Origin of the sequence: Mycobacterium rhizamassiliense (assembly GCF_900157375.1) — a bacterium.
Lineage (GTDB): Bacteria > Actinomycetota > Actinomycetes > Mycobacteriales > Mycobacteriaceae > Mycobacterium > Mycobacterium rhizamassiliense.
Genome location: NZ_LT721901.1, coordinates 3892244 through 3949914, shown reverse-complemented (window position 1 = coordinate 3949914; position 57671 = coordinate 3892244). Strand labels below are relative to the sequence as shown.

General features: G+C 69.0%; 43 protein-coding genes and 4 pseudogenes (2 of these 47 running past the window's edge). 18 read left to right on the top strand and 29 right to left on the bottom strand.

The genetic code is table 11. The annotated features are described in order from the left end of the window. Positions 1-1240, bottom strand: partial view of a glycine--tRNA ligase gene (locus tag MRAB57_RS19100; RefSeq protein WP_077088736.1) — the 5' portion only. The gene continues 152 nt to the left of window position 1, outside the view; 1240 of the gene's 1392 nt are visible here — the first part of the coding sequence; it begins with the start codon at positions 1238-1240; its stop codon lies beyond the left edge, outside the window. A gap of 179 nt (positions 1241-1419) precedes the next feature. Between MRAB57_RS19100 and MRAB57_RS19095 the strand changes: the two genes are divergently transcribed. Together MRAB57_RS19095 and MRAB57_RS19090 are read left to right on the top strand one after the other, a co-directional pair. After that, complete coding sequence (locus tag MRAB57_RS19095; protein ID WP_077088735.1) at positions 1420-1803, top strand: ArsR/SmtB family transcription factor; 384 nt, start codon at positions 1420-1422, stop codon at positions 1801-1803. A gap of 73 nt (positions 1804-1876) precedes the next feature. Beyond that, complete coding sequence (locus MRAB57_RS19090; protein ID WP_077088734.1) at positions 1877-2269, top strand: Fur family transcriptional regulator; 393 nt, start codon at positions 1877-1879, stop codon at positions 2267-2269. A 41-nt stretch (positions 2270-2310) separates the two neighbouring features. Here MRAB57_RS19090 and MRAB57_RS19085 read toward each other — a convergent pair whose 3' ends face one another. From MRAB57_RS19085 to recO, 3 genes are read right to left on the bottom strand one after another with little or no spacing between them, the layout of a single operon-like run. Continuing rightward, positions 2311-2712, bottom strand: coding sequence for a hypothetical protein (locus MRAB57_RS19085; RefSeq protein WP_077088733.1), 402 nt, complete (start codon positions 2710-2712; stop codon positions 2311-2313). Next, positions 2712-3599, bottom strand: coding sequence for a decaprenyl diphosphate synthase (locus MRAB57_RS19080; protein WP_245835959.1), 888 nt, complete (start codon positions 3597-3599; stop codon positions 2712-2714). The genes MRAB57_RS19085 and MRAB57_RS19080 overlap by 1 nt, the downstream gene beginning before the upstream one ends. Beyond that, complete coding sequence (gene recO / locus MRAB57_RS19075; RefSeq protein WP_077088731.1) at positions 3592-4389, bottom strand: DNA repair protein RecO; 798 nt, start codon at positions 4387-4389, stop codon at positions 3592-3594. Before recO ends, MRAB57_RS19080 begins: the two co-directional genes overlap by 8 nt. 61 nt (positions 4390-4450) lie before the next feature. Between recO and MRAB57_RS19070 the strand changes: the two genes are divergently transcribed. After that, positions 4451-5926: an amidase gene (locus MRAB57_RS19070; protein WP_077088730.1), complete on the top strand. Its 1476-nt coding sequence runs from the start codon at positions 4451-4453 to the stop codon at positions 5924-5926. 6 nt (positions 5927-5932) lie between these two features. On the opposite strand, the gene era is transcribed toward MRAB57_RS19070, so the two are convergent. The 9 genes and pseudogenes from era to hrcA form a co-directional block, all read right to left on the bottom strand. Continuing rightward, a complete protein-coding gene (era, locus tag MRAB57_RS19065; RefSeq protein WP_077088729.1) occupies positions 5933-6832 on the bottom strand; it encodes a GTPase Era in 900 nt (299 codons plus the stop codon). Continuing rightward, entirely contained in the window at positions 6825-8123 is a 1299-nt protein-coding gene (locus tag MRAB57_RS19060) for a hemolysin family protein (protein ID WP_077088728.1), read from the bottom strand. Before MRAB57_RS19060 ends, era begins: the two co-directional genes overlap by 8 nt. Next, complete coding sequence (gene ybeY / locus MRAB57_RS19055; RefSeq protein WP_077088727.1) at positions 8120-8653, bottom strand: rRNA maturation RNase YbeY; 534 nt, start codon at positions 8651-8653, stop codon at positions 8120-8122. Before ybeY ends, MRAB57_RS19060 begins: the two co-directional genes overlap by 4 nt. Before the next feature lie 18 nt (positions 8654-8671). Then, positions 8672-9010, bottom strand: a pseudogene (locus MRAB57_RS29245) (PhoH family protein); the annotation flags it as partial. Between the two features lie 279 nt (positions 9011-9289). Continuing rightward, positions 9290-9826: pseudogene (locus MRAB57_RS29535) on the bottom strand (LAGLIDADG family homing endonuclease); the annotation flags it as partial. Positions 9827-10087: 261 nt separating this feature from the next. Next, a pseudogene (locus tag MRAB57_RS29240) lies at positions 10088-10807 on the bottom strand (PhoH family protein); the annotation flags it as partial. A gap of 77 nt (positions 10808-10884) precedes the next feature. Further along, a complete protein-coding gene (locus tag MRAB57_RS19045) occupies positions 10885-11670 on the bottom strand; it encodes a 16S rRNA (uracil(1498)-N(3))-methyltransferase (RefSeq protein ID WP_077088726.1) in 786 nt (261 codons plus the stop codon). 17 nt (positions 11671-11687) lie between these two features. Next, positions 11688-12839 carry a molecular chaperone DnaJ gene (gene dnaJ / locus MRAB57_RS19040; protein WP_077088725.1) on the bottom strand — a complete coding sequence of 384 codons (1152 nt, stop codon included), beginning with the start codon at positions 12837-12839 and terminating at the stop codon, positions 11688-11690. Positions 12840-12917: 78 nt separating this feature from the next. Then, the gene (hrcA, locus tag MRAB57_RS19035; RefSeq protein WP_077090695.1) at positions 12918-13949 is read right to left on the bottom strand and encodes a heat-inducible transcriptional repressor HrcA; all 1032 of its coding nucleotides are present in this window, start codon (positions 13947-13949) and stop codon (positions 12918-12920) included. A 148-nt stretch (positions 13950-14097) separates the two neighbouring features. On the opposite strand from hrcA, the gene MRAB57_RS19030 reads away from it, so the two are divergent. The 3 genes from MRAB57_RS19030 to MRAB57_RS19020 all read left to right on the top strand — a co-directional run bounded on the left by MRAB57_RS19030 (position 14098) and on the right by MRAB57_RS19020 (position 15995). Continuing rightward, positions 14098-14439 (top strand): type II toxin-antitoxin system VapB family antitoxin, encoded by a 342-nt coding sequence (locus MRAB57_RS19030; protein ID WP_077088724.1) that lies wholly within the window; start codon positions 14098-14100, stop codon positions 14437-14439. Positions 14440-14529: 90 nt separating this feature from the next. Beyond that, positions 14530-15126 carry a carboxymuconolactone decarboxylase family protein gene (locus tag MRAB57_RS19025; RefSeq protein WP_077090694.1) on the top strand — a complete coding sequence of 199 codons (597 nt, stop codon included), beginning with the start codon at positions 14530-14532 and terminating at the stop codon, positions 15124-15126. Further along, positions 15123-15995, top strand: a complete 873-nt coding sequence (locus MRAB57_RS19020; protein ID WP_077088723.1) for a sigma-70 family RNA polymerase sigma factor — start codon at positions 15123-15125, stop codon at positions 15993-15995. Before MRAB57_RS19025 ends, MRAB57_RS19020 begins: the two co-directional genes overlap by 4 nt. 5 nt (positions 15996-16000) lie before the next feature. Here MRAB57_RS19020 and MRAB57_RS19015 read toward each other — a convergent pair whose 3' ends face one another. The 10 genes from MRAB57_RS19015 to MRAB57_RS18970 form a co-directional block, all read right to left on the bottom strand. After that, positions 16001-16540, bottom strand: coding sequence for an MTB12 family secreted protein (locus MRAB57_RS19015; protein WP_077088722.1), 540 nt, complete (start codon positions 16538-16540; stop codon positions 16001-16003). 40 nt (positions 16541-16580) lie between these two features. Next, positions 16581-17108, bottom strand: a complete 528-nt coding sequence (locus MRAB57_RS19010; protein ID WP_077090693.1) for an MTB12 family secreted protein — start codon at positions 17106-17108, stop codon at positions 16581-16583. Positions 17109-17270: 162 nt separating this feature from the next. Continuing rightward, the gene (locus tag MRAB57_RS19005; RefSeq protein WP_077088721.1) at positions 17271-17498 is read right to left on the bottom strand and encodes an MbtH family protein; all 228 of its coding nucleotides are present in this window, start codon (positions 17496-17498) and stop codon (positions 17271-17273) included. Further along, a complete protein-coding gene (gene mbtG, locus MRAB57_RS19000; RefSeq protein WP_077088720.1) occupies positions 17476-18765 on the bottom strand; it encodes an NADPH-dependent L-lysine N(6)-monooxygenase MbtG in 1290 nt (429 codons plus the stop codon). The genes MRAB57_RS19005 and mbtG overlap by 23 nt, the downstream gene beginning before the upstream one ends. Then, the gene (locus MRAB57_RS18995) at positions 18762-23195 is read right to left on the bottom strand and encodes a non-ribosomal peptide synthetase (protein ID WP_077088719.1); all 4434 of its coding nucleotides are present in this window, start codon (positions 23193-23195) and stop codon (positions 18762-18764) included. The genes mbtG and MRAB57_RS18995 overlap by 4 nt, the downstream gene beginning before the upstream one ends. Further along, positions 23192-29848, bottom strand: a complete 6657-nt coding sequence (locus tag MRAB57_RS18990; protein ID WP_077088718.1) for a non-ribosomal peptide synthetase — start codon at positions 29846-29848, stop codon at positions 23192-23194. The genes MRAB57_RS18995 and MRAB57_RS18990 overlap by 4 nt, the downstream gene beginning before the upstream one ends. Before the next feature lies 1 nt (position 29849). Continuing rightward, positions 29850-32909: a mycobactin polyketide synthase MbtD gene (mbtD, locus tag MRAB57_RS18985; RefSeq protein WP_077088717.1), complete on the bottom strand. Its 3060-nt coding sequence runs from the start codon at positions 32907-32909 to the stop codon at positions 29850-29852. Then, positions 32909-34219, bottom strand: coding sequence for a beta-ketoacyl [acyl carrier protein] synthase domain-containing protein (locus MRAB57_RS18980; RefSeq protein ID WP_108637963.1), 1311 nt, complete (start codon positions 34217-34219; stop codon positions 32909-32911). Before MRAB57_RS18980 ends, mbtD begins: the two co-directional genes overlap by 1 nt. After that, on the bottom strand, positions 34206-34979 hold the full coding sequence (locus tag MRAB57_RS18975; RefSeq protein WP_077088716.1) for a thioesterase II family protein: 774 nt from the start codon (positions 34977-34979) through the stop codon (positions 34206-34208). The genes MRAB57_RS18980 and MRAB57_RS18975 overlap by 14 nt, the downstream gene beginning before the upstream one ends. After that, a complete protein-coding gene (locus MRAB57_RS18970; protein WP_077088715.1) occupies positions 34976-38485 on the bottom strand; it encodes a non-ribosomal peptide synthetase in 3510 nt (1169 codons plus the stop codon). Before MRAB57_RS18970 ends, MRAB57_RS18975 begins: the two co-directional genes overlap by 4 nt. 96 nt (positions 38486-38581) lie before the next feature. On the opposite strand from MRAB57_RS18970, the gene MRAB57_RS18965 reads away from it, so the two are divergent. Beyond that, positions 38582-40225: a (2,3-dihydroxybenzoyl)adenylate synthase gene (locus MRAB57_RS18965; protein WP_077088714.1), complete on the top strand. Its 1644-nt coding sequence runs from the start codon at positions 38582-38584 to the stop codon at positions 40223-40225. A gap of 151 nt (positions 40226-40376) precedes the next feature. On the opposite strand, the pseudogene MRAB57_RS18960 reads toward MRAB57_RS18965, so the two are convergent. Beyond that, positions 40377-41550, bottom strand: a pseudogene (locus MRAB57_RS18960) (PPE family protein, SVP subgroup). 289 nt (positions 41551-41839) lie between these two features. On the opposite strand from MRAB57_RS18960, the gene MRAB57_RS18955 reads away from it, so the two are divergent. Genes MRAB57_RS18955 through MRAB57_RS18935 form a run of 5 tightly spaced genes read left to right on the top strand, consistent with a single transcriptional unit; the run spans position 41840 to position 47107 of the window. Then, positions 41840-42853 carry an alpha/beta hydrolase gene (locus MRAB57_RS18955; RefSeq protein WP_083743458.1) on the top strand — a complete coding sequence of 338 codons (1014 nt, stop codon included), beginning with the start codon at positions 41840-41842 and terminating at the stop codon, positions 42851-42853. Between the two features lie 2 nt (positions 42854-42855). Next, positions 42856-43722 (top strand): SDR family NAD(P)-dependent oxidoreductase, encoded by an 867-nt coding sequence (locus tag MRAB57_RS18950; protein ID WP_077088713.1) that lies wholly within the window; start codon positions 42856-42858, stop codon positions 43720-43722. A 25-nt stretch (positions 43723-43747) separates the two neighbouring features. Next, on the top strand, positions 43748-44668 hold the full coding sequence (locus MRAB57_RS18945; protein WP_077088712.1) for a reductase: 921 nt from the start codon (positions 43748-43750) through the stop codon (positions 44666-44668). Continuing rightward, complete coding sequence (locus MRAB57_RS18940) at positions 44665-46167, top strand: flavin-containing monooxygenase (protein ID WP_077088711.1); 1503 nt, start codon at positions 44665-44667, stop codon at positions 46165-46167. Before MRAB57_RS18945 ends, MRAB57_RS18940 begins: the two co-directional genes overlap by 4 nt. A gap of 7 nt (positions 46168-46174) precedes the next feature. Beyond that, entirely contained in the window at positions 46175-47107 is a 933-nt protein-coding gene (locus MRAB57_RS18935; protein ID WP_077088710.1) for a MerR family transcriptional regulator, read from the top strand. Positions 47108-47111: 4 nt separating this feature from the next. On the opposite strand, the gene MRAB57_RS18930 is transcribed toward MRAB57_RS18935, so the two are convergent. Beyond that, a complete protein-coding gene (locus MRAB57_RS18930; protein ID WP_077088709.1) occupies positions 47112-48461 on the bottom strand; it encodes a salicylate synthase in 1350 nt (449 codons plus the stop codon). 524 nt (positions 48462-48985) lie between these two features. On the opposite strand from MRAB57_RS18930, the gene MRAB57_RS18925 reads away from it, so the two are divergent. Together MRAB57_RS18925 and MRAB57_RS18920 are read left to right on the top strand one after the other, a co-directional pair. Next, on the top strand, positions 48986-49198 hold the full coding sequence (locus MRAB57_RS18925; RefSeq protein ID WP_077088708.1) for a hypothetical protein: 213 nt from the start codon (positions 48986-48988) through the stop codon (positions 49196-49198). Between the two features lie 269 nt (positions 49199-49467). Next, complete coding sequence (locus MRAB57_RS18920) at positions 49468-50685, top strand: sodium-dependent bicarbonate transport family permease (RefSeq protein WP_077088707.1); 1218 nt, start codon at positions 49468-49470, stop codon at positions 50683-50685. Positions 50686-50702: 17 nt separating this feature from the next. Here the strand turns inward: MRAB57_RS18920 and hemW are convergent, their stop codons facing one another. After that, positions 50703-51875 (bottom strand): radical SAM family heme chaperone HemW, encoded by a 1173-nt coding sequence (gene hemW / locus MRAB57_RS18915; protein WP_077088706.1) that lies wholly within the window; start codon positions 51873-51875, stop codon positions 50703-50705. Positions 51876-52048: 173 nt separating this feature from the next. On the opposite strand from hemW, the gene MRAB57_RS29655 reads away from it, so the two are divergent. The 4 genes from MRAB57_RS29655 to MRAB57_RS18900 all read left to right on the top strand — a co-directional run bounded on the left by MRAB57_RS29655 (position 52049) and on the right by MRAB57_RS18900 (position 55375). Continuing rightward, a complete protein-coding gene (locus MRAB57_RS29655; protein ID WP_425436760.1) occupies positions 52049-52141 on the top strand; it encodes an Ms4527A family Cys-rich leader peptide in 93 nt (30 codons plus the stop codon). A 113-nt stretch (positions 52142-52254) separates the two neighbouring features. After that, positions 52255-53925: a nitrite/sulfite reductase gene (locus MRAB57_RS18910; RefSeq protein ID WP_077088705.1), complete on the top strand. Its 1671-nt coding sequence runs from the start codon at positions 52255-52257 to the stop codon at positions 53923-53925. Continuing rightward, on the top strand, positions 53922-54665 hold the full coding sequence (locus MRAB57_RS18905; protein WP_077088704.1) for a phosphoadenylyl-sulfate reductase: 744 nt from the start codon (positions 53922-53924) through the stop codon (positions 54663-54665). The genes MRAB57_RS18910 and MRAB57_RS18905 overlap by 4 nt, the downstream gene beginning before the upstream one ends. Beyond that, positions 54644-55375: a sirohydrochlorin chelatase gene (locus tag MRAB57_RS18900; RefSeq protein ID WP_077088703.1), complete on the top strand. Its 732-nt coding sequence runs from the start codon at positions 54644-54646 to the stop codon at positions 55373-55375. Before MRAB57_RS18905 ends, MRAB57_RS18900 begins: the two co-directional genes overlap by 22 nt. Position 55376: 1 nt before the next feature. Here MRAB57_RS18900 and MRAB57_RS18895 read toward each other — a convergent pair whose 3' ends face one another. The 3 genes in view from MRAB57_RS18895 to cysT are tightly spaced (at most 11 nt apart) and all read right to left on the bottom strand, a layout consistent with a single transcriptional unit that may run on beyond the window. Continuing rightward, positions 55377-56444, bottom strand: a complete 1068-nt coding sequence (locus MRAB57_RS18895; protein ID WP_077090690.1) for a sulfate/molybdate ABC transporter ATP-binding protein — start codon at positions 56442-56444, stop codon at positions 55377-55379. Between the two features lie 11 nt (positions 56445-56455). Then, a complete protein-coding gene (cysW, locus tag MRAB57_RS18890; protein ID WP_077088702.1) occupies positions 56456-57274 on the bottom strand; it encodes a sulfate ABC transporter permease subunit CysW in 819 nt (272 codons plus the stop codon). Next, positions 57271-57671, bottom strand: partial view of a sulfate ABC transporter permease subunit CysT gene (cysT, locus tag MRAB57_RS18885; RefSeq protein WP_077088701.1) — the final stretch only. 493 nt of this gene lie beyond the right edge of the window; the window shows 401 of its 894 coding nt (coding positions 494-894); the start codon falls outside the window, past its right edge; its stop codon occupies positions 57271-57273. The genes cysW and cysT overlap by 4 nt, the downstream gene beginning before the upstream one ends.

The window sequence follows — 57671 nt, the reverse complement described above, 5'->3', positions numbered from 1 at the left end:
CCTGGCGCCGATAGCGTCGGCCGATCGCGCCGGCGTCGTCGAAGTCGATGTTCCAGGACTTGCGCAATTCGGCGGCCAGATCGCGGGCCTTGGGGCTCAGGTCCGCGTGTCGCGACAACGGCAGCACCGCGGCCTTGACCGGCGCCAGCCGCGGGTCGAGCCGCAGCACCGTGCGCTTGTCCATGCCGCCCTTGGCATTCGGCGCCTCGTCCTCGGTGTAGGCGTCGATCAGAAACGCCATGAACGACCGGGTCAGCCCCGCCGCCGGCTCGATGACGTACGGCGTGTACCTGGTGTCGGTGACCTGGTCGTAGAACGACAGGTCGGCACCGGAATGCTTTGCGTGCGTTGACAAGTCGAAGTCGGTTCGGTTGGCCACGCCTTCCAGTTCACCCCACGGGTTGCCCTGGAAGCCGAATTTGTATTCGACGTCGACGGTTCGGTCGGAGTAGTGCGACAACTTTTCTTTGGCGTGCTCGTAGAGGCGCAGGTTCTCCGGATTGATGCCGAGATCGATGTACCACTGATGGCGGGCGTCGATCCAGTACTGGTGCCACTCCTTCGCCGTCGAGGGCTCGACGAAGAATTCCATCTCCATCTGCTCGAACTCGCGGGTGCGGAAGATGAAGTTCCCCGGGGTGATCTCGTTGCGGAAGCTCTTGCCGATCTGGGCGATACCGAACGGCGGCTTGCGGCGGGCGGTGGTCACCACGTTGGCGAAGTTGACGAAGATGCCCTGCGCGGTCTCGGGGCGCAGATAGTGCAGCCCCTCCTCGGTCTCGATGGGCCCGAGATACGTCTTGAGCATCATGTTGAACTCGCGCGGCTCGGTCCACTGGCCCGGCTCGCCGGTCTCCGGGTCTCGGATATCGGCCAGCCCATTGGGTGGCGGATGCCCGTGCTTGGCCTCGTACGCCTCGATGAGGTGGTCGGCGCGGTAGCGCTTGTGGGTGATCAGCGACTCGACCAGCGGGTCGTTGAAGACCTCGACGTGGCCGGAGGCCACCCAGACCTGACGCGGCAGGATGATCGACGAATCGAGCCCGACGACGTCGTCGCGGCCGGTGACCACCGTGCGCCACCACTGCCGCTTGATGTTCTCCTTGAGCTCAACGCCCAGCGGCCCGTAGTCCCAGGCGGACTTGGTTCCGCCGTAGATCTCGCCAGAGGGAAAGACGAAGCCCCGCCGTTTGGCCAGGTTGACGACGGTGTCGATGACGGACGCCACGGGGTAGTCCACTCCCTTTCTCCGATAAGGCAGACAGGTGCGGCCGCGACGGGCCGCACGAAAAACCTCAGTCATGGTATCGGCCGCGGCGGTGGTCTTTGACATGCGTCATCATGCATGTGACAGTGGAAGTCGTTCCCTACTGTGGGGACTGCTCCTATCCGGCACTTTCTTGAGGTGATGACGCTCGCATGGTGATGTCCTCCTCAACGCCGACCGTTGCCCATGAACATGGTGGGTCTGGTACCGGGGGCCATTCCCGATTCGTCGAATACCCGGTGCCGCCACAGCGCGAGATCCTCGACGCCGCCGGCGAGCTGCTGCGCGCGCTGGCCGCGCCCGTGCGCATCGCCATCGTGCTGCAACTGCGCGAGTCGCACCGCTGCGTCCACGAACTGGTGGACGCCCTCGGGGTGCCGCAGCCCCTGGTCAGCCAGCACCTGAAGATCCTCAAGGCCGCCGGTGTGGTCACCGGGGAACGGTCCGGCCGCGAAGTGCTCTACCGGCTGGCCGACCATCACCTGGCGCACATCGTCGTCGACGCCGTGGCGCACGCCAGCGAGGACACCCCGTGAGTCGCGCCGCCGACGATGCAGAGCGAAGCGATGAGGTGGGGGCACCTCCCGCTTGCGGGGGAAAGCGGCGCCGATGGCAGAAGTGACGGTTCGCTCCACCCGGCAGCGGGCGGCGATCGCCTCCCTGCTGGACACGCTCGACGAATTCCGCTCGGCCCAGGAGCTGCACGACGAGCTGCGCCGCCGCGGCGAGAACATCGGGCTGACCACCGTCTACCGGACGCTGCAGTCCATGGCCGCCGCCGGAATGGTCGACACGTTGCGCACCGACACGGGCGAATCTGTCTACCGCCGGTGCTCCGAGCACCACCACCACCACCTGGTCTGCCGCGCCTGTGGCGCCACCATCGAGGTGGGCGGCCACGAGGTCGAAGAGTGGGCCGCGCAGGTGGCCGCTCAGCACGGCTTCACCGACGTCAGCCACACGATCGAGATCTTCGGGACCTGTTCGGAGTGCCGGTCCTGAGCCATTAGGTGCGCCAATGCCCGGCCAGCCGGGCGCTCGCGTTAGGAAACCAGCGCGTGGCGCAGTTGGGCGCCCGCGTCGAGCACCAGCAGGATCAGCGTGCGCAGGGCGTCGTCGGTCAGGCCGGCACCGGGAAAGTTGTACCGCTGCATGACATCCGCGGTCTTGCGGGTCTTGCCCCTGTCCTTCTCGACCAGGGTCACCGTGCCGAAGTTGCTGTCGTGCGCCTGCTTGGCCACCCGATCGCTGATCTTCTTGGTCAGCGGCAGATCCCACGCCACGATCTGGGTGAGCGACACCAGGTCCAGGTCCTCGGCGATGTTCACCACCCGCAGCGAGGCGAAGGTGCCATCGTGGTGAACCGTTATGGCGCCGTCGGATTCGTGTTCGACGGGCAACACGTCGCGAAAGATGGAATCCAGCCGCTCCTGCAGTGATGGCACTATGCGCTCCCGAACCGTCGATTGCGGTCCGCATACTCCTCGCAGGCCGCCCATAGATCGCGACGGTCGTAGTCGGGCCACAGCTTGTCCTGAAAGATGAATTCGGCGTACGCCGCCTGCCACAACATGAAATTGCTGGTGCGCTGCTCCCCCGAGCTCCGCAGAAACAGGTCGACGTCGGGGATGTCGGGGCGCTGCAGATGGTGCGCGATCGTCGCCTCGTTGATGCGCTCCGGGTTGAGCCGGCCCGCGGCGGCCAGGCGTGCGATTTCCCGTGTGGCATCCGCGATTTCGGCGCGGCCGCCGTAGTTGACGCAGTAGTTGACGGTGATGACGTCGTTGTGCTTGGTCATCTCCTCCGCGATCGCCAATTCGTTGATCACGCTGCGCCACAGGCGCGGCCGCGAACCCACCCAACGGATATTGACCCCGATCGCCTGCAGGTTCACCCGGCGCATGCGCACCACGTCGCGGTTGAAACCCATCAGGAAGCGGACCTCCTCGGGCGAGCGCTTCCAGTTCTCGGTGGAGAAGGCGTAGAGGCTGAGCCACTTGATCCCGATTTCGATTGCACCACAGACGATGTCGATGACGACCGCCTCGCCCGCCTTGTGACCGTCGGTTCGGGTCAAGCCCTGCTTGGTGGCCCAGCGGCCGTTGCCGTCCATCACGATGGCCACATGATTGGGCAATCGCTCCGCCGGGATCTGCGGCGCGGCCGCCTTCGAAATGTGTTGCGGTGGCCGGCGTGGGCCACCGTCGGCGGAGGGCGGCAAGTCCGGGAACGGCACCGGCCACGTCGACTTGTCCGGAAAGGTCGGATAGTCGTCGGGCGCGGCGGGTAGTTGCGGGAAGTCGATGGACCTTCCCTTTCGCTCCTTAACCACAAGCCTCATCCTGCCCGATCAGCGCGGCCCGCTGATCGGCGATGGTGCGGTCGACCCGATAGTTGCGCTCCACCAGAGGCAGGGTCTTGAGCTGTCGTTCCAGATGCCATTGCAGGTGTGCGGCCACCAATCCGCTGACGTGGCTGCGGTGAGACTGCGGCGCCTCGGCCGCCGCCTCCCAATCGCCGTCGTGCAGCGCGGACATCAATTCCAGGACACCCAGCGGCGGCGTGGTCGAACCGGCCGGGCGGCAATGCGGGCAGACGCTGCCCCCCGCGGCGATGTGAAACGCCCGATGCGGGCCTGGTGTGGCGCAGCGGGCGCACTCGGTCAGCGCCGGCGCCCACCCGGCGATGCCCATGGCCCGCAGCAGGTAGGCGTCCAGCAGCAGGTCGCGGGGGCGGTTGCCGTCGGCCACCGCCCGCAGCGCGCCCACCGTGAGCCGATGCAGGGCAGGCGCGGGCGCCCGTTCCTCACCGGCGAGGCGTTCGGCGGTTTCCAGCATCGCGCACCCACAGGTGTATCGGCCGTAGTCGTTGACGATGTCGGTGGCGAACGCGTCGATGGAAACGACCTGGGTGACGATGTCGAGGTTGCGGCCGGGGTGCAGCTGCACGTCGATGTGCGCGAACGGCTCCAGCCGGGCGCCGAATTTGCTGCGGGTGCGGCGCACGCCCTTGGCGACCGCGCGAACCAGTCCGTGGTCACGGGTCAACAGGGTCACGATCCGGTCGGCTTCGCCGAGCTTGTGCTGGCGCAGCACAACTGCCCGGTCTCGATATAGCCGCATCTCAACAGTTTTGCACCCCGCCGCGACATCGCGGGTATCCGCGCCGATAGTCTCGTACCCCGTGATTGGCGCTTCTGGGTCTACTTTCGGGTCCCCTTCCGGGTCCCGTGGCCAGCGCCTGCCCACACTGACTGACCTGCTCTATCAGCTGGCCACCCGCAGGGTGACGTCCGACACTCTGGTGCGGGAGTCGCTGCACGCGATCGACGAAAGCCAGTCGACGCTGAACGCGTTCCGGGTGGTGCTCACCGAGTCCGCCCTGGCCGACGCCGCGCGGGCCGACCGACGGCGCGCCGCCGGCGACACGGCGCCGTTGCTGGGCATACCGATCGCGGTCAAGGACGACGTCGACGTTGCTGGCGTGCCCACGGCGTTCGGCACCGATGGGCACGTCCGGCCGGCGACCCAGGACGCCGAGGTGGTCCGCCGCCTCAAGGCCGCCGGCGCGGTGATCGTCGGCAAGACCAACACGTGTGAGCTGGGGCAATGGCCGTTCACCAGCGGCCCCGGCTTCGGGCACACCCGTAACCCGTGGTCGCGCCGCCACACCCCGGGCGGATCGTCGGGCGGCAGCGCGGCCGCGGTGGCCGCGGGCCTGGTCACCGCCGCGATCGGCTCGGACGGGGCCGGCAGCGTACGCATCCCCGCGGCGTGGACCCATCTGGTGGGCATCAAGCCGCAGCGGGGCCGGATCTCCACCTGGCCGTTGCCGGAGGCGTTCAACGGCATCACGGTCAACGGCGTGCTGGCCCGCACGGTTGCCGACGCCGCCCTGGTGCTCGACGCGGCGTCCGGCAACGTCGAGGGCGACCGGCACAAGCCGCCGCCGATCACGGCGTCGGAGTACGTGGGCAAGGCGCCGGGCCCGCTGAACATCGCCCTGTCGACCCGGTTCCCCTACACCTTCTTTCGCGCCAAGCTGCATCCGGAGATCCTGGCCGCGACCCGCGCCGTGGGCAGGCGGCTCGAACAGCTCGGCCACACGGTCGTCACCGGCAACCCCGACTACGGCGTGCGGCTGGCGTGGGACTTCCTGGCCCGGTCCACGTCGGGTTTGCGGGACTGGGAGGAGCGGCTCGGCGACGGCGTCGTGCTGGACCCGCGCACGATGGACAATCTGCGGACGGGCCATTTTCTGGGGCAGGCGATCTTGCGCAACACGCGGCTGCACGAACCCGCGCTGCAGCGCCGGGTGGGTTCGATCTTCGACATCGTCGATGTGGTGCTGGCGCCGACGACCGCCCAGCCACCGCCGCTGGCGCGCTACTTCGACCGGTTCGGCAGCTTCGGTACCGATCGGGCGATGATCCAGGCCTGCCCGGTGACGTGGCCGTGGAATGTGCTGGGCTGGCCGTCGATCAACGTGCCGGCCGGGTTCACCTCCGACGGCCTGCCGATCGGTGTGCAGCTGATGGGACCCGCCAACAGCGAGGGCATGCTGATCTCGTTGGCCGCCGAGCTGGAGGCGGTCAGTGGCTGGGCGACGAAGCAGCCGCAGGTGTGGTGGGACCACGACCACATCCGCCCGCACGATTAAGGTGCGCTAAAAACCAAGTCGGCCAAGCTGTTTCGGATCGCTTTGCCAGTTCTTCGCCACCTTGACCCGCAGGTCCAGATAGACCTTGGTGCCCAGCAATTTCTCGATCTGGCCGCGGGCCGCCGTACCCACCTCGCGCAGCCGGGCCCCGCCCTTGCCGATGATGATCCCCTTCTGGCTGTCCCGCTCGACGTAGAGCAGGGCGTGCACGTCGATCAGGTCGTCGCGGTCCTCGCGCTCGTTGACCTCGTCGATGACCACCGCCAGGGAGTGCGGTAGCTCGTCGCGCACGCCCTCGAGGGCGGCCTCGCGGATGAGCTCGGCCATCAAGACCTCCTCGGGCTCGTCGGTCAGCTCACCGTCGGGGTAGTAGGCCGGCCCGGGCGGCAGCGTCGCGGCCAGCACGTCGATCAGCACGTCGACCTGCGTGCCGGTGGTCGCCGATACCGGGACGATCTCTGCGGCGTCGCCCACCAGTTCGGCGACCGCGACCAGCTGGGCGGCCACCCGGTCTCTGGGCACCTTGTCGATCTTGGTGACGATGGCGACCAGCGTGGTTTTCGGGGCCACAGAACGGATCTGCTCGACGATCCAGCGATCGCCCGGCCCGATCGCCTCGTCGGCCGGGATGCACAACCCGATGATGTCGACCTCGGTGTAGGTGTCGCGGACCAGATCGTTGAGCCGCTTGCCGAGCAGGGTGCGCGGCCGGTGCAGCCCGGGGGTGTCGACCAGGATGACCTGGAACTCGTCCCTGTGCACGATGCCGCGAATGGTGTGCCGCGTGGTCTGCGGGCGCTTCGAGGTGATGGCCACCTTGGTGCCGACCAGGGCGTTGGTCAGCGTCGACTTGCCGGTGTTCGGCCGGCCCACGAAACACACGAAGCCCGAACGGAATTCAGTCATGGTCTTCCCGTTCGGATCCGTTGGTCTCGACCGGGCTCAGCAAGACGGTGCCAATGCGCACCCGCCCGCGATGGTCGGGCCCACCCTCGGCGTGCAGCCGCAGCCCGTGCGACACCACCTCGGCGCCCGGCAGCGGGACCCGGCCCAGCTCCAGGGCCAGCAGGCCGCCGACCGTGTCGACGTCGAGGTCGTCGTCGAACTCCACGCCGTACAGCTCGCCGACATCCTCGATCGGCAGCCGCGCCGACACCCGAAAACGCTTGTCGCCCAAGTCTTCTATGGGGGCCTTCTCCTCGTCGTCGTACTCGTCGGCGATCTCGCCGACGATCTCTTCCAGCACGTCTTCGATGCTGACCAGGCCCGCGATCGCGCCGTATTCGTCGACCAGCAGCGCCATGTGGTTGCGGTCACGCTGCATTTCCCGCAGCAGCGCATCCAGCGGCTTGGAGTCGGGCACGAACACCGGCGGACGCATCACCTCCGCCACCGTGATGTCCCGGCCACCGCCGGCCGACAGGAACGTCTGCTGGACAAGGTCTTTGAGGTAGACGACGCCGACGACGTCGTCGACGTTCTCGCCGATCACCGGGAGACGGGAATGGCCGCTGCGCACGGCCAGGTTGGTCGCCTGGCTGGCGAACTTGTCGCTTTCGATCCAGATCATCTCGGTGCGCGGCACCATCACCTCGCGGGCAGGGGTATCCCCGAGCTCGAAGACGGACTCGATCATCCTGCGCTCGTCGGCGGCGACGACGCCGCGCTGCTGGGCCAGGTCGACGACCTCACGCAACTCGATCTCGGACGCGAACGGCCCGTTGCGCAGGCCGCGGCCCGGCGTGATCGCGTTACCCACGACGATCAGCAACCGGCTGACGGGCATCAGCAGCCACGAAATCGCCTGCAGCGGAAGGGCCATCACCAGCGCGATGGAATACGCGTGCTGGCGACCGAGGGTGCGCGGGCCCACCCCGATGACGACGAAGCTGATCAACACCATGATGGTCGCGGCGCCGAACAACCCCCACTTCAGGCCGAAGTTGTCGTAGAGGAACACCACCAACAGCACGGTCGCGGTGATCTCGCAGGTGTTGCGCAGCAGGACGCAGAGGTTGATGTAGCGCGGGCGGTCGACCATCACCTTGGCCAGGGCGTGGGCGCCGGGCCGCTCGTCGCGCAGCATCTCCTGCACCCGCGCCAGCGACACCGTGCTGATGGCGGCGTCGATCGCCGCGAACAGGCCGCCCAAACCGATCAGCGCGATCGCGCCGAGCAGCTGACTGATTCCGGTCAAAGGTCGAAATTCCTTGACTTGTCCAGCAACCGGCGGTCCTTTTCGTCCTGACGGTCCAGCCGGTAGGCCTCGACCTGCTCGGCGACCCACTCCTCGAGCAACCGGTTCTGCAGGGCGAACATCTCCTTCTCCTCGTCCTGCTCCGCGTGGTCGTAGCCGAGCAGATGCAGCACGCCGTGAACGGTCAACAGCGCCAGCTCATGTCCGAGGCTGTGGCCCGCGGCGGCGGCCTGCTCAACGGCGAATTCCGGGCACAGCGCGATGTCGCCCAGCATCGACGGCCCCGGCTCGGGCGCGTCGGGGCGGCCGCCCGGCTCGAGCTCGTCCATCGGGAAGCTCATCACGTCCGTCGGCCCGGGCAGATCCATCCAGCGCATGTGCAGGTCGGCCATCGCCGCGGTGTCCAGCAGCACCATCGACAGCTCGGCACCCGGGTTGACGTCCATCTTGGCGATGACGAACCGCGCGACGCTGACCAGTTCGGCTTCCGAGACGTCGATGCCGGACTCGTTGGAGACTTCGATGCTCATAGGACGCTCACCGCACGATCATCGACGACTGCGGGCGCTCGACGCGCGCCGAGCCGCCCGGTTCGTCCCCGAGCCCGGCTCCTCATGCCTGGCGTAGGCGTCGACGATCTCCGAAACCAGCCGGTGGCGTACCACGTCGACGCTGGTGAGCTCCGCAATATGGATGTCGTCGACGTTGTCCAGGATGTCGATCGCCGACCGCAGGCCGGACCGCGCGCCGCCGGGCAGGTCGATCTGGGTGATGTCGCCGGTGACCACGATCTTGGAGCCGAATCCCAACCGGGTGAGGAACATCTTCATCTGCTCGGCGGTGGTGTTCTGCGCCTCGTCGAGGACGATGAACGCCGAATTCAGTGTGTTGTGCGTTAGCAGGAAATCCTCGGTGACGTAGAGCGAATCCTCGGCGGCGACCTGAATGCAGACCGCCTCTTCGGTACCTGCGGGCTCGATCCGATCAATGAAGCGCATGGGCCTGGCACCGCGCGCCGCGTCATACTTCGCGGCCTTGCGCTGCAACCGGAAAGGAACCAATCCCTCCGGAAGCCGAATGTCGAGGATGTGGGAATCATACCGATGGCGCACTTCCCTTCCGCCTGCCAGGCCGGGTGCACGGCCCGCAGCTGGTCGGGTGCGGGGGTAGACGACCCCACCCAGCGACTGAACCAGGAAAATCACATCGTCGCGGAGTCGATCTGACACGGTCGTAAATTGAATCCGACACGTGCGCGCTTGCTGGGTGACCGGGCCGCCATCGGAGTCGAGTAACCCCTGCAAGACCGCAAGTCGCACGTCGGGCGAATTGAGGAGGTAATTCCTCGGGACGAACTTGGTATCCGACCGTGTACCGGCAAGGTCAAGCTGACGAAGAGCAGCAGTGACGGGATTTGCTCGTGTCGTCGGCCCACCGGGACGACGGATTCGGTTGAGTATGTAATCAACCGCGGACTTGCGCCGCACCTCGATTCCGGGAATTAGACGTCCCAAGGCTTCGGCCAGTTCAGGATCGTTCGTCGCAAAGCTCGGTGTCGTCGCACATGTCAAACAGCCATCGCCGAGCAGCAAACCCAGTGCGTACGGGTGCAACGGCACGGCCCGCGCCGCGAAAGCCACTGGAGCACTGAGCAACGGCAACTCGTAACGGCGGTAGTGCGCCGCCCGAAGGTTCCCGATCATCTCCTTCGTCTGCAGCACGCGTGCCGGTTTACCTCGGCGCCGGTCAGACCGCGTGTAGACGGACCAAAGGTGGTCGCCCGAAGCGAGTGTCGACGAACGGTCCTGCGTGTAAATCCGATAAATCTCTTTGAACCCCTGCGGATGGACGCCGAGTATTTCGGTCGGTTGCCCGTCGGACCCGATTACGTAGTCCCCAACCATAAGCTCACCGATTGGCCGAAACCCGCTGGGAGTAAGAACTTTCGTGAATACGGGCTGGGCGCGGCCCCGCATATACGCCAGCGGGGCGACCTCGATGACGCCGGCGGACATCAGCTTCGGGACCAGTTCGGGATCCATCATGTCGTACAGCGCGTCATACAGCGGCCGCAGGTACGGATCGATCTTCTCGCTCAGCGTGCCGGGCAAAAAGCCAAGGCGCTCACCGGCTTCCACCGCCGGGCGGGTCAAGATGATGCGGCTGACCTGCTTGCTCTGCAGGGCGTGGACGGCCTTGGCCATGGCCAGATACGTCTTGCCGGTGCCGGCCGGCCCGACCCCGAACACGATGGTGTTGGCGTCGATGGCGTCGACGTAGCGCTTCTGGTTGAGCGTCTTGGGCCGGATCGTCTTGCCGCGGCGGGCCAGGATGTCCAGCGTGAGCACCTCGGCCGGCGACTCGTCGCCGGTGCCGGCGAGCATGGCGACGCTGTGGCGCACCACTTCCGGTGTCAGCGGCTGACGGGCGGCGACGATCGCGATCAGCTCCGAGACGGCCCGCTCGGCCAGCGCGACGTCGGCCGGTTCGCCCGACAGGGTGACGGTGTTGCCGCGCACATGCAGATCGGCGTTCAGCGTGCGCTCCAGCGCGCGGAGGTTTTCGTCGGCCGAACCCAGCAAGCCCATGACGAGATCGGGCGGAACGTCGATGCTGCTGCGAACCTGAGCGTCGGCCTGCAGGGCCCCAGATGCGTCAGCGGCGCTGGTCTCGCGTGGCGTCACGTGGTTCTCGATGCCTGCCTTCTCGCTCGTCTCCGGTGTATACGGCCGTTTTAGTCTACGCCGGGGGCTGTGGTTGGTCAGCTCTCTCCCACCTCGCCCGGCCCGACCTCGCCGGGCTGGTCCCATCGGGGCGTGAGCACGCCGAGCGCCCCCAGCGCCACCGCGGCGGCGGTCGTCGTCCGCAGCACCTGCGGGCCCAGCCGGACCGTGACGGCGCCCGCTTCGGTGAACGCGTCGACCTCCTCCGGCGCGATTCCCCCTTCGGGGCCGATGAGAAGCGTCAGCGAATTCGCTTGCGCGACAGCAACATCCGCGAGCCGGCTGGTCGCCGACTCGTGCAGGGCCAGCACCACCGCGCCGGCGGCCACGTCGTCGCGGATCCGCTGCGTGAGCGCCGATGTCGAGAGCACGCCGTCGACGGGCGGGATGTATGCCCGCCGGGATTGCCGGGCCGCCGACCGGACCACGGCCCGCCACCGGCGCAGGCCCTTGCCGACGCGGGCGCCCTGCCAGCTGGCCACACAGCGGGCCGCCTGCCAGGCCAAAAACGCGTCGGCGCCGGCCTCGGTGGCCAATTCGATCGCCAGCTCCGAGCGCTCGGATTTGGGCAGCGCCTGCACCACCGTCACCGGCGGCCGGCCGGGCGCCACGCTCCAGCGCGCCAGCACCCGGGCCGACAGCCCGTCGCGCCCGGCGGACTCGACCTCGCAGTGCGCCATGGCTCCCGCGCCGTCGCCGAGCACCAGCTGCTCGCCGGGCCGGATCCGGCGCACCGTCGCGGCATGAAAACCTTCGTCACCTCCGACGACGGCTAGCCCACCGGTGTCGGGCAGTGCATCGACGTAGAACAGCGTCGCCACCATGTGCGGCCCCTGTGCGGCTAGCGCCCGCTGAAGGTCTCGCGCAGCCGGCTGAACAGTCCGCCGCTGCCGTTGTGCGTCGAGCGGACCTCGGCCACGTCGCGGCTGCGACGAGTCTTCAGCTCGCGCAGCAGATCTGCGTCCTGATGGTCGAGCCGGGCCGGGACCACGACCTCGACGTGCGCATGCAGGTTGCCGCGGGCGGTGGACCGCAGCGGCGGCATGCCGTGGCCGCGCAGCGTGATGATCGCGCCCGGCTGCGTGCCGGGGGGAACGACGATCTCGCTCACGCCGTCCAGGATGGCGTCGACGGTGACCGTGACACCCAGCGCCGCGTCGACCATCGGCACCGCGATGGTGCAGTGCAGGTCGTCGCCGTCGCGCACGAAGATGTCGTGGGCCTGCTCGTGGACCTCGACGTAGAGGTCACCGGCCGGTCCTCCCCCGGGCCCGACCTCGCCCTGGGCGGCCAGCCGCACCCGCATGCCGTCGCCGACACCGGCGGGGATCTTGACGCTGATCTCGCGCCGGGACCGCACGCGGCCGTCGCCCATGCACTGGTGGCACGGGTCGGGGATGACCACGCCGACACCGCGGCAGGTGGGGCACGGCCGCGCCGTCATCACCTGGCCCAGCAGCGAGCGCTGCACGGTCTGCACCTCGCCGCGGCCCCCGCAGGTGTCGCATGGGATCGGCGCGGAATCGCCGTTGGTGCCCTTGCCCTGGCAGCGGTCGCACAGCACCGCGGTGTCGACGGTGACCTGCTTGGTCACGCCGGTGGCGCACTCCTCGAGGTCCAGGCGCATCCGCAGCAGCGAGTCCGAACCCGGCCGGACGCGGCCGATCGGGCCGCGCGACGTCCCGCCCCCGCTGAAGCCGCCGCCGAAGAACGCCTCGAACACGTCGCCCAAACCGCCGAAGCCACCGAACCCGCCCGCCCCAGCGGCCGCGGCGTTCTCCAGCGGATCCCCGCCCAGGTCGACGATCCGGCGCTTCTCCGGGTCGCTGAGCACCTCGTAGGCGGCGCTGATCTCCTTGAACTTCGCCTGCGCGGCCTCGTCGGGGTTGACGTCCGGATGCAGCTCACGAGCCAGCTTGCGGTACGCGCGCTTGATCTCCGAATCGCTGGCGTTTCTGCTCACGCCGAGCAGCCCGTAATAGTCGCGTGCCACGCTGACTCTCTCCTAGAAGGGGGTTACGCCGCGCCCGTTATTTCGGAGCGGCCGTCCACAAGCTTTGCAGGTGCGCGATCATCGGGCACCAAGGACCTCGCCAATATAAAGAGCAACTGCGGCGACGCTGGCGATAGTTCCCGGATAGTCCATCCGGGTGGGCCCCAGCACACCCATGCCGCCGTAGACGGTGTCGGCATTGCCGTAGGAGGTGGACACCATCGAAGTGCCCGCGATCTGCTCCACGGCAGTCTCGTGACCGATCCGCACCGTCACTTTGCCGGCCTCCTGCTGGGCGGCCAGCAACCGCAGCACCACCACCTGCTCCTCGAGGGCCTCCAGAATGGGCCGCAGCGAGCCGCCGAAATCCGCGGCGTTGCGGGTCAGGTTGGCGGTACCGCCCATCACCAAGCGTTCTTCGGTGTGTTCCACCAACGACTCCAGCAACACCGTCGCCGAACGGCCCACGGCGTCGCCAAAGCCGCCGGCACCGTCGAGCTGTCCGGCCAGGTCGGCCACCGCGACCGAGGCGGCCGAGAGCCGCTTGCCCACCAGCGCTTGCCCGAGCATCTCCCGCAATCGGCCAAGCTGGTGGTCGTCGATGACGTCGCCGAGTTCGACGACGCGCTGATCGACGCGGCCGGAGTCGGTGATGACGACCATCAGCAGCCGGGCCGGGGTCAGGGCGATGACCTCCAGGTGGCGAACCGTCGAGGTCGACAGCGTCGGGTACTGGACGACGGCCACCTGGCGGGTCAGCTGGGCGAGCAGCCGCACCGCGCGGCGCAGCACGTCGTCCAGGTCGACGCCGGACTCCAGGAAACCCTGGATCGCGCGCCGCTCGGCCGACGACAGCGGCTTGACGTCGTCGAGCCGGTCGACGAACTCACGGTAGCCCTTCTCGGTGGGGACCCGCCCGGAGCTGGTGTGCGGCTGGGTGATGTAGCCCTCGGCCTCGAGCACGGCCATGTCGTTGCGCACGGTCGCGCTGGACACGCCGAGGTTGTGCCGCTCGACGAGCGACTTGGAACCGATCGGTTCCTTGGTGGAGACGAAGTCCGCAACGATCGCGTGCAGCACCTGGAAGCGACGGTCGTCCGCACTTCCCATTGGCCCTACCTCCTTGATCGCGTCCATTTTACGGTCTCGGCGGGTATTGACCGCGCACAGCCGAAGAGAGTCGCGCGCCGTCGGCAACTTCTCCGACTAGCCTATCCAGCATGTATTTGTCGGGCCGGGGTCTGGAGAGGTTCCGGGCATGATCTTCAAGGGCGTGCGCGAAGGCAAGCCGTATCCGGAACATGGGCTCTCGTACAAGGACTGGTCCCAGATACCGCCACAGCAAATCCGCCTCGACGAATTGGTCACCACGACAACGGTGCTCGCGCTCGATCGCCTGCTGTCGGAGGACTCGACCTTCTACGGCGACCTCTTCCCGCACGCGGTGCGCTGGAAGGGCGTGATTTATCTGGAGGACGGCCTGCACCGGGCGGTGCGGGCGGCGCTGCGGAATCGCATCATTTTTCACGCCCGGGTATACGACATGGACGTGCCGCTGAGCGAGCAGATCCAGGGTTCGGGTTCGACCTTCGGGCACTGAGGCGGCCACCCGCCGGTCACGTTTGCCGGCCGCCGGGTGTCGACGTAGTGAGGGCCGATGACGGCCCGCACGCCGTTCGAAAGGATCGCCATGTCGCGCCTTCAGGGAGTCTCCGACCACGACGCCGGGCTGGGTGCCAAGATCGCCTTCTTCTTCACCCGACGCAAGCTCGCCCAGATGACCGGCCTGGAGACGGCCGGGATGCTCGAACCGCTGCGGATGTACGCGCACATTCCCAAGCTGCTCAGCGCGTACGGCAAGTTGGAGCAGGCCGAGTCCAAGCTCGATATCCTCAGTCCCCGCCACCGCGCGCTGGCCGAGCTGAAGGCGGCGACGACGGTGCGCTGCGAATACTGCATCGACCTGGGCTCGCAGATCGCCCGCCGGTGGGGGCTCACCGACGAGGAACTGCTGGCGCTGGGGAACTACCGCGACGCGCCGTGCTTCTCCGACGTCGACAAGCTGATCCTTGCGTACGCCACCGCGATGAGCCGGACCCCGGTCGAGGTGACCGACGAGCTGTTCGACGCGTTGCGCGCGCACTTCGACACGGCGCAGCTGGTCGGCCTCACCCACGTCATCAACCTGGGCAACCTGCGGGCGCGGTTCAACCTCGCGCTCGGCATCGGGTCGTCCGGCTTCTCCGGCGGCCAGGTGTGCGCCCTGCCCGACGGCGACGGCGCGTGACGGCTTCCCTTGCCGCCCGCTTCGAGGCGGCCAGGCCACGGCTGGGCGCCATCGCCTACCGCATGCTGGGCTCGATCGACGACGCGCAGGACGCCGTGCAGGAGGCGTGGCTGCGGCTGGAGCGGGTTTCCGGTGCGGGCATCGCCAACCTGGACGCGTGGCTGACCACCGTGGTGGCCCGCATCTGCCTGAACACGCTGCGCGACCGGCACGCCCGCGGCCGCGAGGAGCTGGTGGCCCAGCTGCCCGACCCGATCGTGGACGCGCCCGGCGAATCCGACCCCGAGCATCGGGCGCTGCTGGCCGACGCGGTCGGCCTGGCGTTGTTCGTCGTGCTCGACACGCTGCCACCGGCGGAACGCCTGGCGTTCGTGCTGCATGACGTGTTCACGGTCCCGTTCGACCAGATCGCGGCGATCGTCGACCGCACGCCCGAGGCCACCCGCAAGCTGGCCAGCCGCGCGCGCCGGCGCATCGAACAGGCCGAGCCGGTTCCCGACGCCGACCTCGCCGCGCAGCGCGCGGTGGTCGACGCGTTCTTCGCGGCGGGCCGCACCGGTGACTTCGACCGGCTGCTGTCGGTGCTAGACCCCGACGTGGTGTTGCGCGGCGACATCGGCGCCAGCGCCGGCCTGGTCCGCGCCGAGGGGGCTGCGGCGGTGGCCAAGCTGGCCCGCGGCTACGCGGGCCCTGAGCGCGAGGTGCGGGCCGCGACCGTCAACGGCGCCGCCGGCGCGGTGGTGTTCCTCGCCGGCGGCGCCGTTGCGATCATGGCGTTCGTGGTGCGCGACGGCCGGGTGGCCGCCATCGACGTGCTGGCCGATCCAGCACGCATCGGCCGGATCGACGTGAGCGCGGTGACCGGCTAGTTCGTCTAGTTCGTCGCCGACGCCGCTTGGATCAGGGCGATCGCCGCGTCGTGCTGCAGCACCCAGTTGCCGTTCTGGTTGACGAACAGGAGCTGCTTGGTCACCGGCCCGGCGAACTTCGGACCGCCGATGGCGACCTGGGCGGTGGCCTGAGTCGGGCCGGCCGGCGCGATGTTGGTCACCGTGAAGGTCTCCGGGAAGTTGCCGTTCCGGTAGGCCTTGCGCAGGTCGTGGTCGGCGACGTGGCCCTCGTCCGGGGTGATGCCGTTCTCGACCAGGCTGGTCTTCGTCGAGTATCCGACGCCGGGATCGGTGGCCTGGTTGCACAGGTTGGCCAGCTGCTCCGGGCTGGGCAGTTGTCCCGGCGCGCCCGCCGGCGCCGGAGGCGGGGGCGGTGGCGGCGGGTCCTGCGGCAATGCCGGCCCGTTGGGCAGACCCACGGCGGCCAGTTGGACCTGGTCACCCGGTGCTGCGACGGAAGTGATGGCGGCGGCTGCGCCGCCGATGACGGCCAACGCGGCCATGCTGGTAACGACCGATTTCATGTGTCTCCCCTTCGACGCGTCTGAACGTACCTGAACTGGATCAGTGTCCAGCGGCCTGCAGCAGTTCCATGGCCGACGCGCGGGACAGCATCCAGCTGCCCTGGTTGATGAACGTGACGTTCTGCGTCACCGGGCTCGGAATCTTCGGGCCCGACACCGCGACGTCGGCGGTGGCCGATCCGTTGGCGGTCGGCTGGATGTTGGTGATGTTGAACGTCAGCGGCAGGTCGCCCTTCTGGGCCGCCTTCTGCAGCTTGTGGTCGGCGATGTGCGCCTCGGTCCCGCCGATGCCGCCCTCAACCAGGTTGCTCTTGCTGGCGAACGGAACGCTGGGGTCGGCGAGGGTGTTCAGCAGCCCCGTCAGCTGGTCCGACGTCGGGACATTGGCGGCCGGCGCCGGAGCGGGGGCCGGCGGCGGGTCCTGCGGGAGCGGCGCGCCGACCGCGGCGAGCTGTACCTGCGCTGCACTAGTACCCGGCAGCGACGCGATCGACGTCACGCCGACGGCCGCGGCGCCGATGGCGCCCAGGGCTGCCACACCGGTGGCGATGGCTTTGACGGACTTCATGGTTCCCCCTTTGCTGGCCATGGGATGTACGCAGCCGCGCCATCGCATGGTGTAGTTGATGCAATTGTGCACCTTGTGACAGATGCTACGGAGGAATGCCCAGGCTAGTCTGTGCCCAAGCTGTGTAGCAGCCCAGAATTTTTGGCCGCGTTACTCGACGCGCTACTCGCCCAGACGGCGGGCGTCTACGGCCTCACGCAGGCTTTTCGGCCGGATGTCGGGCCAGTTCTGCTCGATGAAGTCCAGGCATTCCGCCCGGGTCGCCTCGCCGTAGACCTTGCGCCAGCCCTCCGGCACGTCGCTGAAGGTCGGCCACAGGCTGTGTTGCTCCTCATCGTTGACCAGCACGAAGAATGTGCCGTTTTCGTCATCGAAGGGATTGATGCTCATCAGTTCTCCTCATAGTGGGGTGGTTGGACGGGCTGGTCGTACTACCGAGTACCCGGTCCGACAGCAGCCCGAGGCAGCTTAAGTTCGGAAATCCTGGCCCCTGGGTCAGTCCCGACAGGTTTGGCAGGAACAACTTCGGCGCGACGTCGCTGACGGCCAAGTCATAGCCTATGGCCTCCTGGAGGCGGTCCGCGGTCAGCGGACCGCCCAGCCCCAGTTCGAGCAGGTCAAGCGCGTCCTGACTGAAAAGTGAGGTGAACCACAGGGGGTCGGCGCCCGAGCCGTCGATGACGAGATCGAAGCCGTGGACCGTTTCCAGGTTCTCGCTGCCCCGGTTGGTGGACAGCGTCAACCGGATCTGCCCGTCCCGGCCGACCGCGTGGGCCACCCGGCCGCGCAGGTGGTGGATGCGGTCGTCGGCCAGCAGCGCCTCCTGGACGTTCGCCGAGAACACGCCGCGGTCGGTGCGGTTCAGCGCGTCGCGGCGTTCTTGCAGCGTCAGCGCGGTCCAGTCGGTGGGGTTGGAGAACAGCGAGTTCTCGAAGAAGCCCTCGCCCCGGGTGAAGAGCGTGACCTGCGGGGAGATCACCGTGATCGTCGAAACCCGGTGCTGGAACAGCTCGTTGAGCATCGACGCGGCCGTCTCGCCGCCGCCGATCACGGCCACCCGCTCGGCGCAGATCCGGTCGTGGCCGGCGGCGCGATCCCAGAACTGGGCGATCGACAGCGTGCGCGGGTTGCCGGGCAGCAACGACTTTTCCGCCTGGCCCGGCCCGGTGACCAGCAGGGCGTCGGCGTGCACGGTGGTTTCGTGGGTGTGCAGCGCCCACCGGTCACCGGTCACCGCCAGCTTGTCGACCTCGCCGTGCACCACCTTCATGCCGACCTGGTCGGCCACCCAACCCAGGTATTGGCTCCACCGGCGGTGCGGGGGCGCCGGCCTGCCGCGATCGATCCACTGGGCGAACAAGCTGTTCGCGATCAGATACGACTGCCAGCTGTACCGGGTCATCCGTTCGTCGACCTCGGCGTTGCGGCGCGGCACCAACGACGACCGGTAGGGGAACCCGACGTCCTTTTCCGGGCTGGTGCCCAGCCGGTGCGCCCCGTCGGTCCAGCCGCCGCTCGCCTGCCAGTTGGCCCCGACGCCGGTGCGTTCGACGGCGATCACCTCGGGGGCGTCGACGCCCATGTCGCGCAGCACCGACGCCTTCGCGGCCACCGCCACCGCCTTGGCCCCGGCACCGAGGATCGCAAGTGTGCTCATATCACCATCTCCCGCAGACAATCAATCCACAGTTGTTGCAACGCAGTCACATCCGCGTCGCCAAGAATCTCGGGCAGCGCCCGCCACTGCGCGGCCAGGACGCGCTGGCCGTCGAAAGTCAGCACGGTGGCAACGATGGTCAGCTCGTGGCGCACCGCCACGTCCGGCTCCGGCTGCGGCGACACCCCGGTGAGCAGCGCGCGCTCCGGCGTCAGCAGCGTGCTGCCCCCGGTGTGCGCGGCACCGAGGTAGTTCAGCAGCACCTGCGGCCCCGGCAGCGCGGCAAGGCGCTCGGCGGTGTCGGCCCGCAGGTAGCGCAGCAGGCCGTAATCCAGACCATCGCCCGGGATCTCCGCGAGCCACTCCCCGACGCGTCGCGGGTCCGAAGAGTGCACCCGCACCGGGTAGATGGAGCTGAGCAGCCCGATCGTGTCGCCGGTGTCGATGGCGTGGTCCCCATAGGCCCCCGGCGCGTCCACCAAACTGTCGGCGCGGCCGTGGGTTTCGAGCGCCAGCAGCGGCGGCGGCGTGGCCTGGTCGCGGGACTGCCGCCAGCGCGTCACCATCGCCGCGGTGGCCGTGACCAACAAATTGGGCAGCGGGAGGCCGGAATCCAGTAGTCGCTGGGTGGTCTCCGCGTCGGCGGCGACCATGCGCACGCTCAGGTCACCGGCGCGGTCGCGGCCCGGATCGATCCGCCTGCTGCCGAGCGCGGGGTCGTCGCCGTCGAGCTGGGCGGCCCAGAACGGCGCGGTGTCCAGCCGATGCGCCCGCTCGGTGAGCGCGGCGGCCCACCGCCGGTAGCTGGTGTGTTCGCGGACGGGGGCGGGCGCGTGCCCGGCGGCCAATGCCTGCAGGGCCGCGTCCAATTCGCCGATCACGACGCGCCACGACGCCGGGTCCATCGCCAGCACGTGCGCGGCCAGCAGCAGGACGCTGCGCCCGGTGGGCGGCCGCAGCCAGACCGCGCTGAGCAGCACTCCGCGTTCCGGGTCGAGGCGGTCGACGGCGCGGGCCACGTGCGCGGGGACCACCGCTTGCAGATCGTCGGTCGCCTCCACCTCGGTGAGGACATCGGTGCGGCTTTCGGTCGCCGGCGCCGGGACCAGCGTCATGCTGGCGCGATCCAGGCGGGTGCGCAGCACTTCGTGGCCGGCGACGATGCTGGCCAGAGCGGCGCGCAGCTGGTCGCGAGTCACGTTGTCGGGCAGCCGAAGCGCTTCGGTCTGCGCCAGCCTGCGCGGCTCGCCGTACTCGTAGAGCCAGCGGCCGTTGGGCAGCAACGGCATCGGCTCGGTCGTGTCCTCGTCGTCGCGGGCCGCGGCGACGGCCTCGGAGTCGATGGCCTCGGCCAGCTCGCGGACGTTGGCGCATTCGAGAATCAGCCTGGCGCGCAGCGCGATTCCCCTGGCCCGCGCCGCCTGCACCACAGACAGGGCCATGATGCTGTCCACACCGAGTTGCAGGAAGTCTGCGGCGACATCGACGCGGGCCTGACCGAGCAGCTCCGAAAGCAGTTCGGCCAGTGCGGTTTCCGTGGCCGTTTCGGGTGCGGCCTCGGTCGTGGGTTCGGCGGCGTCGAAGGCGCTCAACGCGGCCTCGTCCAGCTTGCCGTTGGAGGTGAGCGGGATTTCGCCGACGATGACGATGCGATGCGGAATCATGTAGCGCGGCAGCCGGGTGCCGAGCATCGCGCGCAGCTCGGCCGCCGACGGTTCCACCGCGTCGGACGCCACCACGTAGGCGGTCAGCCGGGCGGCACCCTGCCGCTGGCGCACCAGGACCCCCGCGTGCCGGACGGCGGGATGGGATTCGAGTGCGGCGGCGATCTCGCCGGGCTCGACGCGGTAGCCGCGGATCTTGACCTGCGCGTCGGCGCGGCCCACGTACTGCAGCGAGCCGTCGGCCGACCGGCGCACCAAATCGCCGGCGCGGTACATCCTTTCGCCGTCCGTGAACGGGTCGGCGAGGAACCGCTGGCTGGTCTCGGCCGCGCGCCCGAGGTAGCCGCGGGCCAGTTGGGCACCGGCCAGGTAGAGCTCGCCGGTCGCGCCGCACGGCACCGGCCGCAGCGCGGAATCCAACACGTACCCGCGGGTGTAGCGGGTCGGGCGCCCGATCGACGGCTCGTCGAGCTCCGCGATGGCTCCCACCACCGCCTCGACGGTGGTCTCGGTGGGGCCGTAGCAGTTGTATGCAGTCATGCCCGTGCGCGCGCACTCGGACCGAATCAGCGCCCACGCGGAGCTGCCGACCGCCTCACCGCCCAGCGCCAGCACCGCCAGCGGCACGGTCGTCAGCAGGCCGCACGCGGCGAGTTGGGCGAACATCGAAGGCGTGGTGTCGATCATGTCGACGCCGTGCTCGGCGATCGCGGTGACCAACGCCTCGGCGTCGGTCTGGGTCGGTTCGTCGACGACGTGCACGCCGTGCCCGTCGAGCAAGCCAACCAGCGGCTGCCAGGCCGCGTCGAACGCGAACGACCACGCGTGCGCGACGCGCAGGGGCCGGCCCAGCCGGGCGGCCGCGGGCCGCAACACGGCGTCCAGGTGGTCGTCGGCGTAGGCGCCCACCGCCGCGTGAGTTCCGATGACGCCCTTGGGTTCTCCCGTCGTGCCCGAGGTGAACACGACGTAGGCGGCCTGCCCGGGTGGCGCGTCGACCGGGCGGAAGTCGGTGGCCTGCTGGGGCTCGGCCGCGAGCAGCTCGTCGTCCACAACGATGGTCGCGCCGGTCTGGCGCAGTATCGACTCCACCCGCTCCGGGGGCATCGACGGTTCCATCGGCACGCACATGCCGCCGGCTTTGAGCACGGCCAGCATCGCGACGACGTACTGCGGGCCGCGCGAAAGCCGGATTGCCACCGGCGTTTCGGCCACTACCCCGCGGGCGGCGAGTTGGACGGCCAGCTCGTTGGCGGCGGCGTCCAGCTCGCCATAACTCAGGCTGCCGCCCGACCAGCTGACCGCGGCGTGGTCCGGTGTCCTGGCCGCGGCGTCGGCGAATCGCGCGTGGATGCCGCGGTACGCCGCCGGGGTGAGCGCACCCGCGGCGCGCGATGGGATCACCTCGTCCTCGAACAGGACGCTGAGCTCGCGCAGCGGGCGGTCCCAGTCCCGCAGCAGTCGCTCGACGGTGGCCAGCACCCGCTCGCCGAAGGTGACCGCGGACGTCGCGCCCAGCGCGCCGTCGATCACCTCGATCAGCACCACCAGTTCGTCGCCCGCCATGTGGGCGGCGATCGCGACCGGGAAGTGCGACAGGTTTTGCAGGGGCTGCGGCCGGAATGTGGCTGCGCCCGCGGTTAATTCGCCGCCGGCGGCCAGACCGTCCAGGGGAAAGTTCTCGTAGACCAGCAGGGTGTCGAACATCTCCCCGACCCCACCGAGCGCCCGCAGCTGGGCGTGCCCGAGGTAGCCGTGCTCGCGCAGCAGCGCCGCGTTGCGCTGCACCGCGCGGCATTGGTCGCCGACACCGGCGGCCGGGTCTAGTCGCACCCGCAGCGGCACCGTGTTGATGAACAGTCCGATCATCGTCTCCACGCCGGCGAGTTCGGCCGGCCGGCCCGACACCGTCACGCCGAACACCACGTCGAGGGTGTCGGTCAGCCGGGACAACACCAGGGCCCACGCCATCTGCATCAGGGTGTTGACGGTGACACCGCGGGATCGGGCGCCGTCGACCAGTTGCCAGGTCTTCTCGGCGGTCAGCCGCAGTTCGGTGGTGCGCGGCAACGCCGCCCGCTGGCCCTCGACCGCCTCGGCCGAGCCCAGCGCGGCCGACAGCAGCGTGGGACCGGTCAGGCCGTCCAGGTGCTGACGCCAAACCCGTTCGCTGGCAGCCGGATCCCGGCCGGCCAGCCAGCCGATGTAGTCACGGTACGGCCGCGGGGCCACCGGCAGCACGGCCAGATCGCCGCCGGCCGAATACAGGATCATCATCTCGTTGACGAACACCGGCAGCGACCAGCCATCGATCACGATGTGATGGGCGGTCAGCACCAAACGCCATCGGGCGCTGGGCAATTCGATGAGCAGGAAGCGGATCGCCGGGCCGCGCTCCAGGTCGAACGGGCGCTGCCGCTCCCCCGCCTCCAGCGCCGGAACGTCCTCGGGTGCGGCGGTGACCGTGCGCCACGGCAGGTCGAACCGGGTCGGCACGATCTGCACCGGACGCGCAATGCCGCGGCTGAAGAAGCTGGCCCGCAGGTTGGGGTGCCGGGTCAACATCTTCGTCGCGCAATCGCGCAACAGGTCGTCGTCGAGTACGCCGGAGATGTCCGCGGCGATGCCGATCAGGTATGGGTCGTCGGCGGGCTGGCCCTCGGCGAATTCGGCGAGGGTGGTCAGCGAGTACAAGCCCTCCTGCAGGGGGCTCAGCGCCATGACGTCCTCGATGCCCGACGCCGCGTCGGTTCTAGTGGCCGTCATGACGTCCCGTCACGCGACGACGACCAAAGTTCGGTCACCGCAGCCAGATCCGAGGCCGACAGGCCCGACGCGCTCATCGGCTCGAAGCGGGTGTCCGCATGCCCGTTGGAAAGTTCGACGTCGGCCGTATCGTCCGAGGCGTCTACCGCGGCGGCGAGTTCCGCCACCGTCGGATTCTCGAAGATCATCCGCGGGCTGACCGCAAGGCCCGCCGCCCGCGCCCGCGCCGCCAACTGAACCGACAGGATGCTGTCGCCGCCCAGAGCGAAGAAGTCGTCGGAGCGCCCGACTTCGGGGGTCGACAGCAGGTCGGCGAACACCTTGGCCAGGGCGTGTTCGGTGTCGGTGCGGGTCGGCTCGATCTGCCCGCTGGTGGTGACCGCGGGCCGCGGCAGCCCCGGCCGGTTCAGCTTGCCCGACTCGGTCTTGGGCAGCGCGTCGAGCACCGTCAACGACGAGGGAATCATGTAACCCGGCAGTGTCCTGGCGATGGCGCCGCGCACCGAACCGGCGAACGCCGCCTTCTCGGCGTCGTCGGCGATGGGTGCCTGTGGCACAACGTATCCCGCGAGCGACGTGCCGCCGTGCAGTTCCCAGGTGCGGGCCGCGGCGGCGGCGACACCGTCGGCCGCCAGCAGGGCGGCCTCGACCTCGGCCAGCTCGACCCGGAAACCGCGCACCTGCACCTGGTGGTCGGCGCGGCCGACGAATTCCAGTTGGCCGCCCTCGGTCCACCGCGCCATGTCGCCGCTGCGATACAGCCGCGAACCGGGCTGGGCGGCATACGGATTGGCCACGAACCGGGTCGCGGTTAGGCCGGACCGCTTCCAGTATCCCCGGGCCAGCTGGTCACCGGCGTAGTACAACTCGCCGACCACGCCGACCGGCACCGGGCGCAGCCCGTCGTCCAGCAGATAGGCGTCCGCACCGGGCAGCGGCTTGCCGACGAGCGGATTCGGCGGGGTCAGCGGCCCGCGCGACACCGAGCTGCTGAACAACATCGGCTCGACCGAGACGTCCGGCGCGGTGTCGCGCNGATTCGGCGGGTTCAGCGGCCCGCGCGACACCGCGCCGGACGTCTCGGTCGAGCCGATGTTGTTCAGCAGCTCGGTGTCGCCGTCGGCGCAACCCGCCACTAGCCGCCGCAGCAGCGATGTGCTCACCGGCTCGCCGCCGCACACCAGCCGCGCCAGCGCCCGCACCGCGTCGGGGCGGGAGTCGACGAGCGCGGACACCAGGCTCGGCACCGCGGTCACCTGCGCGACGGAATGCCGATTCATCAGCGCGCCAAGGGCTTCGACGTCGCGCAGCTCGGTGTCGTTGGCCAGGATCATCGTGGCGCCGGCCGCCAGTCCGGCCAGCATCTCCATGCCGCCCTCGAGGAACGTGATCGAGGCCTGGGCCAGGCGAACGTCGTCGCGGGTGCGCGGCGGGTAGTGGCGCAGCTGCCAGTCCAGCCGGGCCGACATCGACCGGTGGGTGCCCACCGCGCCCTTTGGCTTGCCGGTGGACCCGGACGTGAACACCAGGTACATCGGGTCTTCGGGGTGCGGCGCGGGGAAGTCGCGCGATGGCGCGTCGTCGTTGTCGAGCGCCGCACGCACCTGCGGGTCGTCCAGCGAGACGAGGGTGACGCCGGCAATGTCGGGCATGGTGTCCAGCGCCTCGATGGTCGCCAGCACGACCGGCGGCTTGACGTCGTCGACCATGAATTCCTTGCGCGCCAGCGGATAACCCGGATCGATCGGGAAGTAACCGCCGCCGGCCTTCATGATGGCCACCAGCGCCACCACCAGATCGATGCTGCGGCGCATCGACAATCCGACCAGCGAGCCCGGCCCGACCTCATGCTCGACGAGCAGCGCCGCCAGGTTGTCCGAACGACGGTGCAGCGCAGGGTAATCGATGTGCTCGTCGCCGCAGCGCACCGCGATCCGGTCGGATCCCAACTCCCGGCTGGGCCGCAACAGATCCGGGATGGTGCGCGGCCGGTCCTGCGGCGGCAGCTCACCGCGGCTCCAGCCCGCGACGATGCGGTGCTGCTCGTCGTCCTCGATCAGCCGGACGTCGCGCAGCGACTGATCGGCGTCGTTGGCGAACTCGGTGACGACGCGGGCCAGCCAACCGGCCAGCCGCTCGATGGTCGCCCGGCGGTACAGCTCGGTGCGGAAGATGACCGCGCAGTTGTAGCCGGTGTCGCCCGACCCGTCGGTGCCGAAGAAGTTGACGGACAGATCGGCGTGCGCCATGTCGAAGGTGGGGTCCAGCGAGGTGCACACCGTGTCCTGGCCACCGGACTCGGGCGCCGAGTCGATCACCCGCGCGGCGGCGAGGTGCTCGCGCACGTGTACGACGACCTGGAACAGCGGGTTGCGCGACAGCGACCGGACCGGGCTGACACTGTCGACCACCCGGTCGAAGGGCAGGTCCTGATGGGCGTAGGCGGCCAGCGCCGTCTCCCGGGCCCGGGTCAGCGCCTCGCGCAGCGTCGGGTTGCCTCCCAAGTTGTTGCGCAGCACCAGGATATTGACGAAGAAGCCGATCAGCTGCTCGAGCTCGGTCTCGGTGCGGCCGGCCACCGGGGTGCCCAACGGAATGTCAACACCGCCGCCTGCCTTGTGCAGCACGACGGCGACGGCCGTCTGCAGCAGCATGAATTCGGTGATGCCCAGCTCGCGGCACAGCTCCGAAAGCTTGCCGCGGGTCGCCGAGTCGATGCTGAATTCGACCGATTCACCCGCCCCACTCGGCACCGGCTGGCGCGGGAAGTCCGGCCGCAGCCCGGCGTCCTCGGCCAGCCCGGCCAGCTGCGACACCCAATACTCCCGCTGCTCGGCGGCGACGTTGGACTCCTGCCCGCTGGAGTCACCCAGGAACGCGCCCTGCCAGGCCGCGTAGTCGGCGTACTGCACCCGCAGCGGCGCCCACGACGGCGCCTCGCCCGTGCGCCGGGCGCGGTAGGCCGTCATGATGTCGGCGAACAGCACGCCCGCCGACCAGTGGTCGGAGGCGATGTGGTGGACCACCAGCGACAGCACGTGCTCGCCCTCGTTGGTGTCGAACACCGCGACCCGAATCGGCCATTCGCCGTCCAGCTCAAAGCAATACCGTCGCTCGGTGTCGAGACGCTCCTTGAGCCAGACCTCGCTGTCCCCGTGGGCGCCGTCGGCGACCTCGCGGCGTACCGTCAGCCCGCCGGCCGGGTTGACCACTTGGTATGGCACACCGTCGATTTCGACGTAGCTGGTGCGCAAAATCTCGTGCCGGGCGACGACGTCGCCGGCCGCGGCGATCAGGGCGTCGATGTCCCACGGCCCGCTCAGCCTCGCGGCGAAGGGGATGTTGTTGACCCAGCTGGGCCCGTCGACGCGGTAGGCGAACCAGCTGCGCAGCTGCGACGACGACAGCGGCAGCGGCTCGTCGTGCGCGGTGGCAACGAGTTTGGGCCGCGACTGCGCGCGCTCCCCGGACCGCAACTGCTCGATCCGCTCGGCCAGCAGCGCGACCGTACCCAGCTCGAAGATGTCGCGGATGCCTATTTCGACGTCGCAATCCGAGCGGATCGCGGTGACCAGTTTGGTGGCCACCAGCGAGTGGCCGCCCAGGTCGAAGAACGAGTCGTCGACGCCGACCCGGTCGTGGCCGAGCAGCCCGGAAAACAGTGCGGCGATTCGGCGTTCGGTGGGCGTGGTCGGCTCGCGGTACTCCGCGCCGGCGGCGATCTCCGGGGCGGGCAGCGCGGTGCGGTCGATCTTGCCGTGGGCGGTGATCGGAATCTCGTCGAGCACCACGTAGGCGGCCGGCGTCATGTAGTCGGGCAGCGCCGCGGCCACCCGCGCGCGGATACGTTCGACCTCAACGGTTTCCGTGCCCTCGCCCGACGCGGGTGTCACGTAGCCCACCAGGCTCTTACCCAGGCCGGGCAAGTCGGAGGCGACGACGACGGCCTGGCCGACGCTGGGGTCCACCGAGATGGCCGCGGCGATCTCGCCCAGCTCGATGCGGAAGCCGCGGATCTTCACCTGCTCGTCGGCCCGGCCGACGAACTCGATATCCCCGTCGGCGTTACGGCGGGCCAGGTCTCCCGACCGGTACAGCCTGCCGCCCGCGGTGAACGGGTCGGCGACGAAGCGCTCGGCCGTCAGCCCGGGCCGGCGGTGGTAGCCGTGCGCGACATGCATTCCACCGATGTAGATTTCGCCGATCACGCCCACCGGCACCGGCTGCAGCGCGTCGTCGAGCAGATAGACCTGCGTGTTGATCTTGGGTCGGCCGATCGGCACGATCCGGGCGCCCTGGGCGCCCTGCACCGGGTAGCTGGTGCAGTTCACCACCGTCTCGGTGGGGCCGTAGAAGTTGTACAGCAGCGCGTCGAAGGTGGCGTGGAACTTGTCGGCGATCTCGCCGGGCAGCGCCTCGCCACCGATGGGCACGCGGCGCAGGGTGCGCCACTGCTTGACGCCCGGCAGCGACAGGAACAGCCCCAGCAGCGACGGCACGAAGTGCATCGAGGTGATGCCTTCGCGGCTGAGCAGCTCGGTCAGGTAGCCGATGTCGCGCAACCCGTCGGGTCGCGGAATCACCAGCCCGGCACCCATGATCAGCGTGCCGAAGATCTCGCCCATGGACACGTCGAAGCTGGGTGACGCGACCTGCAGCAGCCGCTCGGTGTCGTCGATGCGGTACTCGTCGCCGAACCAGACGAAGTACTCGGCGATCGGCGCGTGCGGAACGGGAACGCCCTTGGGCAGCCCGGTCGAGCCGGAGGTGTAGATCAGGTAGGCGGTGTTCTGCGGGCCCAGCGGGCGAAGCAGGGTGGGCTCGGTGACCGGGTAGTCGTCCAGACCGGTAATCGGTTCGCGCAGAATCAGTTTGGCATCGGCGTCGCCGAGGATGAAGGTCAGCCGGTCCTGCGGGTAGGTGGGGTCCACCGGCAGATAGACCGCGCCCGATTTCAGAATGCCGAGCGAGGTGATGACCAGTTCGGGCGACTTGTCCAGCAGCACCGCGATCCGGTCCTCGGTGCCGATGCCCTGCTCGATGAGCCAGTGCGCCACCCGGTTCGACTCTTCGTCGATCTCGCGATAGGTGTACTCGCGGCCCTCGTAGACCACGGCGACGGCATCGGGTTTGAGCGCCGTCCGGCGGGTCACCAGGGCGGGCAGGGTCGCGGCCGGCGTGCTGAACTCTTCACCGGTCGACACCCGGCGCAGCCAGTCGGCGTCGTCGTCGCTCATCAACCTGCACGCCGACAGCCTGCCGTCGGGGTCGGCCAGCGCGCTGTCCAGCAGCACCACATAGTGGCGCAGCAGCTGTTCGACCAACTCGCGATCCAGCACCTCGACCAGGTACTCGGCCTCGACCAGCCCGCCGCCGCGGCCGTCCGCCACGCGAGCTAGCTCGACCATGAAACTCAGTGGCAGCTGGTTGAAGTGGCCGCGCAATTCGCCGCGCTCGCAGCGCACGCCGGCCGGCGCGAAGCCCGGTCCGTCGGCGTCGCGCTGCCCGAAGCTCACCCGCGTCATCCGGTCCGCGCCGTGCCGTCGGTCGGGATTGGATTCGCGTACCAGCCGATCCAGGTCGGCGCGCGAATGCGCGAACGCGCCGACCGCGTTGTCCCGCGTCTCGGTGAGCAGGTCGCGGAACGTCTGATGAGACTGCGGGCGCAGCCGGATCACGACCGTGTTGCCGTAGTAGCCGATCGCGTCTTCGGTTCCCACCCCGCGGTTGAGCACCGGCGCCGCGATCAGGAAGTCGGTCGATCCGGTGTAGCGGTGCACCAGCGCCGCGAAGGCCGCCATCAGCACCATGTACGGCGTGGCACCGGTTTCGCGTGCCAGCGCCGCCGCGTGGGCGATGACGTCCGCCGACAGCTGCGCGGTGGCGCGCTGCGCACGCAGGGTGCTCGGCACCACCGAACCGTTGGGGCCCGGAAGCTCAAGTGGCTCAGGTAGATCCGTAATCAGCGGCCGCCAGTAGTCAAGGTCTGCCGCGCGGCGTTCGTCGGACGCCGGATCGACGCCGGGGGCCAGCACCGCCGGTTCGCCGGCATACCCCTGCGGGTCGGCATACGCGTGGGTCAGGTCGGTGAAGAACGGTTCCCACGACCCGTCGTCCCAGGCGATGTGGTGGACCGTGATCAGCATCATCAACTCGCCGGCGGACAACCGCGCGACGGTGACCCGCAGCGGCGAATCCTTGGTCAGGTCGAACGGCCGGCCGAAGTCGCGCTGCGCCAACACGTCCAGCCGCAGCCGCCGCGCCTGGTCAGTCAGCTCGGACAGGTCGTGATCGGCCCACTCCGGGCGCAGCTCCGCACGGACCACCGGCTGCGGGTCGCCCTCGCTCGTGGTGTCGAACGTGGTGCGCAGCACGACGTGCCGCGCGGCCACGGCGTCGACCGCCTGGCGCAGCCGGGCGACGTCGACGGTGCCGGTGAGGCGGTAGGACACGCAGATGTTGAGCAACGCGCTGTCGGGGTCGACCGACTGCACGAACCACATCCGGTGCTGGCCGGCCGAGATCCGCGACTCGTCGTCCGCCACGGCCACGCCGCCCTCGGGCCTGGCCAGGCCGCGTTCGGCGATCTTGCGGCGCAACAGTTCCAAGCGCTGTTCGTCGAGCCGGGCGCTGGCCCCGGTGGTTTCAGTCACGCTAGGACTCCAACCTTTCTAGCATCGCGAGCTTCGAGTGTTGCTCCCCGTGGGGAGCGGCCGGGCGCTCAAAGGATCGCGCCGCCGGCGGTGTGGTTGAGTCGACGCGCAGGGCGTCGATCAGTTCGTGGACGGTGATGCCACCGAGCATGCGCGCCACCGGAACCGAGTTCCCCACGGTCCGGCGCAGCCGCTTGCGAAGGTCAAGCGCGAGCAACGAATCGACGCCGAGGTCGATCAGCGACGCGCTCGCATCGATCGATGCCGCGTCGCCCAGGTGCAGGGTCGCGGCCAGCTCGACGCGCACCACCTCGGCCAGTGGCTTCGCCGCGGCCTCGGTGCCGCCGTCGGTCGCACCGTCGCCGTCGTGCGGAGCGCTGAACGGCATTGGCATGCCCTGACTTTCGAAGAACACCGCGAGCCGGTCGAAGTCCGCGTCGAAGACCAGCGGATCGGTGCCGTAGCGGTAGAGGCTGGCCTCGATCGCCAGCTCAGGGTCCATCGCGACCAATCCGGACCGCTCGGTGCGGGTGATCTCGTTGGCCGCTACCACCCCGGCGCTTCGCCATAGCCCCCACCGGATCGCGGTGCAGTCGCGGCCACCGCGCCGCAGCTGGGCGGCCAACACGTCGAGCATCCGGTTGGACGCCGCGTACGCCGCGTGGCTGTAGCCGCCCCACACACCGAATACCGAGGAGCAGGCCAGGATCCGGCAGTCGTCTCGCAGCGGCCAGGCGTCGACCAGCCGCGCCAGGCCGACGACCTTCGCGGCGCAAACCTCGGCGACGTCCGCGCCGGTCAAGTCGGAACGGCGGCGGGCCCTGGCGATGCCGGCCGTGTGGATCACCAAAGAGGCACCGGCACCGGCGTATTCGGCCGCGACGGCGGACACCGCTGCGGCGTCGGTGATGTCGCAGCGTGGGGCCTGCACCTGCACGTCGTAGTTCTCGGCGAGCTGCGCCACGGCGGCGTCGTCAACACCGTTGCGGCTCAACAGTGTCAGCGTGCGCGCTCCGTGCTCGACGCAGTAGCGGGCGTACTGCAGGCCGATGGCCCCGCTGCCGCCGGTGATCACCACGTGGTCCAGGGCGGCGCCGTCCACCGGGCGCATCGTCGCCGACTCGCGGCAATCGCGGAACGTCCGGACGTAGCGTTGCGGCGACTTGCCGCCCCGCAGCGCGATCTCGGCCGCCTCGCCGAGCAGGGTGTCGACGACGGCGAGCGCCGTGTCGGCGTCGACGTCGCGGTGCGCGAGGTCGAGATGCCCGAAGGCCTGATCCGGGAATTCGAAGCCGACGCTGCGATGCATCGCGGCCAGCGCCGCCTGCGCGCCCGAGACATTCGGGTCGTCGGGACCTACCTGTTCGGCTCCGGCGGTGAGCAGCCAGACCGCCCGGCATCGCGGCCCGACGATCGCGGCGTAATCCGGCAGGCCCGCGTCCGTCCGCCCGCCGATCCGCTCGATCGCGGCGGCGGCGTCCGATCCGTCGAGCTCCGGCGCGATGATCGCCACGATCTCCGCCTCGTGGGGGGACACGGCGCGGCAGCCCGGGTGACCGGCGACCGCGTCGATCAGCCGTTGCGTCCAGGCCGCGGGTTCGCCGACAAACCCGATGCCGCAGGCCGTTACGCGGTCGGTGGGCGATGGCGCCGCGGGCTGCCAGTCCTCGGCCGCGACGGTCAGCGCGGGAACCGGTGCGCTGTCGGCCAGCGGTTCCGGTGTCGCCCACAGGTGCAGCGCCCGCATCGGCGCATTGGGGAACTTTCGCAGCAGCGGCGGCTGGATACCCGCCGGCAGGGCGTTGGCCCACCGGCAGTCGGGGTACGCGGTCGCGACGGCGGCGAGGTTCGACGACAGCGAGTCGGCAATGGACTTGTCCCGATGGCCGGAGCCGACCGCCACGCCCCACTCGTCGTCGAGGATGTCGGCCAGCGGATACAGCAGCGACGGGTGCGCGGACATCTCCACGAATACGTCGGCGCCCGACTTCTGGGCGAACTGCACGGCCCGGTCGAACCGCACGGTGCCGCAGAGGTTTTCGTACCAATATTCGGAGAAGTCGGTATCGGCGCCCACCTCGGCGCCGAAGGTGGATCCGATGAACTTCATCGGTCCGTCCCGGAAGGCCGAGTCGGGGACGCGCTCGATCAGGTTGTTGCGCAACGGCCTTAGCGCACTGGTGTGCCCCGGATAGTCGACGGCCAGTTGGTGGGTGAAGATGTCCCGCTGCCCCGCCAGCCGCACCGCGGCGGCCACCGCGTCCACATCGCCGGACACCACGGTCGACGACGGGCCGTTGACCGCCGAGACCTCCAGCCAGCCCGCGGTGTCGGCCAGCACGGACTCGGACTCGTCGACGCCGGCGCCCAGCACCGCCATCGCGTACCGGCCGGTCAGGCTGTCGACGACGGTGGCGCGCGCCCCCACCAGAGCGACGGCATCGGCAAGCGATACCGCCTGCGCCACATGGGCCGCCGCGACCTCGCCGAGACTGTGCCCGACGGTCATGTCCGGGAACACCCCGAAGAACCGCCACGCCGCGGCCAGGCTGACCGCATGGGTGAACTGCGCGCCTTGGATCTCGGTCCGGGCCCAGTCCCGATCCAGCTCGCCCACCAGATACGGCAGCGGGGAAGCAAAGCCGGCGGCGAGGAACGCGTCCGCGCAGCTGTCGGCCGTCTCGCGGTAGGCCGGCAGCCGGCCGTAGGCGTCGGCGCCCATCCCCCGCCATTGGTTGCCCTGGCCCGGAAAGACGAACGCGATGCGCGGCGCCGCGGCCCCGGTGGCACGGGCGACCAGCTCGTGGTCGTCGCCGCGGGCGATCGCCGACAGCGCCTCGACCAGCTCGGCGCGGTTCGCGGCCCGCGCGACGGCGCGGTGGCGCCGCACCCGCCGCAGCCGCATCAGCGTCGCGGCGACCGCCGCGACCACCTCGGCGGAATCGCCGGCGCTGCGGTCGAGATAGTCCAGGATCGCCGCGGCTTCCTGGCGGATGAGCTCTTTGTCGTGCGCGGTGAGCAGCACCGGGACACGGCCGTCGGGCAACACATGAGTGAGCACTAGGCGACCTCGGGGACGGACACGATCAGGTGCGCGTTAGTGCCGGCGATTCCGAAGGCGGATGCCACGGCGGTCCGCAGGCCGCCGATCGCGGGCCAGGGTGTGAGGGTCTGCGCGAGCCGTAAACCCTGGCTGTCCCAGTCGATTTCGGGGCTGGGTTCGGCGGCGTGCAGGGTGGGCGGTACGGCGCCGTGTTCAGCGGAGATCAGGACCTTGGCCAGCCCGAGTGCGCCCGCCGCGGCCAGCGAATGGCCGACATTGGATTTCACCGATCCCAGCAACGCACCGGTTCCCGGCGCGACGTCGCCGTAAGTCTTTGCCAGCGAGTGCAATTCGGTGCGGTCGCCGAGCCGTGTGCCGGTGCCGTGGCCCTCGATCATCCCCACCTCTTCGGGCTTGATCTCGGCCCGGTCGATGGCGCGGCGGAATAACCGAACCTGCGCCTCCTCGCTGGGCGCGCTCAGGCCGGCGCTGCGCCCGTCCTGGTTGACGGCAGTGGCGCGGACCTCGGCCAGGATCGGCCTGCCGTCACGCAGCGCGGCCGATTTGCGTTGCAGCACAAACATGGCCGCTCCTTCGGCCCACACCGTCCCGCTCGCGTGGGCGCTGTACGGGCGGCACACGCCGTCGTCGGACAGGGCATGCTGTTTGGAGAATTCGACGAAGAAGCCGGGCGAGCCCAGCACGTTGACGCCGCCGGCCAGCGCCATGTCGCAGTCCCCGTTCTGCAGCGAGCGCACGGCGACGTGGAAGGCCACCAGCGCGGACGCGCACGAGGAGTCGAGGGTGAGGGCCGGTCCGGACAGCCCGAGCGTGTAGGCGATCCGGCCGGAGATCACGCTCAGCGCGGTGCCGGCGAGCAGGTGACCGCTGTGCCCGGAAAACTCCGCCATCTCCGGCCCGTATCCGGTGGCGGACGCGCCGACGAAGCAGCCCACGTCGTGGCCGGCCAAGTCGTCGGGATTGATGCCGCTGTTTTCCAGCGCGCGCCAGGAAACCCGGAGCACGACCCGCTGCTGCGGATCCATGGCGACGGCCTCGCGGGGCGAGATGCCGAAGAATTCCGGGTCGAAGGTCGTTGCGCCGCGCAGGAACCCGCCCTTGTCGTGGATCTCCTTGAACCCGCTGCGGCGCGATCCGGCCAGCAGGTCCGCGACCGCCCAGCCGCGATCGGTGGGGAACGGGCTCAGCGCCTCGCGGCCGTTCACCAGCAGCTCCCAAAAGCCGTCGGCGGTGTCGATGCCGCCGGGCGCCTCGACGCCCATGCCGACGATCACGACGGGATCGAACCCGTTGTCAGGCATCGGCATTCACCTGCGCGGCGACCGAATCGACATGGTCGTAAAGATAGAAGTGGCCGCCGTCGTACAGCGACAGCTCATACGATCCGGCGGTGTGCCTCGCCCACAGCCGCAGCACTTCGATGGCGATGCGATGGTCGTCGCGCCCGCCGAGGACGTGGATGTCGGTGCCGACCCGGATGTCGGGGCTGGGCTCGTAGCGGTTGAACGCCTCGTAGTCGGCGCGCATCGCGGTGGCCAGCAATTCGGAAAACTCCTCGTCGGCAAGGAGTTCGGGATCGGTGCCACCCAAATCGGCGAGCTCGGCCAGCACCTCGTCATTGCTGGTCGGCAGCTCCGGCATCTCGGCGACCACGCACGGCGGCGGTCCGGCCGATGCCCACAGCTTCTGCACGGCGACACCGCGCTCCTCGGCGACCCGGGCGAACTCGAACGCGACGACCGCACCCATGCTGTGCCCGAACAACCGCAGCGGCGCAACACTGCCCCACGGGCCGGCCTCGAAGAGGCCGAGGGCAAGGTCGTGCACGGTTTCGTGCGCCGGCTCGTTCAGCCGATCGGCCCGCTGCGGATACTGCACGATGTAGGTGTCCGCGCCAGCGGCCAGCGCGCTGGCCAGCGCCCGGTAGCTCGCCGCGGCCGCCCCGGCATGGGGAAAGACCACGATCGCGCCCTTGGAGGGCCCTGACGATCCGGCGTTGCGTCCCGGGATGCGCTTGATCCAGGACGGAAACGTCGAAGGCGTACTCACCAGGTCTTGGAATGTCATTGCACCGCTTCGCATTCCGCGGGCTGTCCGGATGCCGCCAGCACCGAGTCGGCGTCCATGCCGATGACCTCGAGATACAACTCGGCGACCTTGTCGAGCCGACCGGGCTCACGCTCGCCACGGGCGAGTAGCCCGGCGAGCGTCGAAACGGTGCGGTTGGCGAAGATGTCGGCGACCATGATGTTGGGCGTGTCCAGCCAGGCGCGAATTCGCGCAACCGCCTGGGTGGCCAGCACCGAATCGCCGCCGAGCGCGAAGAAGTCGTCGTCGATGCCCACGCGATCCAAGCCGAGCAGGTCCCCGACGATCGCGGCGAGCGCGGATTCCAGCGCCGTCGACGGCGCCCGGTAACCCGGTGCTTCCGTGTCCGAGCTCGACACCGCGGCGCCCAGCAACCGGGCGACGGCACGCCGGTCGATCTTGCCGGCGTCGGTGAACGGGATCGTCTCGACCGCGACGATGTGGCGCGGAATCATGTGTGTCGGAAGCAGATCAGCGAGGGCCGCACGGATCCGCTCGGCATCGTTCGTCGTGTCCGCGCAGACCGCTGCCGCGAGCACCTCGGCGCCGCCCGACCCGGACAACAAAGCGACCACCGCCATGCCCACGCCCGGTATCCGCCGCAGCGCGGCCTCGACCTCGCCGAGTTCGATTCGGTATCCGCTGATCTTGATTCGGTGATCGGCGCGGCCGACGAATTCCAGTGTGCCGTCGGGCCAATACCGCACCAGGTCGCCGGTGCGGTACCACCGCCGGCCGTCGTGCTCGACGAAACGGTCCGCCGTCAGGTCGGGACGTCCGCGGTAGCCGCGCGCGATGCCTCGGCCGGACACCCAGAATTCGCCGGCGACCCAGTCCGGGCAGTCGTCCCCGGTGTCGCTGACGACGCGGCACGCGTTGTTGTCCAGCGGGGTCCCGAACGGCAGGGCCGTCCAGTCGTCCGGCATGTCGTCGGTGACCTCGAAAATGGTGTTGTGCACTGGTGTTTCGGTCGCGCCGCCCAGGCCGGCGAAGCGCAGACGGGGCGCCTCGGCCCGCAGTTGGCGCACCACCTCGGGCCGCACCCAGTCACCACCGGTGGGTATCACCCGCACCGACGACAGCCGGCCGTGGCCGACCTCGATCAGCATCTCCAGCCAGCCCGGCATGAAGTGCAGCACGGTGACGTGATGTTCGTCGATGAGCCGGGCCCAGGCGTCGGGATCGCGGCGCTGCGCTTCGTCGACCACCACGATCGACCCACCGGTCCGCAGGGTGACGAACAGGTCCATCACCGAGATGTCGCCCTCCAGCGTCGACAGGGCCAGGCAGCGATCCGCGGGGCCGATGTCGAAGTGCCGGCCGATGAATTCCACGGTGTTCATCGCGGCGTCGTGAGTGACCTCCACGCCCTTGGGCTCACCGGTGGAGCCCGAGGTGAACAGCACGTAGGCGAGGTCGGCGGGATCGACTCTGGCGCAAGCGGTCTCGGCTGGGGCGCCCGCCAACACGTCGGCGAGCGTCAGCGCGGGCACCGGCAACGGCTGTTGCTGGCCGCCGCACACCAGGGCCAGGCGCACCTCGCCGGTCGTCAGGATGCGGTCCGCGCGGTCGCGCGGTTGGTCGGCGCCGATCGGCAGGTAGGCCGCGCCCGCGGCCAGGATGCCCAACACGGCGGGCACCTGCTCGGCCGTCTTCGGCCCTACTACGGCGACCGCCTCGCCGGCGCCGACCCCTGCGGCACGCACCGCCTCGGCGACGGCCAGCACCTGATCGCGCAGCTGCGCGTAGCTGAGGTCGCCGGAAGTGGCGAACACCGCCGGCGCATCGGGCTGCCGCTCGGCCTGCCGAAAGAACCCGTCGTGCAAGGCTTCTCCGCTGGGTTCGGCCGTGCGGCCGTTGACCACGGCGCGCACCGCCCGCTGCGCGGCAGGCACGGCGGAGGGATCCGGGGCGTCCCAGACGTCGTCGCCGGATGCCAGCCGGAGCAGTTCGTCGATCTGGTGGGCGAACATGGCATCGACGACGCCCGGCGCGAATACGCCGTCGCGCACATCCCAGTTCACCAGGACGCCGCCGTCGAACTCGGTCACCTGCGCGTCCAGCAGCACCTGGGGGCCCTGCGAGATGATCCACTCGGGCGAGCCGAATTGCCCTGTGACATCGGCGCTGAACAGTTCGCCGAGGCCCAGCGCGCTGGTGAAGACCACCGGCGCCAGCACCTGGGTGCCGCGATGGCGGCTGAGGTCGCGCAGCACGGACAGCCCCGAATAGGACGCATGCGCCGCCGCCGTCCGCATCGACTCCTGCACGGCCTCGGCCCGTTGCGCCGCGGTAGCCGCAGCCGTCAGGTCGACGTTGAGCAGTAGCGAGGAGGTGAAGTCGCCCACCAGCTTCTCGACGTCGGGGTGCAGGGCCTGGCGGCCGAACAGCGGGACGTTCAGCAGGAACCGCGACGAAGCCGACCAGCGGGCCAGGGCGTTGGCGAACGCCGCGGCCAGCGCCATCGCCGGGGTGATCCCCCGCGCGCGGGCGCGGGAGTACAGCGCGTCACGTGTCGCCGGGTCCAGCCAGTGCCAGCGGCGGATGCTTTGGCGCGAGTCGCGGTCACCGCTCGTAGGCGGCATCGGCGGGTCCGGCAGCGCCGCGATGCGCTGCGCCCACCACTCTCGGTCGGCGTCGCGGGCCGGCTGCGGCTGCGCCTCCTCGCGGGCGATGGCCTGGCGGTATTCGCGGTAGCTGTATTCCAGCTCGGGCAGGTCGGAGCCCAGGTACAGCGCGGCGAGGTCGGACATCAGGGTGCGGTAGCTCATCGCGTCGGCGGCCTGCATGTCCAGGTCGACGTGCAGCCGCGACCGCTCGCCGGGCAGCAACGTCAGCGCGAGCTCGAACACCGCGCCGTCCAACTCCTGATGCGACTTGGCATCGCGGATCGCGGCGAGCCGCCGACCGACGGCCCCGGCGTCCAGCTGGCGCAGGTCCTCGACGGCGACCGGGAAGTCGCCGCACTCGTCCGCCGGGGCGATGTGCTGGGTGCCGTCGGGCGAGAACCGCACCCGCAGCATCGGGTGGCGCAGCGCCAGCCGGGTGGCCGCCGCGCGCAGCCGGTCGGGATCGGTCGCCCCGCCGTCGAACTCGACATACAGATGCCCTGCCACCCCGCCGAACTGCTGGTTCGCGGCGCGGCCGACCCACATCGCGTGCTGCATGGGGGCCAACGGAAAGGGCTCGCCCGACGCGTCGGCGGCGTCGGCCTCGGGGGGCGTCGCGTCGGCAGGCCGGTCGACGGCCTGCGAGCCGGTGGCCACCAGCTCCGACCAGGCCTCGATGGTCGGGCTGGCGGAAAGCGCGGCGAAGTCGACGTCGATGCCTTGTTTGCGCCATTTGCCGGCCAGCGACATCATCCGGATGGAGTCCAAGCCCTGGCCGATCAGGTTGCTACCCGGGTGCACCGCGTCGACGCCGACGCCGAGGAGCTCCGCGACTTCCGCGCGGATGTCCTCCGAGTACGCCGGGGAACGCACCACGAATCCTCCTGAATTAGCACAGGCTGCCCTAATTTTTGAAAGTTAGCCTATCCTCTGTCCCGGCACAGCTACCAAGCCCCCCTCTAAGGAACCCAGGTGATCCCGAACACAGCGCAGCCCCTGGAAGGCTTCGTGCCGTTCCCTGCCGACCGAGCGGCCGCCTACCGGGCCGCGGGCTACTGGACGGGACGCCCCCTGGACACCATCCTGACGGACGCGGCGGCGCGGTGGCCAGACAAAATCGCGGTGCGCGACACAAGGGCGGACCGGGGCTCGGGCCTGACGTTTGCTGGGCTGCACGACGCGGCCAACCGCGCCGCCGCCGGGTTGCGCGGCGTGGGGATCGCACCGGGCGACCGGGTGCTGCTGCAGCTGCCGAACACCGCGCAGTTCGCGGTCGCGCTGTTCGGGCTGCTGCGCGCGGGGGCGATACCGGTGATGTGCCTGCCCGGCCACCGGGCCGCGGAGCTGTCGCATTTCGCCGTCGTCAGCGGGGCCACCGGGTTGCTGATCGCCGATATGGCAAGCGGATTCGACTACCGGCCGATGGCGCGCGGCCTGGTCGCCGATCACCCCGGCCTGAAGCACGTCATCGTCGACGGCGACCCCGAGGAATTCGTCTCGTGGCGCGAGCTGCGCTCGGCGGCCTCCGCCGACCCCGCGACGCCGCCCGTCGACCCGAATTCGCCTGCGCTGCTGCTTGTTTCGGGGGGCACCACCGGACTGCCCAAGCTCATCCCCCGCACCCACGACGACTACGTGTTCAACGCGACCGCGAGCGCCGAACTCTGCGGGCTGGGTCCCGACGACGTCTATCTGGTGCTGCTGTCGGCGGGGCACAACTTCCCGCTGGCCTGCCCCGGGCTGCTCGGCGCCATCGCCGCGGGCGCCACCACGGTGTTCGGCACCGACCCCAGCCCCGAGGCCGCCTTCGCGGCGATCGCGAACCACGGCGTTACCGTCACCGCGCTGGTACCCGCGCTGGCCAAGCTGTGGGCGCAGGCCTGCGACTGGGAGCCGGTGACGCCAAAGACCTTGCGACTGTTACAAGTTGGTGGGTCCAAGCTGGAGGCCGACGACGCCCGCCGGGTCCGTGACACGCTGACCCCGGGCCTGCAGCAGGTGTTCGGGATGGCCGAGGGGCTGCTGAACTACACCCGCCTGGACGACCCGGTCGAGGTCGTGGAGAACACCCAGGGCCGGCCGCTGTGCGCGGACGACGAACTGCGCATCGTCGACGGCACGGGCGCGGCGGTGGGCCCCGGCGTCGAGGGCGAGCTGCTGGTGCGCGGCCCCTCCACGCTCAACGGCTACTTCCGCGCCGAGCGCGACAACGAGCGCAGCTTCGATCCCGACGGGTTCTACCGCAGCGGCGACCTGATCCGCCGCCGCGACGACGGCAACCTGGTGGTCACCGGCCGGATCAAGGACGTGATCACCCGCGCGGGCGAGACCGTCGCCGCCCAGGACCTCGAGGAGCGGATGCTGACCCACCCGGCGATCTTCTCGGCCGCGGCCGTCGCGCTGCCTGACCCGTACCTTGGCGAAAAGATCTGCGCTGCGGTCGTTTTCACCGGTCCGCCGATCAGCCTGGCCGAATTAAACGCCTACCTCGACGAGCGCGGGGTCGCCGCGCACGCGCGACCCGACATGTTGGTCGCGCTGCCGGCGCTGCCGACCACGCCGATCGGGAAGATCGACAAGAAGGCGATCATCCGTCAGGTCACCGACGCGGATTAACGCCCGTCGGTGTGCCGAGTGTGCGGTGACGACCGTCGGTGTGCAATTACGGATTTCGGTGTGCACCCAGGGCGGGGCGCCTCGGCGTGTCGCCGCCGTCAGGGCACACCCAGTACCGCCACCGCAAACCCAGCGGGCGAGGCGGCCAAACTCAACCCCCAAGCAGGCGTTGCTTCTGCTCGGCGAACTCTTGGTCAGTCAGGGCGCCACTGTCGCGGAGCTCGGCGAGTTTGCCGAGCAGATCGGTCATTTCGCGCATACCGGCGGCGGTTGCGGCCCCCTGGCCGGCCGGCTTTTCGTCGCGACCGATCGGGATCACGGCGGCACCCACCCGAGCGCCCTCCCCCTTGTCGGCCCTGCGGCTGCGGGAATCGGCCGCGTCGCGTCCCGCCAGGGACATCAGCGGGGCGCCGCCGAACAGCGGCATTCCGCTGAGCAGGCCGCGGCCCGCCGGAGCCGGAGTGGCGCTGGGTGACTCCGCGGCAACCAGCCGCATCTCCGGGGCCCCGCTGGCCCACCCCTGCGGCACCGACAGCTTGCCGAGCGCGTCCGCCCGGCCGCGGCCCGCCGAGACCGTCGTCGCCGGCTCGGGCTGCCGCGCCGCCGCGCCCAGTTGCGGCTGGGGCGCTGAGACCACCTTGGTCCCGCCGATCTTGTGTTCCGCGTCGGAGATGAACCCCGCCGTACCCGAAAACCCGAGCAGCCCAAGGCCGTTTCCGAACAATCCGGAGCCGAGCGAGATCACGTCGTACGGATTGCTGAACTCCGACAACTCCGACGATGTGGTGAGCGTTTGCAGCGCGTTCGGCACCGTCGACATCACCTGGCCGCTGGACAGCGCCGTCTGTGCGTGCCCAGCCGAGGTCCCGGCGGCCTGGGCCGTCGCGGCGGCCTGCGCGCCGAGTCCCTGCTGATTGGTGGTCTGCTGCGGCGGCGTGAACGGACTGACCTGCGCGGCCGCCTTCGCCTCGCCGGCGTAGGAATACATTGCCGTGACGTCCTGGGCCCACATCTCCGAATAGGCGACCTCGTTGGCCGCGATCGCCGCGGCGTTCTGGCCCATCAGGTTCGTCGCGATCAGCGACGTCAACTCGGCGCGGTTGGACGCGATCACCGCCGGCGGGACCGTCATCGCGAAGGCCGACTCGTAGGCGGACGCGGCGGCCTTCGCCTGGGCGCCCGGCCTGGTTGGCCTGCGCCGCCGTGGTGTGCAGCTCGTTGGCCAATTCATCCCATGCCGTCGCGGCGGCCAGCATCGACCCCGCGCCGGGGCCGGCGTACATGCGCCCGGAGTTCACCTCCGGGGGCAACACCGCAAAATGCATTGCGTTTCCCCTGGAATTCGGGGAGGCGTCCATGGTGCCGCCTCCATCACGCCCCGGTACGTACCACGCAGCCCGCAAGTTTTAATCCTCACGCCGGCGGTGCGCGCCGTCGAAGACGCTTCGCCAATCTCCTTTTGCCACCGACCTTTCCGCTGGGTATCGCGGTGCAGGCGCCTTGGTGCCGACGCGACGAAGCCGGCGAATAGTGGTCAGGTTCACAGGCCGGGCCGACGCGACACACGGCAATACTGCCATTGACGAATGTCACCATTTGCGGTTGACTTCTGGCATGGCGGACATCGTCGTCCCGGCTCGTGGATCATTGCGGTCCCGCGGCGCGGCAGCGGTCAGCACGTACACGCTGCGGCCGATCGGCGGGCTGTTGCCGGCCGAGCGGGCATGGGGAATTTGGCTGTCGCGCCAGATCATCGCGCGAGTCATGGACACCTTCGGACCGTCGCTGGCGGGAACCCGCGTTCAACAGGTCGACGCCAGGTTGCCCGACGGCCGCCGCGTCAAGGGCGAATGGGTGTACGGGCCGCGCACGCCGACGAGCGAGCATCGGCGTTCCTCGACCGTTAGCGAAGCGATCTATTACGTGCACGGCAGCGGCTACGCCATGTGTTCGCCAAAAACCCACCGCCGGTTGACATCCTGGCTGTCGTCGCTGACCGGGTTGCCGGTATTCAGCGTGGACTACCGGCTGGCGCCACGCTATCGCTTCCCCACCGCCGCCGACGATGTCCGCGCGGGCTGGGATTGGTTGGTCGAAGCCTGCGACGTGCCCGCGAAACGCATTGTGGTCGCTGGTGATTCGGCTGGCGGCCATCTGGCGGTCGACCTGTTGCTGCAGCCCGAGGTCACCGTCAGCTCCCCCGCCGCGCTGGTGCTGTTCTCGCCGCTGATCGACATGACCTTCGCGCTGTCGCTGGCGCGCGAGGCGATCCGCCGCGATCCCGCCGTCCGGGTGGCCGACGCGGCCCGCCTGGTCGCGCTGTATCACCCCGGCGTCGACCTCGCCCATCCCCGGTTGACGCTCGACGTCGCGGGCGGGGCGATGCTGCCGCCGACGCTGATCCAGGCCGGCGGGGCCGAAATGCTGCAGGACGACGCGCGGCAGCTGGCCGCCGACATCAAGGCGGCGGGCGGGCGCTGCGAACTGCAGGTCTGGCCGCACCAAGTCCACGTCTTCCAGGCGCTGCCACGGATGGCGCCCGAAGCGGCCAAGGCCATGGCCTACGTCGCGCGGTTCGTCGCCCACGCACTGCAGGATGCGCGGGCCGCCAAAACCGAGGCGGGCTGACGATGATCGGACCCCTGGACAGGCTGCTGGGCAAACCCAAAACCAGCCACGGCGCCGCGGCAGTGGTGACCGGCGCGGGCAGCGGGATCGGTGCGGCGTTCGCCGTCGAACTCGCCCGTCGCGGTGGCGCGGTGGTGTGCAGCGACATCGACGAGGCCCGGGCCCAGGCGACGGCCGCGTCGATCGCCGATCAAGGCGCGAAGGCGACGGCAGTCCGCTGCGACGTCTCGCAAATCGACGACGTCAGCGCGCTGGCTGAACAGGCGCAGTCATGGCTGGGGGGCCCGCCCACGCTGGTGATCAACAACGCCGGCGTCGGCGCCGGCGGCGCGGCGATCGGCGATGTGCCCCTTGACGATTGGGCGTGGACCCTGGGCATCAACCTGTGGGGCCCCATCCACGGCTGCCACGTGTTCGCGCCGATCCTGCGCGACGCCGGGCCTACGAGTTCTGGGCATGGCCCCCGCGGGATCATCAACGTCGCCTCAGCGGCCGCGTTCGGCGCGGCCCCCGGCATGGCCGCCTACAACGTCAGCAAGGCCGGTGTGCTTTCGCTTTCGGAAACCCTGGCCGCCGAATTGTCCGGCACCGGAATACGGGTCACCGTGCTGTGCCCGACGTTCGTCAAGACCAACATCCTCGAATCGGGCCGCATCACCCAGGAATCCACCGAGCTGGCCACCAAGCTGATGCGCTGGACCGGGCTCTCGGCGGAGAAGGTGGCGCGGACCTGCCTGGACGCGCACGACCGCGGCGAGCTCTACTGCATGCCGCAGCTCGACGCCAAGTTCGGCTGGGGCGTCAAACGCATTGCCCCACATACATATACACGGGTTACCGGCCTGGTGTCCCGCGCGAACATGCACTGATAAACCCGAGGGGAAGGGGCTGCTGGTGTCCATCGACATGGAAGCCATGCTCGCCAAGATCAAGGATCGGCAGTGGGCGCTCGCCGACATCGACTGGGACGCACCGGGCGCCGAGACCATCAAGCCCGAATTCCGGCCCAAGCTCAAGGCGTTCATGGCCGACCTGTGCTGGATCGAGAACATCGGCGCGCGCGGCTTCGCGGCGCTGGCGAAGAAGGCGCCCGACCCGACCATCGCCGAGATCTACCGGTACTTCCACGCCGAGGAGCAGCGCCACGCCAATGCCGAACTGGCGTTGATGAAGCGCTGGGGCATGCTCGAGGACGGCGAAATCCCCACTCCCAACGTCAACATCCGGTTGGCCATCGAGTGGCTGGACACCTTCGCCGACGACATGCCGCTGTCGGTGCTGGGCACCGTGATCCCGATGCTGGAGGTGGCACTCGACGGCGCGCTGCTGAAGTTCCTGCTGGAATCCGTGGAAGACCCGGTCTGCCATCAGGTGTTCGAGAAGATCAACAACGACGAATCACGGCACATCACCGTCGATTTCGAGGTGCTGGAGATGATCGGCAACGCAAAAGCCCGCCGGCTGGCCATCGAGCTCGTCGGCCGGTTCGCCTCCCCGGGCCTGATCCTCGGCATGGTCATGTACGTGCCGCTGCTGAACCGGGTCCGCAACGAGATGGCCGGCATGGGGATGGACGCCGAGCGACTGTTCAACGCGGTCAATCGCTTCAAGCAACTCGGCGACCGGGGCGAACTTACCCGACGGGTGCCCACCTACAAGTTGCTCAAACGGCACGGCATGTGGGTGGTCAACCCCAAGCACCCGTATCAGCTGCTGGCCAATTCCATGGTGTGGCTGTCGGACTTCTATCCCAAGCCGCTGCTGAGGCCGATGCCGAGCTGGTCTCGGGAACTCACCCACGACCCGGCGGCGTGATCATGAGCAACGACCACACCTACGCAACCCTGATCGTCGGCGCCGGCTTCACCGGGCTCGGCACCGCAATCAGGTTGGCCGAGGCCGGTATCACCGACATCGTCATCCTGGAGCGGGCCGACCGGGTGGGCGGAACCTGGCGCGACACCACCTATCCCGGGGCCAGCTGTGACGTCCCGTCGCTGCTGTACTCGTACTCCTTCGTCAAGAACCCGGCCTGGTCGCGAACGTACTCACCAGCCCCGGAAATCTGCCGGCATCTGGAAGACATGGCGACCAAGTTCGACATCCGCCGTCACATCCGGTTCTCCCACGAGGTCAACGACCTGACCTTCGACGAGGACGACGGCGTGTGGACGGTCAAGACCAAGAACCGCAAACGTTTTCGGGCCCGCACCGTCGTGCTCGCGTCGGGTCCCCTGTCGGACGTCAGCTTCCCGCAGATCCGCGGCCTGGACACCTTCAAGGGGCACAAGATCCACAGCGCCCGCTGGGATCACGACTACGACTTCACGGACAAGCGGGTCGCCGTCATCGGTACCGGCGCCAGTGCCATCCAGATCGTTCCCGAACTGGTCAAGCGGGCCGGGTTCGTCAAGGTCTTCCAGCGCACCCCCGGCTGGGTGCTGCCCCGCCTGGACATGGCGACCCCGGCGGCGCTGCAGGCCTTGTTCGCCAAAGTCCCTGCCGTCCAACAGCTTGCCCGCCAGGCGCTGTTCTGGGGTCATGAAGCCAGCGCGACCGCCCTGGTGTGGGACACCCCGCTCACGTCGCTGGTGGCGCGGCTCGGCCAGGCCCATCTGCGTGCCACGGTCAAAGACGCGTGGTTGCGTCGGCAGCTGACCCCGGATTTCGCGCCCGGCTGCAAGCGCATGCTGGTCTCCAGCGATTACTACCCCGCGCTGCAGCGCGACAACTGCAAGCTGATCTCCTGGCCCATCGCGACGCTGAGCCCGGTCGGCATCCGCACCAGCGACGGCATCGAGCACCACCTCGACTGCATCGTGTTCGCCACCGGCTACGACGTCCACCTCGCCGGGCCGCCGTTCGCCGTCACCGGTATCAGCGGCCGCTCGCTGGCCGACGAATGGGCCGACGGCGCACAGGCTTACAAGAGCATCAACGCGCATGGCTATCCGAACCTGTTCTTCATGACCGGCCCCAACTCCGGGCCCGGCCACAACTCGCTGCTGGTCTACATCGAGGGCCAGCTCGACTACGCGGTCCGCGGCATCCGCACCATCCTCGACGAGGATCTGCGCTACCTCGATGTGCGCGCCGAAGTCCAGCTGCGCCACAACGAGAACATCCAGCGCCGGCTGACCAAGACGACCTGGATGTCGGGCTGCCGCAGCTGGTACCTCACCAAGGACGGATTCAACGGCTCGATGTATCCCGGTTTCGCGACGCAGTATCTTCGCCAGATGAGCGATTTCCGCTACGCGGACTACCAGGCGGTGGCGCGCCGGGCCACGGCGCGCGTCACCTCCAGCGCCTGAGGCCGAGATGGCACAGAACCGACCGGAACCCGGCACGGTCGCCAGCGTCCTCTACAACGTGCGGCGGGCGCCCAAACGCGTTCGGCGCCAATCGCGGGACTTCATCGAGAACGCGGTGTCTCAGCTCTTCGACGCGGCCGCGCGGCATCCGCAGGGGGTCGCGGCCTCCGGGGAGTACCGGATCGACGACCTGGCCCGGCTGGCCGGCACCACCACCCGCAACATCCGGGTGTACCGCGACCGCGGGCTGTTGCCGCCGCCGCTGCGGGTCGGCCGCATCGCGCTGTTCAACGACACGCACCTGACCCGGCTGCGGCTGATCACCTCGATGCTCGACCGCGGCTACAACATCGCGCACGTGCGGGAGATGCTCAGCGCATGGGAAGAGGGCAAGAACCTGGGCGACGTGCTGGGCCTGGAGACGGCCATCGTGGGCAGCTGGACCACCGAGAAGCCGGAGACCATGCCGCTCGCCGACGCCCAGCGCCTCGTCGACGACCCGACCGCGTTCGAGCGGCTGGTCGCGCTGCAGGTGATCCGGGTCGACGGCGAGCGGGCGACCGTCAACCGTCCCAAGCTGATCGAGGCGTTCAACGAGATCCGCGGCTACGGCGTCGAATTGGCGAAGCTCGTCGACCTGCACGAGCAGATCGTGCCCGAGATCGACAAGATCAGCGACCTGCTGGTGCGCGCGGGCGCCGAACACGTCATCGACAAGATCAAGCCCGGCCAGGCGCTGCCCGCCGACGCCGAGGTGGCGGAGCTGATCACCATGCTGGTCCGGTTCCGCACCCAGGCGGTGTCGACCGTCACGGCAACGCTCGCGTCCTCGATCGAATCCAACATCGAGTCGTTGGTCAGCCGCATCCTCGCCGACTATCTCGAACAATCACCCGAGGCCGTCCCCGACGAGCTCGCCGCGCGGCGGAAGGCGAACTGAGAACCTACTGGCGCGCAACCAGATACGGCGCCAACGTGGACAGCTTCTCGCAGGTCTCCTCGAACTCGCGCTCGGGGTTGGACTCCTCGATGATGCCGGCACCGGCCCGCAGCCATGTCTTGCCGTCGCATTCGTAGGCGGCGCGCAGGGTCAGCGCGGCATCCAGCCCGCCGTCGGCCGAAATCAGCACCACCGCACCCGAATACAGACCGCGCGGCCCCTCGTCGAGCCGGAGGATGGCGTCGACGCCGGTGGCCTTCGGGATGCCCGACGCGGTGACCGCCGGAAACAGCGCCTCCAGCGCGTCCATCCGGTCCCTCGACGAATCCAGGCGGGCGCTGATCGTAGAGCCGAGGTGCTGCACGCTCCCCCGCTCCCGCACCGTCATGAAATCGGTGACCACCGCGGTGCCCGGCTCGGCGACCTCGCTGATCTCCTGCAGCGAGCTTCGTACCGAAATAGCATGCTCGACAATCTCTTTCGAGTTCGACTCGAGGTCATTTCGGGCCTCGCGGTCGTGCGCCGCGCCACGGCCGAAGGCGCGCGTGCCGGCCAGCGGCTCGGTCACGACTTCACCATCGCGAACGGCGGTGACCAGCTCGGGGCTGTAGCCGATCGCGCGAATCCCGCCCAGCCGCAACAGGAACGAACGCACCGGGGTGTTGTGTCGGCGCCCCAGCCGGTAGCTCGACGGGAAGTCAAGCGCGAACGGCACTTCCACGCTGCGGGAAAGGATCACCTTGTGGTAGCTGCCCGCGGCGATCTCGGAGACTGCCGTCGCCACCCGTCCGCGATAGTCGGAGTCGTCCGGGGTGACGTCGATCCCGGACGCGTCGGCCACGTCGGGCACGCCGTGGCGAAGCAATTCGAGGACGGCCGCGCGGTGCCCGGCGGCCTCACCGAAGAACGAAACGTCCTCGTGGGTCACCACGATGCGGGCCCGCGGCGAGAAGACCCGGGCCAGCGGGGTCGCCGGCGCCAACCGCGACTGCAGCCCGTAGCGGTAGACGCCGAACTCGAACGCGATCCAGCCGAACAACTCGTCGGTCTCCAGCAACAATCGATCGACGGCCTCGCCGAGCATGGGCCCGGGTCGCCCGGTCCACGATTGTCGCTGGATCACCCCGTCGCGGATGACGCGCACTTCTTCGCTGTCCAGTTCCACCATGGCGTGCACACCGCTGGCCAGAACCCACTGACCGCCATGCTCATAGAGCAAATACTCGTCGCCGACTCGCTCGGGCAGCACCGCGGCGAGCGCGGCTGCCAGATCGGCAGGATCGATGTGTGCGGGGAGGGGAATCGGCGGAGACACAATGCCGGGGGAAGTTGTCTCTACGCTGACGTCGGTCACAGCTAGTAAATGTAGCCTAACCTATGAAAGTCCACACGCCCCCTGTCGAGCGATGTCGGTCACCTATTGCACGCGGTTGCCACAGTGGCGGTGGCGTCGTATTTCGTCTCGGCGCGAGACAAACCGTTGACCGGCCTGACGGCACCTTCTCGGCGGCGTTCAGCAAACCGGTTGCCGGGGTCGCACGCGGCGCGGTTTGCACAGCTCAGCGGCCCCGTGCCGGGCATCGCCGGCTCGGTGCACCGCCCCATCCGTCGACCAGGAATACCCGAAACGTTTGCCGGTCGTTCACCGACGGGCGACCCAGCGACCGGTTACCGTAACCTGAGCCGTCCCGCCATCCGGCATTTTCCGAGGTGGCTCGGCCGACTCCCGCGAAGACGCCTTCGCGCAACGCCCGGCGGGCTCGGGGGCTTTCGGGGGGCTTGAGAGGAAGTCGTAACAGAAGATTAATGCGTCGGGTGTCGGCCACCCAGCTAACACTTGACCGCTGGCAAGAATCCCTGGATTCGAGAGGAAAGCCTGTGTTCGTAATCCGACTCGCGAACGGTGAAGAAGTACAGGGATCCGACGGTGATGAACTGGAAATCAACCAAGAAACCGGCGTACTTTCCGTTTCCAGAGTTGACGGATTTGAGGAAATAACGACGCACTATTCACCGTCGGCGTGGCTGTCGGTGACGCATCGCAAGAGGGGCACCGGCGTGCGGCCCTCGCTAATTTCGTCCACCCCTTAACGCTGACAGCAGACCCACAGCAAACTCACACTGACCTTGCCGTGAATGGCCCCATCCCGGGCCCACCAGGACGGTTATGACCTGGTCTTTCACGGGGTTAACCCCTTCCTGTGAACCTGCGATTTGCCTGGCTTTTTCCCGAATTTTTCGAGTGGCGGATCAACAGCGGCACAGCTAAGTTTTCCTCGGTCGTCGGGACGGTTCGTGGTTGCCCGCTTACGGACGGTGCTTCCCCAGGATGACCGCAGGAATCCATTAGGGAGGCACCGATGCTTCAAGAGTTCTGGGACAACTTCACGCACAACCTGTTCAAGCCGCTGTTGCTGTTTTTCTACTTCGGATTCCTGATTCCCATCTTGAAGGTGCGGTTCGAGTTTCCCTATGTGATCTATCAGGGCCTGACCATGTACCTGCTGCTGGCAATCGGCTGGCACGGGGGCGAAGAGCTCGCGAAGATCAGCCAGTCCAGCGTCTTGGTCATCGTCGGCTTCATCGTGTTGGGCTTCGTGCTGGACTTCATCATCGGCGTACTCGCCTACTTCCTGCTGAGCTGGCTGACCAAGTTGCGGCGAATAGACAGGGCGACGATCGCCGGCTACTACGGGTCCGACTCGGCCGGGACGTTTGCCACGTGCGTGGCCGTCCTGACCGCCGTGGGCATCGCCTTCGACGCCTACATGCCCGTGATGCTGGCCGTCATGGAGGTGCCCGGCTGCCTGGTGGCGCTGTACCTGGTCGCCCGGCTGCGGCACCAGGGCATGGACGCGGCCGGCAACATGGCCGACGAGCCCGGCTACACGCCGGTCAAGGTCGGTGTCGGGCCCGGCACGGCGGCGCGGCCGTCACACGGCAACAGCCTGGAAGTCGAGGAGGAACTCGAGCTCTCCCTCGAAAAGGGCGAGCACAGTGAGGAACTCGACGCGAGCCCGGCCGCCAAGCCCGGCAAGAAACAGTCCATGTTCTCGCGCGAGCTCTTCCAGGAGGTCTTCCTCAATCCCGGGCTGGTGCTGCTGTTCGGCGGCATCATCATCGGCCTCGTCAGTGGGCTGCAGGGCCAGAAGGTCGTTGCCGATGACGACAAGTTCTTCGTCATGGCGTTCCAGGGCGTACTCTGCCTGTTCCTGCTCGAGATGGGCATGACGGCCTCGCGCAAGCTGAAAGACCTCAGGACGGCGGGACCCGGCTTCATCTTCTTCGCGCTGCTGGCGCCGAATGTCTTTGCCACACTGGGTATCTTCGTCGCCTGCACCTACGCCAGCCTGACCCACTCCGATTTCAAGTCGGGGACCTACGTGCTGTTCGCGGTGCTGTGCGGCGCCTCGTCCTACATCGCCGTCCCCGCGGTGCAACGACTGGCCATCCCGGAGGCGAGCCCGACGCTGCCGCTGGCCGCGTCGCTGGGCCTGACGTTCTCCTACAACGTGACGGTCGGCATCCCGCTCTACATCGAGATCGCCCGCATCGTCGAGCGCTGGTACGGCGTCTGACGGCGCCCGCCACACCGTCAGCCCAGCAGGGTTCGCACCACCGCGTCGGCCAGCAGCCGTCCGCGCGGGGTGAGGACCAGCCGGTCGCCGTCGGGCACCAACAGCCCATCGGCGACAACGGCTTTGGCGCGCTCGCGCTCGGCGTCGTCTAGGCCGTCCAGCGGAAGCCCTTGCCGCAGGCGGGTTTTCAGCAGCACCTCCTCGGTGTGCAGGGCTTCGGCACCGAGCTGCTCGAAATCCGCCACCGGCAGCGTGGCCTCGGCCAGCAGCTGCGCATAAGCATTGGGGTGCTTGACGTTCCACCATCGCGTGGTGCCGATATACCCGTGTGCGCCCGGACCCGCACCCCACCACTGGCCGCCGTCCCAGTAGCCGAGGTTGTGCCGGCATTCACCGCCCGGCCGCGACCAGTTGGACACCTCGTACCACGTCAACCCCGCCTCGGCGAGCCTCGTGTCGAGCAGTTCATACCGGTGCGCCAGCACGTCGTCGTCGGGGGCGCTGAGTTCGCCGCGGCGGACCCGTCGGGCCAGGGCGGTGCCCTCCTCGACGACCAGGGCGTAGGCGGACAGATGGTCGACACCGCTTTCGATCGCCGCCTCGACCGAGCGCAGCAGGTCGTCGTCGGTCTCCCCCGGGGTGCCGTAGATCAGGTCGAGGCTGACGTGTTCGAAGCCGGCGGCCATCGCCTCACGCGCCGCGGCGACCGAGCGGCCGGGCGAGTGCACGCGGTCCAGGGTGGCCAGCACCCGCGGCGCCACCGACTGCATGCCGAGCGACACCCGCGTGTAGCCGGCGCCCCGGATCGCCTCGAAGAATTCCGGCCAGGTCGATTCGGGATTGGCCTCGGTGGTGATCTCGGCGCCCGGCGCCAGCACGAAGTGCTCGCGCACCATGTTCAGCAGCGTCGTCAGGCGCTCGCCGCCGAGCAGCGACGGCGTGCCCCCGCCCAGGAACACCGTGTCCACCGGCGGCGCATCGAGGCGCGCGGCTGCCAGCTCCAGCTCCATCCGCAACGCCTGCAGCCACGCGTCCGGGTTGACGCCGCCCAGCTCGGCCGGTGTGTAGGTGTTGAAATCGCAGTACCCGCACCGCGTTATGCAGAACGGGACGTGCACGTAGACGCCGAACGGTTGCCCGCGACTCGGTTGCATGCCGGGCAGGTCAACCGGCGCCTCGCGAACGGCCATGCCAAATGATCCCACGGCACCCGGGCGGCCACCTGGTGTCGACTGGGCCCGCTCTCAGCCGATTGTGGGGTTTGTCTGTCGAATAACCCAGGATTCTCCGATAGTTTTGATCACTGTGAGAAGAAGTTTGACCTGGTTAGGTCGTCGCTTCAGATCCATGGCACAATGGCACGGTGACCGCTGCCAGCCCCTACCTGCACGTTGTGCTGGTGGCGCGGCGGCATATCGATCTCAAGCGCGTCTGCAGCTGTAGCTGTCTCCCTTGATGTCGTAGACCAGCCCACCAACCGCACAGGATGGCGCCGGATCTGCGCCCACCCCGATGAAGCGGTGAGCTGCGCGTCCACGCCATGAAGAGTTTCGCGAAGGAGACCTTCGAATGACCACAGCCCGTCCCGCAAAGGCACCGCGCAGCGAGGGCCAGTGGGCGCTGGGAGAGCGCGAGCCGCTGAACCCCAACGAAGAGTTCAAGCAGGCCGGCCCCCCGCTCGAGGTGCGGGATCGCATCCTGAACACCTACGCCAAAGAGGGCTTCGACAGCATCGAGAAGAACGACCTGCGCGGCCGCATGCGCTGGTGGGGGTTGTACACCCAGCGTGAGCAGGGCTACGACGGCTCGTTCACCGGCGACGACAACGCCGAACTGCTGGAAGCCAAGTACTTCATGATGCGGGTGCGCTGCGACGGCGGCTCGGTGTCGGCGGCCGGTCTGCGCACGATCGGCCAGATCTCCACCGAGTTCGGCCGCGATACCGCTGACATCTCCGACCGCCAGAACGTGCAGATTCACTGGGTCGAGGTCGAAAACGTGCCGGAGATCTGGCGGCGGCTGGCCGAGGTCGGGCTGCAGACCGCCGAGGCGTGCGGCGACTGCCCGCGTGTGATCTTGGGCTCACCCTTGGCCGGTGAGTCGCTCGACGAGGTGCTCGACCCGACCTGGGCCATCGACGAGATCGTGCGCCGCTACATCGGCCAGCCCGACTTCGCCGACCTGCCCCGCAAGTACAAGACCGCGATCTCGGGCCTGCAGGACGTCGTGCACGAGGTCAACGACATCGCGTTCATCGGCGTCAACCATCCCGAGCACGGCCCCGGACTCGACCTGTGGGTCGGCGGCGGGCTGTCCACCAACCCGATGCTGGGCCAGCGGGTGGGCGCCTGGGTGCCGCTCGAAGAGGTGCCCGAGGTGTGGCACGCGGTGACCTCGATCTTCCGCGACTACGGCTACCGGCGGATGCGGGCCAAGGCGCGGCTGAAGTTCCTGATCAAGGACTGGGGCATCGAGAAGTTCCGCGAGGTCCTGGAGACCGAGTACCTCAAGCGCCCGCTGATCGACGGCCCGGCCCCCCAACCGCTCACCCACCCGATCGATCACGTCGGCGTGCAGCGGCTCAAGAACGGGCTGAACGCCATCGGCGTCGCCTCGATCGCGGGACGGGTCTCCGGCGCCATCCTCACCGCGGTGGCCGACCTCGCCGAGGCGGCCGGCTCGGACCGGATCCGGTTCACCCCTCACCAGAAGCTGGTCATCCTGGACGTTCCCGACGACAAGCTCGACGAGCTGATCGCCGGGCTGGAGGCGCTGGGTCTGCAGTCGCAGCCGTCGCTGTGGCGCCGGAACCTGATGGCATGCACCGGGATTGAATTCTGCAAGTTATCGTTCGCCGAAACCCGGGTCAAGGCACAGACTTTGGTGCCCGAGCTGGAACGCCGCCTGGAAGACATCAACTCCCGGCTCGACGTGCCGATCGCCGTCAACATCAACGGCTGCCCTAACTCGTGTGCGCGAATTCAGGTCGCCGACATCGGGTTCAAGGGTCAGATGGTCGACGACGGCGATGGCAACTCGGTCGAGGGCTTCCAGGTGCATCTGGGCGGCAGCCTGGGCCTGGACAGCGGATTCGGCCGAAAACTGCGCCAGCACAAGGTCACCACCGACGAGCTGGGCGACTACATCGATCGGGTGGTGCGCAACTTCGTCAAGCACCGCAACGACGGGGAACGGTTCGCCCAGTGGGCCCTGCGTGCCGACGAGGGCGACCTGCGATGACCACCGAGGCGACCAAGCCGACCGAGGATGAACTGCGCGAGCTAGCCGCTAAGGGCGCAGCCGAACTCGAGGGTGCGAGCGCCACCGACCTGTTGCGCTGGACCGACGAGAACTTCGGCGGTGTCAACGGCCCCCGCGGCTGGGCGACGTGCCAGTACGTCGTCGCCTCCAACATGCAGGACGCCGTGCTGGTGGACCTGGCGTCCAAGGTGCGCCCCGGCGTCCCGGTGCTCTTCCTGGACACCGGCTACCACTTCGTCGAAACCATCGGCACCCGTGACGCGGTCGAATCCGTCTACGACATCAGGGTTCTCAACGTCACGCCCGAAAACACGGTCGCCGAGCAGGACGAACTGATGGGCAAGGACCTGTTCGCGCGCGATCCCGGCGAATGCTGCCGCAGGCGCAAAGTCCTCCCCCTGGGCAAGTCGCTCAGCGGTTACTCCGCCTGGGTGACCGGGCTGCGCCGGGTCGAGGCGCCGACCCGGGCCAACGCGCCGGTCGTCAGCTTCGACGAGGCCTTCAAACTGGTGAAGATCAACCCGTTGGCCGCGTGGACGGACGAGCAGCTGCAGGCCTACATCGACGAGCACGATGTGTTGGTCAATCCCCTTGTCTACGAAGGCTATCCGTCGATCGGATGCGCCCCCTGCACGGCCAAACCCCAGGAGGGTGCCGATCCGCGCAGCGGGCGGTGGCAGGGCCTGTCCAAGACCGAATGCGGGTTGCACGCGTCGTGACCACCCTCGTGCTGACCGCACACGGAAGCAAGGATCCACGGTCGGCGGCCAACGCACGGGCCGTCGCCGCCGCCGTTTCCGGAATGCGGCCGAATCTCGATGTGCGACTGGCGTTTCTGGACCACAGCGCGCCCAGCCTGGTCGACGTCCTGACGTCGCTCGACGGCCCGGCCGTCGTCACCCCGCTGCTGCTGGCGAACGCCTACCACGCCCGGGTCGACATTCCCCACCAGATCGCCAATTGCGTTACCTCCCAACACGTGTGGCAGGCGCCGGTGCTCGGCGAGGACGAGCGGCTGGTTTCGGTACTGCGCAGGCGCGTGACGGAATTGGGCGTCTCCCGCCTCGACGAGAGCGTCGGCGTGCTCGTGGTGGCGATCGGCACCTCCGACCTGGCGGTCAACGCGCGCACGGGCCGGGTCGCGCCAAAGCTGTTGGCGGGCACGTCGTGGGCGGGGGCCACCACCGCGTTCGCCTCACACCCGGAACGTTCGCTGGCCGACGGGCTGGGCCGGCTGCGCCGCCAGGGCGCGCGGCGGGCCGTCATCGCGCCGTGGTTCCTGGCGCCGGGGCTGCTGCCCGACCGGGTGCAGGCCTACGCCGAGCACGCCGGCATCCCGATGGCGCAGCCGCTGGGCGCGCACGAGCTGGTGGCCGCGACGGTGCTGGACCGCTTCGATCAGGCGGCGGCCGAGCGGCTCGCGGCCTGAGTCACGCCGAGGTCAGCGTGCTCTGGTCCTCACCGGTGCCAGAGAACGCCTCGCCGTCGGTGATCGGCCGAACACGGGTGGCCCGCACGTACACGGTGTCGCCGTCCCGCAGCGCCAGCGCCTCCGCGTCACCCCTGGTGATCTGGGCGGTGAAGGGTCCGCCGGTGGCGGCGCTGGTCAGCTCCACGCGCACCTCGAAACCGAGCGTCACCACCCGGTCGACGGTGGCGCGCACGACGCCGATGGATTCGGCGGTGCCGTCCCCGCCGGCGACCGCCATCTGCGGGTTGCGGCCGACGCGGATGTCGTGCGGGCGCACCAGCGCGCCGTTCAGCGTCGACACCGCACCCAGGAACGACATGACGAACGGATTGGCCGGCGAGTCATAGACATCGGTCGGCGAGCCGACCTGCTCGATGCGGCCCTTGTTGAGCACGGCGATGCGGTCGGCCACGTCGAGCGCCTCGGACTGGTCGTGCGTCACCAGCACGGTGGTGACGTGCACCTCGTCGTGCAGGCGGCGCAACCAGGCGCGCAGGTCCTCGCGCACCTTGGCGTCCAGCGCGCCGAACGGCTCGTCGAGCAGCAGCACCTGGGGGTCGACGGCCAACGCCCGGGCCAGCGCCATGCGCTGACGCTGCCCGCCGGAGAGCTGGTTGGGGTAGCGGCCCTGAAAACCGCTCAGCCCCACCACTTCCAGCAGCTGGTTGACCTTCTCGGTGACCTCGGCCTTGGGCCGCTTGCGGATCTTGAGCCCGTAGGCGATGTTGTCGCGCACCGTCAGGTGTTTGAACGCGGCGTAGTGCTGGAACACGAATCCGATGCCGCGCCGCTGCGGTGGCACGCGGGTGACGTCCTCGCCGTAGATCGTCACGGTCCCGGTGTCCGGGTGGTCGAGGCCGGCGATGGTGCGCAACAGCGTCGACTTGCCCGAGCCGCTGGGCCCCAGCAGGGCCGTCAGCGAGCCGGTGGGCACCACGAAATCCACATCGTCCAATGCCACGAAGTCGCCGTAGCGCTTGTTGGCGCCGCGCACGACGATCGCGTCTTCTGTCGGTCTGGTCGTCATCGGCGTCTCCTTCACGCGACCTTGCTCGCCCGGGCTCGGCGAATATCGAGAATCACCTGGATAATCAGCACCACCACGGCAACCCCCATCAGCAACGTCGATAGCGCGTAGGCGCCGTACTCGGCGCCGCGGTTGTAGCGGTCCGAGACCAGCAGCGTCAGCGTCTGCGACTTACCCGGCAGGTTGGACGACACGATGATGACCGCCCCGTATTCGCCGAGGGTACGCGCGACGGTCAGCACGATGCCGTACGTCAGGCCCCACCGAATGGACGGCAGCGTGATCCGCCAAAACGTCTGCCACCAACCGGAACCCAGGGTGGCCGCCGCCTGCTCCTGGTCGGTTCCCAGCTCGTGCAACACCGGTTCGACTTCCCGCACCACGAAGGGCAGCGTCACAAAGACGCTGGCGAGAACTATCCCGGGCAGGCCGAAGATGACCTTCAGCCCGAGGTCCTTCTCGACGAACCCCAGCGCGCCGGCCGATCCCCACAACAGGATCAGCGCGACACCGACGATCACCGGCGAAACGGCGAACGGCAGGTCGATGACGGCCTGCAACACTCCCTTGCCGCGAAACTTGGTGCGCGCCAACACCAGTGCGGTCGGGATGCCGAACACCACGTTCAACGGCACCACGATGGCCACCACCAACAGCGACAGGTTCAGCGCCGAGATCGCCGCGGGCGTGCTGACCCAATCGTAGAACTGACCCAGCCCCGGCTCGAAGGTCCGCCACAGGATGAGCGCGACCGGGATGATCAGCAGGACAAGGATGTAGCCCAGCCCGACGAAGCGTGTCAGGTAGCGCACCCACGGCGACGACGTCACGACGACCGCTCCTCACGGCGGGCGGCGCGCGCGCCGACGATCCGGAGGAAGAACAGCAGGGCAAACGAAATCAGCAGCAGGACAACGGATATTGCGGCGGCGCCGGTGCGGTCGTCGTTCTCGATCAGGGTGCGGATCCACTGCGACGAGACCTCGGTCTTGCCGGGCACCGCCCCACCGATCAGCACCACCGAACCGAACTCCCCGATGGCCCGCGAAAACGCCAGGCCCGCACCGGACAACAGCGACGGCAGCAGCGACGGCAGGATCACCGACGTAAAAATCTTCGGGCCGCTGGCCCCCAGCGACGCCGCCGCCTCCTCGGTCTCGCGGTCGATCTCCAGCAGCACCGGCTGAACGGCGCGCACCACGAACGGCAGGGTGACGAACGCCAGCG

What these genes read in the sequence shown, in the direction of transcription:
- MRAB57_RS19095 (WP_077088735.1), top strand. Translation starts at nt 1,420, where the DNA reads ATGGTGATGTCCTCCTCAACGCCGACCGTTGCCCATGAACATGGTGGG.
- MRAB57_RS19090 (WP_077088734.1), top strand. Translation starts at nt 1,877, where the DNA reads ATGGCAGAAGTGACGGTTCGCTCCACCCGGCAGCGGGCGGCGATCGCC.
- recO (WP_077088731.1), bottom strand. Translation starts at nt 4,389, where the DNA reads ATGCGGCTATATCGAGACCGGGCAGTTGTGCTGCGCCAGCACAAGCTC.
- era (WP_077088729.1), bottom strand. Translation starts at nt 6,832, where the DNA reads ATGACTGAATTCCGTTCGGGCTTCGTGTGTTTCGTGGGCCGGCCGAAC.
- ybeY (WP_077088727.1), bottom strand. Translation starts at nt 8,653, where the DNA reads ATGAGCATCGAAGTCTCCAACGAGTCCGGCATCGACGTCTCGGAAGCC.
- MRAB57_RS19045 (WP_077088726.1), bottom strand. Translation starts at nt 11,670, where the DNA reads ATGGTGGCGACGCTGTTCTACGTCGATGCACTGCCCGACACCGGTGGG.
- hrcA (WP_077090695.1), bottom strand. Translation starts at nt 13,949, where the DNA reads ATGGGAAGTGCGGACGACCGTCGCTTCCAGGTGCTGCACGCGATCGTT.
- MRAB57_RS19030 (WP_077088724.1), top strand. Translation starts at nt 14,098, where the DNA reads ATGATCTTCAAGGGCGTGCGCGAAGGCAAGCCGTATCCGGAACATGGG.
- MRAB57_RS19025 (WP_077090694.1), top strand. Translation starts at nt 14,530, where the DNA reads ATGTCGCGCCTTCAGGGAGTCTCCGACCACGACGCCGGGCTGGGTGCC.
- MRAB57_RS19015 (WP_077088722.1), bottom strand. Translation starts at nt 16,540, where the DNA reads ATGAAATCGGTCGTTACCAGCATGGCCGCGTTGGCCGTCATCGGCGGC.
- MRAB57_RS19010 (WP_077090693.1), bottom strand. Translation starts at nt 17,108, where the DNA reads ATGAAGTCCGTCAAAGCCATCGCCACCGGTGTGGCAGCCCTGGGCGCC.
- MRAB57_RS19005 (WP_077088721.1), bottom strand. Translation starts at nt 17,498, where the DNA reads ATGAGCATCAATCCCTTCGATGACGAAAACGGCACATTCTTCGTGCTG.
- mbtG (WP_077088720.1), bottom strand. Translation starts at nt 18,765, where the DNA reads ATGAGCACACTTGCGATCCTCGGTGCCGGGGCCAAGGCGGTGGCGGTG.
- MRAB57_RS18995 (WP_077088719.1), bottom strand. Translation starts at nt 23,195, where the DNA reads ATGACGGCCACTAGAACCGACGCGGCGTCGGGCATCGAGGACGTCATG.
- MRAB57_RS18980 (WP_108637963.1), bottom strand. Translation starts at nt 34,219, where the DNA reads ATGCCGATGCCTGACAACGGGTTCGATCCCGTCGTGATCGTCGGCATG.
- MRAB57_RS18975 (WP_077088716.1), bottom strand. Translation starts at nt 34,979, where the DNA reads ATGACATTCCAAGACCTGGTGAGTACGCCTTCGACGTTTCCGTCCTGG.
- MRAB57_RS18955 (WP_083743458.1), top strand. Translation starts at nt 41,840, where the DNA reads ATGGCGGACATCGTCGTCCCGGCTCGTGGATCATTGCGGTCCCGCGGC.
- MRAB57_RS18950 (WP_077088713.1), top strand. Translation starts at nt 42,856, where the DNA reads ATGATCGGACCCCTGGACAGGCTGCTGGGCAAACCCAAAACCAGCCAC.
- MRAB57_RS18935 (WP_077088710.1), top strand. Translation starts at nt 46,175, where the DNA reads ATGGCACAGAACCGACCGGAACCCGGCACGGTCGCCAGCGTCCTCTAC.
- MRAB57_RS18920 (WP_077088707.1), top strand. Translation starts at nt 49,468, where the DNA reads ATGCTTCAAGAGTTCTGGGACAACTTCACGCACAACCTGTTCAAGCCG.
- hemW (WP_077088706.1), bottom strand. Translation starts at nt 51,875, where the DNA reads ATGGCCGTTCGCGAGGCGCCGGTTGACCTGCCCGGCATGCAACCGAGT.
- MRAB57_RS18910 (WP_077088705.1), top strand. Translation starts at nt 52,255, where the DNA reads ATGACCACAGCCCGTCCCGCAAAGGCACCGCGCAGCGAGGGCCAGTGG.
- MRAB57_RS18905 (WP_077088704.1), top strand. Translation starts at nt 53,922, where the DNA reads ATGACCACCGAGGCGACCAAGCCGACCGAGGATGAACTGCGCGAGCTA.
- MRAB57_RS18900 (WP_077088703.1), top strand. Translation starts at nt 54,644, where the DNA reads ATGCGGGTTGCACGCGTCGTGACCACCCTCGTGCTGACCGCACACGGA.
- MRAB57_RS18895 (WP_077090690.1), bottom strand. Translation starts at nt 56,444, where the DNA reads ATGACGACCAGACCGACAGAAGACGCGATCGTCGTGCGCGGCGCCAAC.